Source organism: Granulicatella sp. 572.rep1_STHE (genome assembly GCF_001073445.1).
Lineage (GTDB): Bacteria > Bacillota > Bacilli > Lactobacillales > Aerococcaceae > Granulicatella > Granulicatella adiacens.
Genome location: NZ_JVBO01000017.1, coordinates 1 through 55484, shown reverse-complemented (window position 1 = coordinate 55484; position 55484 = coordinate 1). Strand labels below are relative to the sequence as shown.

The 55484-nt window shown below is 34.2% G+C and carries 56 protein-coding genes; 10 read left to right on the top strand and 46 right to left on the bottom strand.

The features are described from left to right. Positions 1–458 precede the first annotated feature (458 nt). A complete protein-coding gene (locus tag ADH99_RS03505; protein ID WP_049555360.1) occupies positions 459–1763 on the bottom strand; it encodes an ISLre2 family transposase in 1305 nt (434 codons plus the stop codon). Positions 1764–2110: 347 nt separating this feature from the next. Here ADH99_RS03505 and ADH99_RS10265 point away from each other — a divergent pair, with 347 nt between their 5' ends. The 6 genes from ADH99_RS10265 to ADH99_RS03480 all read left to right on the top strand — a co-directional run bounded on the left by ADH99_RS10265 (position 2111) and on the right by ADH99_RS03480 (position 4328). Further along, the gene (locus ADH99_RS10265; RefSeq protein ID WP_160313163.1) at positions 2111–2284 is read left to right on the top strand and encodes a DpnD/PcfM family protein; all 174 of its coding nucleotides are present in this window, start codon (positions 2111–2113) and stop codon (positions 2282–2284) included. Between the two features lie 16 nt (positions 2285–2300). Further along, positions 2301–2531: a hypothetical protein gene (locus ADH99_RS03500; RefSeq protein ID WP_049555361.1), complete on the top strand. Its 231-nt coding sequence runs from the start codon at positions 2301–2303 to the stop codon at positions 2529–2531. A gap of 18 nt (positions 2532–2549) precedes the next feature. Further along, positions 2550–2732 carry a hypothetical protein gene (locus tag ADH99_RS03495; protein WP_049555362.1) on the top strand — a complete coding sequence of 61 codons (183 nt, stop codon included), beginning with the start codon at positions 2550–2552 and terminating at the stop codon, positions 2730–2732. Between the two features lie 387 nt (positions 2733–3119). Further along, on the top strand, positions 3120–3452 hold the full coding sequence (locus ADH99_RS03490; protein ID WP_049555363.1) for a hypothetical protein: 333 nt from the start codon (positions 3120–3122) through the stop codon (positions 3450–3452). A gap of 77 nt (positions 3453–3529) precedes the next feature. Then, positions 3530–3952: a hypothetical protein gene (locus ADH99_RS03485; RefSeq protein WP_049555364.1), complete on the top strand. Its 423-nt coding sequence runs from the start codon at positions 3530–3532 to the stop codon at positions 3950–3952. Positions 3953–4028: 76 nt separating this feature from the next. Further along, a complete protein-coding gene (locus ADH99_RS03480; RefSeq protein ID WP_049555365.1) occupies positions 4029–4328 on the top strand; it encodes a hypothetical protein in 300 nt (99 codons plus the stop codon). Between the two features lie 73 nt (positions 4329–4401). Here the strand turns inward: ADH99_RS03480 and ADH99_RS03475 are convergent, their stop codons facing one another. From ADH99_RS03475 to ADH99_RS03290, 38 genes are all read right to left on the bottom strand, one after another. Continuing rightward, on the bottom strand, positions 4402–6111 hold the full coding sequence (locus tag ADH99_RS03475) for a relaxase/mobilization nuclease domain-containing protein (protein ID WP_049555366.1): 1710 nt from the start codon (positions 6109–6111) through the stop codon (positions 4402–4404). Then, positions 6089–6466: a plasmid mobilization protein gene (locus tag ADH99_RS03470; RefSeq protein ID WP_049555367.1), complete on the bottom strand. Its 378-nt coding sequence runs from the start codon at positions 6464–6466 to the stop codon at positions 6089–6091. The genes ADH99_RS03475 and ADH99_RS03470 overlap by 23 nt, the downstream gene beginning before the upstream one ends. 287 nt (positions 6467–6753) lie before the next feature. Next, complete coding sequence (locus ADH99_RS03465; protein ID WP_049555368.1) at positions 6754–7047, bottom strand: hypothetical protein; 294 nt, start codon at positions 7045–7047, stop codon at positions 6754–6756. Between the two features lie 95 nt (positions 7048–7142). Continuing rightward, positions 7143–9506: an ArdC-like ssDNA-binding domain-containing protein gene (locus tag ADH99_RS03460; RefSeq protein ID WP_049555369.1), complete on the bottom strand. Its 2364-nt coding sequence runs from the start codon at positions 9504–9506 to the stop codon at positions 7143–7145. A gap of 136 nt (positions 9507–9642) precedes the next feature. Next, positions 9643–10779, bottom strand: a complete 1137-nt coding sequence (locus ADH99_RS03455) for a hypothetical protein (RefSeq protein WP_049555370.1) — start codon at positions 10777–10779, stop codon at positions 9643–9645. Positions 10780–10790: 11 nt separating this feature from the next. Further along, on the bottom strand, positions 10791–12281 hold the full coding sequence (locus ADH99_RS03450) for a toprim domain-containing protein (RefSeq protein WP_049555371.1): 1491 nt from the start codon (positions 12279–12281) through the stop codon (positions 10791–10793). A gap of 132 nt (positions 12282–12413) precedes the next feature. Then, a complete protein-coding gene (locus ADH99_RS03445; RefSeq protein ID WP_049555372.1) occupies positions 12414–14210 on the bottom strand; it encodes a VirD4-like conjugal transfer protein, CD1115 family in 1797 nt (598 codons plus the stop codon). Between the two features lie 8 nt (positions 14211–14218). Then, on the bottom strand, positions 14219–14722 hold the full coding sequence (locus tag ADH99_RS03440; RefSeq protein ID WP_049555373.1) for a DUF3801 domain-containing protein: 504 nt from the start codon (positions 14720–14722) through the stop codon (positions 14219–14221). Positions 14723–14781: 59 nt separating this feature from the next. Further along, positions 14782–15591 (bottom strand): hypothetical protein, encoded by an 810-nt coding sequence (locus ADH99_RS10580; RefSeq protein WP_053091359.1) that lies wholly within the window; start codon positions 15589–15591, stop codon positions 14782–14784. A 2-nt stretch (positions 15592–15593) separates the two neighbouring features. Further along, on the bottom strand, positions 15594–16676 hold the full coding sequence (locus ADH99_RS03430; RefSeq protein ID WP_049555374.1) for a hypothetical protein: 1083 nt from the start codon (positions 16674–16676) through the stop codon (positions 15594–15596). A gap of 12 nt (positions 16677–16688) precedes the next feature. Then, on the bottom strand, positions 16689–16913 hold the full coding sequence (locus ADH99_RS03425) for a hypothetical protein (protein WP_049555375.1): 225 nt from the start codon (positions 16911–16913) through the stop codon (positions 16689–16691). Beyond that, a complete protein-coding gene (locus ADH99_RS03420) occupies positions 16913–17617 on the bottom strand; it encodes a hypothetical protein (protein WP_049555376.1) in 705 nt (234 codons plus the stop codon). Before ADH99_RS03420 ends, ADH99_RS03425 begins: the two co-directional genes overlap by 1 nt. Positions 17618–17658: 41 nt before the next feature. Beyond that, positions 17659–20100, bottom strand: coding sequence for a phage tail tip lysozyme (locus ADH99_RS03415; protein ID WP_049555377.1), 2442 nt, complete (start codon positions 20098–20100; stop codon positions 17659–17661). 10 nt (positions 20101–20110) lie between these two features. Then, positions 20111–22456: a VirB4-like conjugal transfer ATPase, CD1110 family gene (locus ADH99_RS03410; RefSeq protein ID WP_049555378.1), complete on the bottom strand. Its 2346-nt coding sequence runs from the start codon at positions 22454–22456 to the stop codon at positions 20111–20113. After that, on the bottom strand, positions 22410–22766 hold the full coding sequence (locus ADH99_RS03405; protein ID WP_049555379.1) for a PrgI family mobile element protein: 357 nt from the start codon (positions 22764–22766) through the stop codon (positions 22410–22412). Before ADH99_RS03405 ends, ADH99_RS03410 begins: the two co-directional genes overlap by 47 nt. A gap of 3 nt (positions 22767–22769) precedes the next feature. Further along, complete coding sequence (locus ADH99_RS03400) at positions 22770–23549, bottom strand: hypothetical protein (protein ID WP_049555380.1); 780 nt, start codon at positions 23547–23549, stop codon at positions 22770–22772. Between the two features lie 9 nt (positions 23550–23558). Continuing rightward, positions 23559–23786, bottom strand: coding sequence for a hypothetical protein (locus tag ADH99_RS03395; protein WP_049555381.1), 228 nt, complete (start codon positions 23784–23786; stop codon positions 23559–23561). A gap of 36 nt (positions 23787–23822) precedes the next feature. Further along, complete coding sequence (locus tag ADH99_RS03390) at positions 23823–24257, bottom strand: hypothetical protein (protein ID WP_049555382.1); 435 nt, start codon at positions 24255–24257, stop codon at positions 23823–23825. Between the two features lie 46 nt (positions 24258–24303). Further along, positions 24304–24576: an HU family DNA-binding protein gene (locus ADH99_RS03385; protein WP_049555383.1), complete on the bottom strand. Its 273-nt coding sequence runs from the start codon at positions 24574–24576 to the stop codon at positions 24304–24306. An 84-nt stretch (positions 24577–24660) separates the two neighbouring features. Further along, on the bottom strand, positions 24661–27804 hold the full coding sequence (locus ADH99_RS03380) for a SpaA isopeptide-forming pilin-related protein (RefSeq protein ID WP_160313162.1): 3144 nt from the start codon (positions 27802–27804) through the stop codon (positions 24661–24663). A gap of 159 nt (positions 27805–27963) precedes the next feature. After that, entirely contained in the window at positions 27964–28800 is an 837-nt protein-coding gene (locus tag ADH99_RS03375; RefSeq protein WP_049555385.1) for a hypothetical protein, read from the bottom strand. An 11-nt stretch (positions 28801–28811) separates the two neighbouring features. Next, positions 28812–29216, bottom strand: a complete 405-nt coding sequence (locus ADH99_RS03370) for a hypothetical protein (protein WP_049555386.1) — start codon at positions 29214–29216, stop codon at positions 28812–28814. Beyond that, positions 29209–29646 carry a hypothetical protein gene (locus ADH99_RS03365; RefSeq protein ID WP_049555387.1) on the bottom strand — a complete coding sequence of 146 codons (438 nt, stop codon included), beginning with the start codon at positions 29644–29646 and terminating at the stop codon, positions 29209–29211. Before ADH99_RS03365 ends, ADH99_RS03370 begins: the two co-directional genes overlap by 8 nt. Before the next feature lie 31 nt (positions 29647–29677). Further along, positions 29678–30040: a hypothetical protein gene (locus tag ADH99_RS03360; RefSeq protein ID WP_049555388.1), complete on the bottom strand. Its 363-nt coding sequence runs from the start codon at positions 30038–30040 to the stop codon at positions 29678–29680. A gap of 86 nt (positions 30041–30126) precedes the next feature. Beyond that, positions 30127–30333 (bottom strand): hypothetical protein, encoded by a 207-nt coding sequence (locus ADH99_RS03355; protein WP_049555389.1) that lies wholly within the window; start codon positions 30331–30333, stop codon positions 30127–30129. 20 nt (positions 30334–30353) lie between these two features. After that, positions 30354–30731, bottom strand: a complete 378-nt coding sequence (locus tag ADH99_RS03350; protein WP_049555390.1) for a hypothetical protein — start codon at positions 30729–30731, stop codon at positions 30354–30356. A 23-nt stretch (positions 30732–30754) separates the two neighbouring features. Next, positions 30755–31081 (bottom strand): hypothetical protein, encoded by a 327-nt coding sequence (locus ADH99_RS03345; protein WP_049555391.1) that lies wholly within the window; start codon positions 31079–31081, stop codon positions 30755–30757. Positions 31082–31124: 43 nt separating this feature from the next. Next, positions 31125–31997 carry a ParB/RepB/Spo0J family partition protein gene (locus tag ADH99_RS03340; RefSeq protein WP_049555392.1) on the bottom strand — a complete coding sequence of 291 codons (873 nt, stop codon included), beginning with the start codon at positions 31995–31997 and terminating at the stop codon, positions 31125–31127. Between the two features lie 2 nt (positions 31998–31999). Beyond that, the gene (locus tag ADH99_RS03335; RefSeq protein WP_049555393.1) at positions 32000–32767 is read right to left on the bottom strand and encodes a ParA family protein; all 768 of its coding nucleotides are present in this window, start codon (positions 32765–32767) and stop codon (positions 32000–32002) included. A gap of 35 nt (positions 32768–32802) precedes the next feature. Further along, on the bottom strand, positions 32803–33831 hold the full coding sequence (locus ADH99_RS03330; protein ID WP_049555394.1) for a replication initiator protein A: 1029 nt from the start codon (positions 33829–33831) through the stop codon (positions 32803–32805). After that, positions 33818–34087 (bottom strand): hypothetical protein, encoded by a 270-nt coding sequence (locus ADH99_RS03325; RefSeq protein WP_049555395.1) that lies wholly within the window; start codon positions 34085–34087, stop codon positions 33818–33820. Before ADH99_RS03325 ends, ADH99_RS03330 begins: the two co-directional genes overlap by 14 nt. Before the next feature lie 93 nt (positions 34088–34180). Continuing rightward, positions 34181–34483 carry a hypothetical protein gene (locus ADH99_RS03320; protein WP_049555396.1) on the bottom strand — a complete coding sequence of 101 codons (303 nt, stop codon included), beginning with the start codon at positions 34481–34483 and terminating at the stop codon, positions 34181–34183. A 411-nt stretch (positions 34484–34894) separates the two neighbouring features. Further along, complete coding sequence (locus ADH99_RS03315; RefSeq protein ID WP_049555397.1) at positions 34895–36406, bottom strand: phosphoglucomutase; 1512 nt, start codon at positions 36404–36406, stop codon at positions 34895–34897. 134 nt (positions 36407–36540) lie between these two features. Further along, a complete protein-coding gene (locus ADH99_RS03310) occupies positions 36541–37080 on the bottom strand; it encodes a nucleoside tri-diphosphate phosphatase (protein ID WP_039849260.1) in 540 nt (179 codons plus the stop codon). 130 nt (positions 37081–37210) lie between these two features. Then, positions 37211–38383 carry an A/G-specific adenine glycosylase gene (gene mutY / locus ADH99_RS03305; protein WP_049555398.1) on the bottom strand — a complete coding sequence of 391 codons (1173 nt, stop codon included), beginning with the start codon at positions 38381–38383 and terminating at the stop codon, positions 37211–37213. Next, positions 38374–39189, bottom strand: coding sequence for a RecX family transcriptional regulator (locus tag ADH99_RS03300; protein ID WP_049555399.1), 816 nt, complete (start codon positions 39187–39189; stop codon positions 38374–38376). Before ADH99_RS03300 ends, mutY begins: the two co-directional genes overlap by 10 nt. 125 nt (positions 39190–39314) lie before the next feature. Then, entirely contained in the window at positions 39315–41972 is a 2658-nt protein-coding gene (locus ADH99_RS03295) for a cation-translocating P-type ATPase (RefSeq protein WP_152903696.1), read from the bottom strand. A gap of 241 nt (positions 41973–42213) precedes the next feature. Then, on the bottom strand, positions 42214–43437 hold the full coding sequence (locus ADH99_RS03290; RefSeq protein ID WP_049555401.1) for a PLP-dependent aminotransferase family protein: 1224 nt from the start codon (positions 43435–43437) through the stop codon (positions 42214–42216). 100 nt (positions 43438–43537) lie between these two features. Here ADH99_RS03290 and ADH99_RS03285 point away from each other — a divergent pair, with 100 nt between their 5' ends. Together ADH99_RS03285 and ADH99_RS03280 are read left to right on the top strand one after the other, a co-directional pair. Beyond that, a complete protein-coding gene (locus tag ADH99_RS03285; RefSeq protein ID WP_049555402.1) occupies positions 43538–44386 on the top strand; it encodes a pyridoxamine kinase in 849 nt (282 codons plus the stop codon). Then, positions 44383–44928 (top strand): ECF transporter S component, encoded by a 546-nt coding sequence (locus tag ADH99_RS03280; RefSeq protein ID WP_049555403.1) that lies wholly within the window; start codon positions 44383–44385, stop codon positions 44926–44928. Before ADH99_RS03285 ends, ADH99_RS03280 begins: the two co-directional genes overlap by 4 nt. Before the next feature lie 86 nt (positions 44929–45014). On the opposite strand, the gene ADH99_RS03275 is transcribed toward ADH99_RS03280, so the two are convergent. The 6 genes from ADH99_RS03275 to ADH99_RS03250 form a co-directional block, all read right to left on the bottom strand. Continuing rightward, positions 45015–45308: a hypothetical protein gene (locus ADH99_RS03275; protein WP_005607103.1), complete on the bottom strand. Its 294-nt coding sequence runs from the start codon at positions 45306–45308 to the stop codon at positions 45015–45017. Between the two features lie 577 nt (positions 45309–45885). Continuing rightward, positions 45886–46893, bottom strand: a complete 1008-nt coding sequence (gene galE, locus ADH99_RS03270) for a UDP-glucose 4-epimerase GalE (protein ID WP_049555404.1) — start codon at positions 46891–46893, stop codon at positions 45886–45888. A 15-nt stretch (positions 46894–46908) separates the two neighbouring features. Continuing rightward, on the bottom strand, positions 46909–47682 hold the full coding sequence (gene map, locus ADH99_RS03265; protein ID WP_005607106.1) for a type I methionyl aminopeptidase: 774 nt from the start codon (positions 47680–47682) through the stop codon (positions 46909–46911). Between the two features lie 196 nt (positions 47683–47878). After that, positions 47879–48592 (bottom strand): LPXTG cell wall anchor domain-containing protein, encoded by a 714-nt coding sequence (locus ADH99_RS03260; protein WP_152903697.1) that lies wholly within the window; start codon positions 48590–48592, stop codon positions 47879–47881. 183 nt (positions 48593–48775) lie between these two features. Beyond that, the gene (locus tag ADH99_RS03255) at positions 48776–50581 is read right to left on the bottom strand and encodes an ABC transporter ATP-binding protein (RefSeq protein ID WP_049555406.1); all 1806 of its coding nucleotides are present in this window, start codon (positions 50579–50581) and stop codon (positions 48776–48778) included. Then, on the bottom strand, positions 50574–52310 hold the full coding sequence (locus ADH99_RS03250) for an ABC transporter ATP-binding protein (RefSeq protein WP_049555407.1): 1737 nt from the start codon (positions 52308–52310) through the stop codon (positions 50574–50576). The genes ADH99_RS03255 and ADH99_RS03250 overlap by 8 nt, the downstream gene beginning before the upstream one ends. A gap of 302 nt (positions 52311–52612) precedes the next feature. On the opposite strand from ADH99_RS03250, the gene thrC reads away from it, so the two are divergent. Further along, positions 52613–54103, top strand: coding sequence for a threonine synthase (gene thrC, locus ADH99_RS03245; protein ID WP_049555408.1), 1491 nt, complete (start codon positions 52613–52615; stop codon positions 54101–54103). 50 nt (positions 54104–54153) lie between these two features. Here the strand turns inward: thrC and ADH99_RS03240 are convergent, their stop codons facing one another. Beyond that, complete coding sequence (locus ADH99_RS03240) at positions 54154–54903, bottom strand: NADPH-dependent oxidoreductase (RefSeq protein ID WP_049555409.1); 750 nt, start codon at positions 54901–54903, stop codon at positions 54154–54156. Positions 54904–54987: 84 nt separating this feature from the next. Between ADH99_RS03240 and ADH99_RS03235 the strand changes: the two genes are divergently transcribed. After that, positions 54988–55484: transposase (locus ADH99_RS03235; RefSeq protein ID WP_049554915.1), on the top strand; the 497-nt coding region annotated here is incomplete at its 3' end.

Here is a 55484-nt window from a genome sequence, read left to right as displayed (position 1 = left end):
CTCATTTTAATTACTGACTTATTGTATCTCTTTAAGAGATAAGAAATTGTTGTTTCTTCATTAAAAATAATGAAGTCCCTACACATTTGGTTCGTCTTCTTTGTTCAGTTTTCAAAGGTCAATCGTTGTTTTGCAACAACTTCTATATCCTATCATAGGACATTTTTACTGTCAACAGTTTTTATTCAACTTTTTCAAAGTTTTTTGAAACTGTTTTATAAGCGAACGTTCGCTCAACAGTGATATTAATTTATCATATTCAGATTTGGTTTGCAACTGAAAAGATATACTTGTGTGTGTCTGGGATTTAGTTTAGAAAGAATTTTGTATAGGTTTAATGAAAGAATGGATTTTTAAAGGTTGTGATTTTTCATAGATTTCATCTATCTATCACAATTAAATATTAACATATTCCTCTCGTAAATGCAAGGTTTATGTGATGTTTTACGGCGTTTAGTTTACGTTTTTAACCATTGAGTTGCTGGAAAATATTTTGCCGTTTGTATTGTTGAATTTTGTTTGAAATCTTTCAGATAACAACTTGCTGCAAGATACTTTTCTTGTGTCTTTTTATACTCTTTTCTCCATTCCCCCATAAACAAAGTCCATAATTCATCGCTGTTTGAATCTATAATCATTTTAGCCATTGTTTCTGCCCCATTCATTGACCAATACATTTTTCTGTTTTTCATTCGATTTGTTATTTTACAATGTTGCGATTCAATGATTCCTAAACAACTTTCTTCTAGACCTCTTAAATGAGGTTCTTTTGTATAAGGGAAATTTTTTATAAGTTTCCTTTTAAATAATTGTATTTGATTGAGATAGTTTTCATCTTCAACTAATGACTCAATTGTTTCCAATATAACTATTGATTGTTTTTTCTTATGTAGATGTATCGATTCCTTTAATAATGTAATGAGTTTGTCTTCTTCCAAACGTGATAACAAGAGTTCTATTTCTTGATACAAGTGATACTTATCCCAAAAATGTTCATGTCTTATTTTAAACACCTTGGCAATTTCACGAAATACTTGTGCCGAATAACCAACGCCCATATCACTATTAGATATTAAACAACTTTCCTTTGTAAATTTGTAATGTTGGTCTATATAATGAATTAATTTTTCTTTTGCTTCACTGTTTTTAATTGCTATGATTTCTTTTTTATTAATTAACTTATATCGATTTCCATATTCGATTTCTTTTCCTTCATGAACTATATAATGTGTTATATCCGTTCTAAGTCTATCGTTTGTTTTTGTCTTCAGCATAACACCATCGCCCTCGATATATAACACTTTGATTTCTCTTTTCTTTTCTAATATTTCTTCTTGATAATAATCATAGTCCTCTTTTTGTTTATATAATTGAGTTGCCATTTTCACAGATTTTAACACGGTATCTTTTGTAATAAAAATCCCCTTCATGATTCTTATAGTATTCACAACCTCTCTATAACTCATTTTTGTAGATAGCATTGCAACCATATATAGAAAACCATTTGAATATCGAGAATACTTTTCTAGATTCAAGTAATTATCTAATGGATAAATATAGTCGTACCCTTTTTTATAACATTTTCGCTCTATTGTGACTTCTCCAAAAGGAAATATAACCGTTCTTTTTGCCGTCTTAACATATTTCCATTTCATAGCCGTATATTGTATATACAAACTGTTATCGATCTGAGTTACTGTATCGTGAAATTCCCTTTCTAGTATTTTTTGCATTTTATTTTCAAACTCAAATTCGTTAAACATAATACTCTCCTCAAAACGATACTTCTTGTTGAGTATATAAATCTATATTTCATTTACACAATTATTTTTAGTTTCTTCCCTGCCCCTTTCACTCCAACCTCCACCACCGTTCCAGGGACAGGCTTAAGCAGCTTTTCGCCCTGAAGGCGAAAAGAAATGTTTTCCGTCACAAGTGACGGTATATAATTCGCTGTTCGTCATTGTCAATTTCATTTCGTGGCATAAATTCCTTCGCTATCGCTCAGTCAGACATTTATACACTCATTCATTGACACTTCCTCACAGCTTCATTCATGAGAAAAGTGTAAGGTATTTCTTACAAACATTTAATGAAAGAAGGAAAAAAGATGGAAAAATACAAAGTTATAATCAAAGAAGAATACATTCGTACTATTGAGGTTGAAGCCGTTGATAAAGCGGAAGCATTGGATAAGATTATCAAACAATATAGCAATGAAGACATTGTTTTAGATACAGATGATTTTTTCGATGTTGAATTTGAAGTTGTTGGTAATAAATAGAAAGAAGGTATTTACTATGGAAGAATATATTGAAATGGCAGATAGATATTATGAACATTTACAAACAATCCCTACTGGTAGAAAGATTGAAATGCTACAGTGGAATGGACTTACATTATCTGTAATTAGAAATGAAAAAGAATTGATAGGAATTATTCATCAAGGTTTGAAGGTATTAGAAAGAAAAGTAATTAAAAAACTAGAAGACCTAGCATATCTTTTTAAAAAGCAATGTGAAGAATATTAAAGAAAGAAGGAGTAAGGTATGAACTTAACAGAAAAACAAAAACGAATTTTAAGAGAACTTATACTAGATGACTTTGAAATTGTTTATGAAGAAATCTATACACCTGATTTTGTGGAAGTAACGGGTGAAACAGGTGGAGATACGTATCGTTTAAGATACTATCCACATTCTGACGATAGGTTTGAGTGCTATTCAAAATAAACAAGGAAGCTAAAAAAGTTGTTTTAACAACTTTTTTAGCTTCCTTCATATCCTGTTGAGTATGTATAAAAGTTAAAATTTGTGGCAATCTCTATCATAGAAATTACCGTTTTTAATCAAATCGCTCTCCTGCCCCTCTCACTCCAACCTCCACCACCGTTCCAGGGGCAGGCTTAAGCAACTTTTCGCCTTGAAGGCGAAAAGAAATCCTATCCGTCACAAGTGACGGTGGTAATTCGCTGTTCGTCATTGTCAATTTCATTTCGTGGCATAAATTCCTTCGCTATCGCTCAGTCAGACATTTATACACTCATTCATTGACACTTCCTCACAGCTTCATTCATGAGAAAAGTGTAAGGTAAATTTATTTGAAAGAAGGAATATCACATGAAACTAAATTATGATAAAACGCAGATTGCAAACTTTATTAAAAACCATAGACTTGAAAACAAAATAAAGAAATATATGTTAGTAGTTACTGAGCCTGGAACATGTATGTTTATTGTGGATTATATTAGAGTAGATACATTAGATAGAGCTTACGAGTTAGCTTTATCTTTAGAAAAATACAAAGAACATACTGCTGATTTATTGTTTTCATTTACGGACAATGCTTTTTATACAAATCAGTTTGTTAGCTTAGACGATATTTCTTTAATATTGAGGGAAAATACGTACAGCGACGCTTTGCATATTTTACGAATGATTACACGAGAATAACAAAACATGGATTATTTTAAAATTAGAACTTTACAAAAATAACTATAAAGTCAAGATAAAGTTAAGGAGTGATTTACTTGTTTAATAAAGGACGTTATAATTCATATAGGAAGCGTAGTTTTTCATTGTCAGATACAAAACGAAAAGAATACGCACAAAATATGAACGAGATTAAGGAATATTTTGCCGATAATCCATCATGGAGTATTTCGTACCATTTAGATTCTGCATACCGTTACTATGAACGATTTCAATTAAGATTATCAAACCATTCTGCAAATAATATGTATCATGATCTAAACAATTCGGAAAGGCTTTTAGTAAATGTAAAATGTTCAAAACTAGATTTTATAAGTATCATTGAAAATAAAATCGAATCGATTGTACAATTTATTGAAACATTAGAAATTGAAAAATATAGATTCATCAATATAATTGATAATAAAGCTAATTGCTACTTAAGAAACTATAAAACAAAGAAAGATGTTTTTGAATTTTAAATTTAATAATCTGTTTAACATAAATAGAGATATATTTGAGGTTAAAGAAATCATAAACAGGAAGAGGGAAATAAAAATGAAAAGAATAGTATCAAAAGCACATTACACAAATTTTTTAAGACCACAAAGCCCTGAGATGGAAACTATTAATGGTTTTAAAGAGAGATTTGTACAATTCACTTATTCCAAATTAGCTGGAGGAGAAGCTACTGAATTACAACGTTACAAAATATGCGAAAAGAATTATACAAATGCGATATTTAATGCAAAATATTTTTCTTCTCAAGAAAGAGTAGATAACTTAAGTACTGTATTAATCTATATACGCAAACAAATTTTGAGTTTAGGGGGAACTATTTCAAAGTTTGAATTATAAATAATATAGAAAATTCAGATAACATTACAAATAGTAAGATATATTCTTTATATCTGAAGTAAATCGTCCAAGCTTACAAACTTGGACGATTTTTATTTTCTTCAGATTCATATTGATGGGATACATACTTAATCTTTTTATATTTCTCAATATCTTTTAATGTTGCTTCAAATTCAACGTGTAGTAAATCTCTTGTTTCTTGATAGCTTTCAATTTTCTCTATCAAATCATCGTATGTTGTATTTTTTCCTAATCCATTTTCAACTAAAAGATTTTGAATATTTTCTATTTCTACTCTATTCTCTTCAGACATCAATAATTCTTTTGCTACATTCATCAAATCGCCAATTTTACTATCTAATTGTTTCAATGTATTGTATGCTTCCTCTGATGTTGCTTGTAACTTTTTCTCAAGGTTTTCCAGTTGATTACTGTCATAGACTTCATTTTTTGCTAGAAAGTTTATAGCATCTACAATATCATTTAATCGTTCTATTACTGGTTCTCTATAGAGTGCCTTACTTCCATTATTAATGATTAATTGTTTCTTCAACGTATCAGCTGGAATATATTTATTCTGTTGTTCCTGATGATTACTTGTGTAATAAAAGAAATCTGTTTTCTTAAGATATAGATAATAACCTTCATCGAACGGATCGATTTTAAATGCTGGTACAAAGACTTGCCCTCTATTATGGATTCCAAAATCTAAATCAATATAATATCCTTTTTCTGTTTTATGACTTATTTGCCATTCACTAATTTTAATTTGATAGTCATAACTATCTATTTTTACTTTAATATTTTCTTTATATAAATCCTGGACTGCTGCAATCGAATAATTCAAATCATTCTCTTTTAATTTTTCTTCAATATATTCTTTGCTATATTTTTCAGGATTGTCTTTATCTAAAACCCTCCCTCTTGTATATCTCGTTTGTGGTTCATCTAATAATTTAAAGCGTGAATGTTTTTGTTTGAAATCAACCTTCAAATTTAACGCTTCAGCTTTTTGGATGAAATCTTCTAAGTCATTAGAATGTGCTAATAGAAAATCAATACGCTTTTTAATTTTACTTTTATAAATATTTTCCACTTGCCATTGCGTATATTTTTTTCTGGTCAACTTAGGTTCTTTCTCAATAATCTTTGCTCCAACTTTTGAAGCAAGCTTGTCCGAAATCTTTTCAAAGTTTTCTTTGGATACATTTTTATATTCTCCATTTTGCAACTGAATAACTTTCCAAGGATACTCTCTACCTGTCATAAAATTAGTTGAGTTCATAATAATGTGATTGTGGATATGGTTTTTATCGATATGAGTAGCGATGATATACTCATATTCTCCACCTGTAAACTCATCCATTACTTTTCTTCCAATTTCGTGAATCTGTTCAGGTGTTAAATTATCGTCAGGCGAAAAGGATTGAATTAAGTGGTGGGCTAGAATTGCTTTTCCACCTCTTCTATCTTCTTCAATTGTTTTTTTATTTAAAATCATTTTTCCTGTTGTAGGGTCAAATTCAAGTTTTGTTCCTCTTCTTCTGACTGCCATTTCCTTAGTTGCATAAAATTCTTCAGTTGCATTATATACATTAACAATGTGATGTCCAGAGACTAATTGTTTTGAAATGGTTTTGTCATCGTTTGTCACATATGGAAATAACTGTTCTAAATGAGAATCTACAGAACTGACTAATGTCTTTTCTGCATTCTCTATATATCGTTTAGCGATTCTTAAATTATTTTCACTACGGATATTAAAATGTTTCGTGTATACCATTCGTTTCCCTTTCTTTTGAAATTTCATCTTTCAATTTATTGCTAACCAACCACTCTACTTGATGGATTAAATCCAGTAAGTCATCAATATCATCTTGAGAAATTTCTTCAAACTGATTGGCAAGCTTCGCCATCTGGTTAATGTTATTCCCAATCTTATTTACTTCCCATTTTAATTGTTGCAATTCACTATAATCTACATAATGGATCTCTCCAGCTAATAACATATGCCTTGCATAGTTTTGGAAATTATCATAGGGACTATCATTAATTCTTCTTTTTAGCAAGTCGTTTTCTTCTTCAGTTAATCTAAATGTTCTTTTTTGCTTTCTAACTCTATTTTGTTTTTCACTCATTTAAACCGATGGGGGAAACGTACTTTCCCCCTAGCCCCCCTTTTCTTAAAAATGGAAATCAAGATTTCCAAGCAAACGTCGCTAGCTCCTTTTGCTTATTGCAAGCATGGTAAAAGGCTGTCCTTTTACGAATTTTATAAAGAACCGCCACTCTCACGAATGACGACTCTTTATAATTTTTGGGGAAATCCCCAATCCCCTATGCTGAAGAAAACGAAAACTTCTTTAGTACATTTTGTCAATGTACTAAAATAATTTTCTGTTATCTTTTAATCTTCTCCGTTTTTTTAAAACGGTTCTTCTACTGAAGGGTCAGTCATAAATTTATGTTCTAATTTGATTTCCTGAGAAACATTTTCTAAAAATTGTGGATAATCTTCTTGATTCATCTTTCGGATTAATTGTAATCCTTCTTTATATTCATCAATTTCTAAACCATCAATCTGATGAGCTTCGATGTAGTGAATCATGTCATTTATCTCTTCAGCTAATGTTCCTCTTTTAATTTTTTTATCTACATCGTCAATTGTTAAAACCAATTTTGCACTTTGGATTGCTTTGTCATCAAAAGTATTACTCATATTATTCTTCCTCTTTTCTTTCATTTTTCTTTCTTATACCTCTTGCGACAGCTTCTTGACTTCTTTTACTTAAGTCTTTTACTTGAGGTTTTTTTCTACTTTTTTACATTTGCATTCTCCATCGATTGAGTTACTGTCTTTTCTGAAGGATTCTCTAATTGTCTTTGTGCATTTTGTAATCGGACTGAAAATTTATTTGTACGCTCTTCAATTTTATTTTCCTTTATGGTAAGTTCTTGAGAAAGTTCTTTGTCGATTTTCTTAATAATCTCTCTTGCAGTATTGGTAATTGTCTTTAATGAACTTTCAAAATCCGCAATCCTTTCCCCTTTGTTAGTCCATGAAGAAAGATATGCAAATGTATAATCTGAAGTATCTACCCCATAATTCTGACAAACAATATAGGCTACACTTTCAGCTTCAAATTCTTTTTGTTCTTTGGAAATAAACTCAGAAGCTTTTTGATGAAGAATCGAGTGAGCTACCTCGTGAATTTCTGTTTTTAATGTTTGGTATTGGTTCATTCCCTTACGAATCACAATAGAATTTGTGTCTCGATTATAAAAACCTCTCACTCCTTCTCGAGAGATTTCTTGTAATGAGATAGAAGCTGTTGTACAGCTTTTTACCGCATTAAAGATTGAAAGGAAGTGTTTTGGTTCTTTAAAATTTTCTGTTAGTTCGTAAATAGGTTTAGGAAGTTCTTTCCCATGTGTTTGACTAACGTCAAATACAGGAACTAATTTCCATCCAGCAATATTACCTGTTGGAATTTTTTTACCTTTTTCATCTTTTAAATAATTTCCTTCTTCATCTTTTTTATATTCAGGATTCGGTCCATAGATCCGTAAAGCTTTTGTTCCTTTGCTTGGAAAACGTCCAAGATTTTTCCAATCTGAAGCTTTTGCGACCATTGTTGCAGTTGGCAACTGAGCGAGTAATAATCGCATATTTTTTTGACTATAATCATTAAAAGAACTAAAACAAGCTAGGAATTTTTTATATGTGTCACTATCGAGATAGCTTTCAATCCCCTTTTCTAAATGTTCTTTTAAAAATTTATAATCTTTATTGGTAATAGCTGTTTCTAAAGTCATTATATTTATTTGTTGGTTTGGATGGATAACAGATTCAGATTTTTTAGTTTCTGATAAAGGAATTTGAAATTTTTCAATTTCTTGTTCATTATCTGTTAAAGTATATTCTTCATATTTATTGTTAATTAAATCTAATTCATACTCATCAAGTGGGTTAAAATAGTTTCTATTAAAGAAATAGTTTTTGGTGCTATCTAATTCCATGTGCATCGTTTCATCTTCAATAGTTTGTCCTGTTTTATCAATCAGCTTATACTGAGGGAGTTGATATTTTTGAATTGAATACTGAAGAGCTACTCCTTTCTCATTATCAACTGCAAGAATCTTTTTATAGGTTTCCTGATTATCTATGTTTTCTTTATGGTTTTTATAGTAGTTAATATCTGTATTTGGGTTATATCCAGCATTTTCTAAATCAATATAGTTAATACTGCAAGGTGTGGTTTCAAAGTTAGATATTAGAAAATTAGACCATGTATGGAAAGCTTTTTCTTCAAAAAGATTTACTTTTTTTTCTATAAATGTATCTCCAAAGTAGATTTCATCAGTCATACCATCATCAGAAGTAATGATTTTAATATGTTCTCCAGCAGATTGTGTTTTTAAAAATTCTATAATATGTTCTTTTTGTTCTACTGTTAAAATACTTTGAGCACGACTTCTTAAAGCAACAAGTTCTTCTAAATCGCCTTCTTCGTATTCTGTTTTTCGTTCAAGTTCTACTATACGAGCGGTTATATATTTATATTCTTTTAAAGAAGGTTCTTCACTATTCCCTTTTTCTTCTGTTTTAGACTTCTCCGCAATTAGATATTCATCAGTAGAATTTGCTTGAGTTAACTCAGTATTTTCTTTTTTATCCGTATTGTTTAGAGTAAATGATTTCATCTCTTCTCTAACTTGCTGAATTTGTTTAATTTTTTCAATTCCTTCAGGAAATAATGGGACTGTAGAAAATAAATAATTATTATTGTCTTTTTCCATACTATCAACTGATAATACATAGTCCTCAAACTTGTTTCTAATAACTTCTTGATTTTCAAAAATTAATTTAGATTGTTCTTCAGGTAATGTATTTTTAATTTCCATAACATAATGATCAGGAACATAAACAGCTTTTTCAAAATCAAGTCCTGGATTTTTAAAGTGAGGATTAGTTGTTGGAAAAGGCGTTTTAAAAATAGCTGTATCTTTTTTCTTTTTTCCTAAATTTGCTCTTAAAGGAATATACCAACTTTCTTCTTCGTTATATAAGCCTACAAAACTTCTCATTGCTTTCTCTAGTAATTGTTCACTACCAGTTCTAGCAATTGTTTCAGCTGTAAATCTTTGGTCAATAGTGACTAGTTTATATGTTGTCATTTTTGGAATTCTCCTTTATAATGTATTTAGAAAGTTGTACAGGCAGAACAAGCCTTGATTGTTCCATTAGGTGAGGCAACTTTCTTTTTTTGTATACTTTTTTACGTTTCCTTGATGTATCAAGGATTTTTTGTTTTTATATATGCTTTTCTTTTCCTTCAGAAAGATATGCTTCTCTTTCTTCCATTGTCATTTTCCAAATCTCATCAATGTCTTCTTTTGTTACTTCCATATCGATAGATTCTAAAAAATATGCTGTATCCATATTTACGAAATAACTATCGCTAAACTCTACATTTTCATTCACGTATTTTTCAGGGCTTTCGTTCCAGGTTAGTTCACGGTCATATAGGAACAACTCTAGAAACTCATCGTTTTCGTCATAAATAGAGACTTCCGATAGACTACCTCTGTAATATGCTGTAACAGTATGTTCCAGGAAATAATCAATATTTTCATTTTTATCTTCAGCGTCTTTTAAGTAATACAGTTCCCATACATCGCCTTGAAAATATCCTCTTCCTGTGTATGAATAGACTTCCTTTCCTAACGGTTCTAAAAGGTTATTGATTTCAGTAATAGTTTGTTTTTTATTATTATCAATTTTCTCTAACCAGTAATCTTGATAGGTCATCTCAGATTCGTCATATTTGCCCTCTACAGCGTTTTTAAAGAGGTTGGGGTTATAGTTCATTAGATATTTGATAAGCACTTCTTCGTTGCTCTCTGAACGCCCATAATCGCTTATAAGATAATCGGCTAATTCAAGATGAGGGTCACCCCATCCTCCTGGTTCGATTACCGCAAGATAATTGTTAACAGGGTCATAGGCAACAACTTCATTATCGTTTTTCTTTTCAAAATGAGTACGTTTATGAACTCGTTCTTTCAAATCAGGAACGGAATATTTTAATTCATGCAGCTCTTTACTATTCTTTTGAAATTCTAAGAAGTTTTCCCTTGTTATTTCAATTGGCTCAGCTAGTATCTCCTCTTCTGTCATTCGATAACCGAAAAAATACTTTGCAATTTTAGTAAAGTCTTCAAAGTCCATATGTCTAACCGCTTCTGTCACAAGCATATTTTGAAACATGCCCCAATCATTTTCTTTAGCACGGAAGGTTAAATGTTCTCCCATATCTGCTATCACGTCCATCAAGTAGAGTGGTTCTATTTTAATGATTTCCGCAATAACATTAGTAGTAAAACCAACATTAATAGCTGTTTCTGTTTCAATCTCATTTTTCAACTCTCGTATCCATTGTTCTTCCATTGTTATTCCTCCTACAATCTCTTTTCTTGATAAAGTTCTCTTGATTCTTCAGCCTTGTATTGGTTTGTTGCTTCAGCAACACGTTCATAAAATTTATTTTGTATGGGCTGTTTTGCATTTTGAAGAACTTGATTCCAATCAGATTTCATTTCCCCTGGTCTTAATTCAGGCAAATGTTTCACTACAGGAAATTTATCAAAATCAAAGTTTTCGATAAATTCATTCCCAGCTTTATCATTATCGACTGCAAGTATAAATTTAAAATTATTAGTTGCTTTTATATTTTTTTGTACGTGATCCAATGCTCCGATTCTCATTGTTTCATTGGTTGCTCCAGGAAAAGCTATTTCTGAGAATGCTGTAGAAATACTTTCTTTTCTTAAGCCATTCATCGCAAGTAAGATACAATCGCCCATCTTTTCTTTGAATATCTCGTAATAACTCATTAAATCGATAGGAGCTTCAAACGCAATAATCTTCAATGGATTTTCACTACTTCTCGCTCCTGGTACAGTTGGGGGATTTCCAATATTCACTTTTGTCCCATAATATCCATCGCCTAGCGTTCGTTTTAAATATGGTCTATCTACGTTTCCTTCATCTTTCGTGATTCCTTGTATTGCTACACCTTTAACTTTTCCATCTTTATCACGGTTTTTAAACACTAATACAGGTTCATACTGGTTTGTATTAGGATTCTTATAGTCAGCTTGTGCAATGATTCCATTTTTATAGAAAAACTCTACAGTAGCAGGTTCTAATTTTCGTTCTTTCACTAGGTATTGTTTTACCAGGTCAATATTGTCATGGTCTTTTAAGTAGTAATGGAATTTTCGCTGTGTATAAACCTCTTTATGTTCTTTAATTTCGCCTTCTTTTAGAAACTTAAGTGCTTCCATAAAGCTACACTCTTTGATTAATTGAACCAATTTAACGCAATCCCCACCAAAACCTCTAGAGTTCCAATAAAAGGTATTTTTTCGAGTATCGAATGCAAAACTATCATGGTCTTTCCATTTATAACTTCTGCCAATCTTGATTAAATCCATTCCCAAAGATTCAGCTACGCTTAAAATATCTTTCTTCTTCATTTCCGCAAGCATTGCTTGTCGTTCAAAGTGATTCATTGCGGACTTCTTCTTTTTATCTAAAGGCTTTTGTGAGGTGCTTTTCTCTTCCACCCCTTCAAAGGAAACTCCAGCAAGCAGACTCTCTTGAAGTTCTTCTTCTTTCTCTATTTTTAGTTCTTCTTCTAAATGCACCATCTTTTCTAATACAGTAAGTTCATTAATAAATTTATATTCTTCTCCTTCAGGAATCTGTAAGCTTCTATCGATAGCTTCATAAATGCTTACTCTATCCTGAAGATTAAAATAGAATTGATGATTGATATTAGTATTCTTATCGAATAGAACTAAATCACATATCCCTGTTCTTTTCATTTCTTCTTGAAAAGAATAGAGTTTTTTTGCAATCTCTTTGTATGGATAACCTTTTCCCATTTCTAATATCCTATTTAATTCAGGGTATGAACTCCCTTTAAATATAATTTCCATAGTCATTATGCCCCTTTCTTACTTTTCGCCCTGAAGGCAAAAAGGGATTAAAAAAAGACTAGGTATTTAATCCTAGTCTTAAGCTATGAATCCAATGTCTTCAAAAATAACGTTGTCTTCTATTTCTTCAATTTCATCTTTATATCGTTTGTATACATACCAATTATCGTGTTCATAGTCATCCGCTATTTCATCAGCTCGTTTATGTTGAAACGCTAAAAGCTTTTTATCTCTAAACACGTGTTCTTTAGTGATAAATACTAAACACTCATCTCCCTCTAACCTTCCGATCTCATCAGGTGTTAACAAATCCCTTGCCATTTTATTATGACTTTCACTACCCCCATTACGTCCTTTTGATTTTGTTCGATTTCTAATATTAATCGTTTGTTTACCAATCCGTTTTGATAGATACTCTGTTGTTTCTTTTTCATCTCCACCAAGAAATAGAAGGGTTGCACAGTTATTTACTATAGACGCCCAATCATCCTTATACATAGCTTTTAATTGAGCCAACGCTTGTAATATAATACAGATTCCCATATTACGACTTCGATACGTTGCTAGTGCTTTATCAATGTTTGGAATACGTCCGATATTCGCAAATTCATCAATAAAGAATTGGAAAAATAGTAGTTCCTGTCCTTCTTTTAACTTTGTTGCTCCAGTCAGAACACTATCAATCTTAAATCTCAAAGTTTCCATAACTGTAGAGATAAAGATGGACGCAAGAAAGTTATACGCACTATTTGTTTCTGGAATCGAAATAAATACGGCAGTTTTTTCATCAATCCAACTTTCGATATCCATTGTATCTCTACTAACTAAATTTTTAACTTCCTGATGGTCAAATACAGAATATCTTGCAGCAGCTATAGCGGTAACACTTGCTCTAGTTTCTCCGTTAAAACTTTGCTCAAATAATCGCCACTGCTTTGTCGCATAATTTCCTGGTTTCTTTTCTTCAAGTTCTTCAAACCAGGCATCGATAGGTGGTTTCGATTTCTTGTTCGGTGCTTTTGATAATCGTATCATATCCGCAATCATTGTTATATCAGCTTTGTATCCGTTCAAATGACTGTCGAACCATAGAAAAGCTAACATCGAACGAATAAATACTGCTTCAGCTTGAATCCAAAAATCTTGCTCTTGTTTATCAGATTTTTTAGTCCCTTCAGTAATCTGTTCCAGAACTCTATCAACGTCTATTTCTTTTTTAATATATTCAAATACATTAAATTGGTCACTGTTCATAAGGGTGTTTAAGTCAAACACTTTAATTTTATATCCGTTCTCCTCTAACATTTTCCCTGTTTCATGTACAATTAACCCTTTAGGATCTGTACATAAGAATGAACCATTCATTTGCATAATATTCGGTTTAACAAAACCTAATGTTTTAGATGAACCTGAATCCCCAATAACAAGAACATGTTTGTTTTTTTGAACCTTATGAGGTAATCGATTATTCCACAATCCCATTTTTACATTTCGTGAGATAATCATGTTCTTATCGTCATCAGTATCTGCGAATTTTGCCATTTCTTTTTCAGTCGCATATCGAGCTGACCCATGTTCTTCGTTCAATCGATAGATACCTTTATCGTTATTGTAGGTATATCCCATTAAGCAAGCTAGAAAAGTCAATAGCCCACCTAAAAATGAAAAAGGATGGAATTTTAATAGATACATATAAAACGTTTTTAAATAGTTAAGGTATGTGTCTTCTTCCAATAAAAGTAAACTTATATTCATACCTACTTGCTTTTGATAGCTAATGATAAAGTTTATAAAGTTAAAAACTACAAATCCCAATATCAAACCAGCTATTAGGTATGGTTTAATTTTTTTTGCATACGGACGTTTAACTTCCATTCATCTATCTACCTTCCTTTCCCTTTTATACTATTTCCAATTTCTATCTTTTTGTTAGATAGAGATGTTTTATTCAGTTTTCTGTAGGTCATATTTACTTTTTCTTTGAAAGTTTGACTGTTTCTTTTTAATACATATTTTTTAATATCGATTTTCTTCGTTAGAATATCTTTAAAGATTCTCTGACAAGCTAATTCGGTTACTTTTCTATCCTGAGAACGCACATATAATTCTGTTCCATTTTCGACTTGTTTGAACGCAAATGTAATGTTGTATTCTTTGAACACTTCCTTGAAATGCTCTAGGTCAACTTTTTCATCTAACGGTATTGCTTTTGCATATGGATTTCTGCTCAAAAATTTATATACATCGACTTCCCCTTCAAGTGGAGTCATTTTTTGAAACCATTCTACTAATCCTTCCCCTGATAACCTTGAAAGAAACACTAATAATTTATTTACAGTCATGACTGAATCGGTGGTTGCTTTTTGTACAATCTCCTTCTGATCCATATTTTCCCCCTTCCAATCAAAAAGCAAAAAGAAAAGGTTAGAATAATCTAACCTTTCTTTTATTGATTTAATTCATTAGTAGTTTTGTTTGCGTCTAGTTTAGATAAATCTAATTCAGGAACTTCTTCTACAGCAGGTTCAGCAGTAGCATATTTAACAGTTTGTCCGTTTACTTCTTTTTCTTTAATATCCAGACGTTTTTCATCTTCAGATAATTCTTCAGACGGTTGTGCTGGTGTAGCTGGACTTGCTGGTTCAGTTGGATTTACAGGTACAACTGGGTCAATTGGTTGTGTTGGTGTTACTGGAGCTGTTGGTTCAGTTGGATTTACAGGTACAACTGGGTCAACAGGCTTTTCTGTTGTTGTATCTTCTGTTGGTTGTGTTGGTTTCGTATTTTCATTTGATGGAACAGTTGGCTTTTCTTCCGTTGGTTTTGTTGGAGTTGGAAGAACCGCAACGGTATCTTGTTTCTTATCATCTTGTTCTACTAAACCAACTACTTTATCTAATTCTGTAGTTGGTTTTTCAATTAATGTAACAACTTTATCCAGTTCTTCAGGCTGAGTTAATTTAGCTTCTGCAACTGCAATAATAGTATTAACAGTTTCTTCAGCTACAGGTTGTGAGCTTAACTCTACTAACTTATCAACTACTTCTTCTTTCAATACTGTATGTGGTGTTTCTTTAGTAGGTTTATTTTCTACTTGTACTACAACTGAGGTTGTCGTTGTTTCTTCTACAGCTACTTGTGTATTTTGATTACTTTGTTGAGATAACGTAAAGATAGAACATGCTCCTAGCGATAGTAATAATAAAGCACTACCACCAATAACTTTAATATTTTTCTTTTTGTTTTGTTGTTCCATAGTTAAAACACTCCTTTTTTAATTTTTTCAATTTTTTCTTGAATTTGTTTTAATTGTTTATTAGAAGCTTCCTTTTGCTCGTCAGATAGAGAGCTGTCTCTGAGTTTATTTTTTAGATTGTTTTCCTCATTTAAAGCTGATGTTACATGTTCAATTTTCGTTTGTAAGGTCAATTGATGGATTTTATCTTGAATCCTTTCAGCAGTCTTTAAATCCAATGCCTTTAACGCTTCTATAGCTTTTACTTCATAAGCTTCTACAATTAATTGTTTTAGACGATTACTTCCTAATTCCTGATTCAATTCATAGGCTTCATCAATCATTCCTAATTTTACGAAACTTACCGCTAAAGCCGTTTTTCGTATTGGTGTAGTAGCTTCATTTTTCAAATCCACGACCTTCTCAAAATTTTGTTTTAAATAAGCTAAATCAAATTTCGCCTGAATAGAATCTGTTTGTTGTACATATTTTTCTAGGTCAGTAATACCTTCCTGCCCTTTATCGAAAAGCATTGATTCAATCTTCTCTTTATTTTCAGGATACTCTTCAACAGCTTTCACATATTCTTGTTTTTGTATCAAAGTTTCATATTTTGGTTTTAAGATACCTGGAAGGAAAATTGCCCCTGAAGCGATCGCTCCACTAGCACAAAGAACGAACAAGGGAACTTTTAATCTATTCAAATTAAACGGTTGGCGTTCTTTTTTTACTTTTATAGATTTCTCTTTCAAAGGTTTCTTTGAACCCTTTTTAGGGGATTTTTCTTCAACTACCGTTGCTTTTATGTCTTTGGTTTCTTTTACTGGTTTTCTTTTCTCTCCTTTTGAAGATACTAGTGGTAGTAATACTTCTTCTGTATCTTTTTCAAACGGAAAATGAATATGGACTTCTGAATAAACCTTTTCATCTCTATCGCCTTTTTTTAGGACTAAGACACTTCCTGTTCCACCAGCGTTAGATAAACGTTTATTTTCAAGTTCTACCCAGTCGCAGAGTTCTTCAAACGATTCAATTAGTGTTGTATTTACATTATCAATCTCTTCAAACTCAAAATGGAAGGTTTGTTTTGTCTTAAATAAAGCCATCTAACCACCTCTCTATCTATTTTCGCTATTTAACAATTCTGCAAGGTCTGTTACACTCATTTTGTTTTCAATCAAGATTTCTCTTGCCATTAATAATTCTAGATTCTCAACTTCTTTTTTCTTTTGGGCGACTGATTCTGTTGTTTCTTTAATCAATTTTTCGCCCTTCAAAATATCTTCTTCTAGCTTATCTTTCTTTTGTTTGTATCGTTCAAATTGTGTTAGTTTTTGTTTCACTATAACGTCCCCCTTACTTTGACTGTCCCAACTTCTGTTGTTTCTGGTGTTGCAGTAGTTGGTTGTTGTGTTGTTTCTTTCTTTGTCGTTTGCTCGGTTGTTTCAGTATTAACTTCAGGTGTTGTTGACGGTGTGGTTTTTTCGTTGTTAGTTGTTTTCTTTAATAGAATAGGCTCAATTCGATTAACTAGATACTCCCCCTTATCTTTAGCATAAGATAGTTTAATTGTTGCTTTTTCCGACATTTTAACGCCAGCTTCTGCATTGTTACGTTTAGTTGTTTGTACATTGGTATATGTTACTTCTACTAATGCACTTAAATTTTCTTCGTCAATATAAACAGTTGCTTTATCATAAACTTGATTTAGTACATATCCTTTATATGCTTGTGTTACTGGTGATTCATCTAATTTTACTTGCTGGGCATAGAGTTGTTCTGTCATAAACTCTTTATATCTTTCTTGATTTTCGCCAACATCTTTTTTCGTATAATAGGCTAAAAGAAATTCTTTTACTTTATCAGCAGTTAGCGTCTTAGATTCAGCAGACTTGCTTACTTCTTCTACTGTAGAAGTTGCTTGTTGTCGTGGCGAATTAGAACCACCAATCCACATACCGCATGCAATCCCAACAATCAAACAGATAAATCCGATTATTGCAGTAATTGCTTTTCGTACAAGCTTTACTTTATTATCATCGTACACAGTCTTCTTCCTTTCTTACTTTTCGCCCTGAAGGCGAAAGGTTATTGATTTACATGCATAAAATAAACTCCATATGCTGGTTTCAAGATACGGTAACTCATTGAATACTCTCCTGCTACATTCATTTCTGAAATAATAAAGCTTCCATCTTCCAGAACTGCTTCGCAAACGGCAACATGTCCATAGGCTGGATGTGAACCGTATACTCCTGTATTAAAAATAACAATATCTCCAGCTTGAGGGACATCCACTAATGTAGCTCCTGAAGTGTAATAGTAGGTAGAACTCCACGCATTCGCATTTCCCATGGTTGGATGAATATTCTTTCCTAATTGTTTCATACGATTGTATACGTACCACGTACAATTCCCTTCATAATATGCATTTCCTTCCCATCCTTGTCCAGGTAGTACTTCTTTATTTGTATAAGGCTTCAGCATTTTATTTTTATATTTTTCATATATTTCTGTGCTATTCGCATTTAATGGAACTGTACTTTGTCTCGTGAAATAATTAAACCAATTTTGAGCGGATTGTATCCTTTTTTCTACCTTGTCTCCAGGATTTCCTTCCCAGTTTTTTAGGAAAGCAACTGTTAATTCAGCTACAGTATCTCCAACTTTCTTGTTCAATACTGATTCTAATATACGAATGGAACTAGGAGTATCTCCTGTAGTCATAAATTCTAACTGAAGATCCATATCATACCATTTTTTACCTTTACTTTTCGCATATTCTCGTAACATGGTATGTCTTGTACTTCCATCAGCTGTATCTGTCCACTGTCCTAATCCTAAACCACGTCTTAGAATATTAGGGAAACGACCTTCATAGATTTCAGGTCCTGTCTTGCTCAACCATTCATCTTTGTCCCAGCTTGTAGAAACCGCACTACCAAATTCTCCTTCTGCTGTCTTTGGATTAATTTGAGATTCAATATCGAAATTTCCAAGCATTGCAGCTATCCCTTCAACTGAATAACCTTTTTTAATGAAGTAGTCATAAATTTGCTTAGCACGTTTCAATTTATTAGCTTCAGGTGAAAAGTTCGAGCTTGCTAAAATCGTTGTTTGAGCATACGCCACTTTGCTTAAGTAAAAAGCTGGATTAACTTTATACCACTGACCATCGTTAAATTCATAGACAAGCTTAATACGTTCAGAAATGGCATTTCCAATATAGTCTTCTTTATTTAGAGTATCTCCTTTATTTAATCGGCTTGTATCAATTCCATAAATAGTTAATCTTGCACGATTATCTTGATTAATCACGATTCTATTAATTCCTACATCTTCCAAAGTCCCTGAAAGAGGTGCTAACAGATTTGTTCCAACATCAACTTTAATTTCTGTTTCTTCATTTAATTCAACAGAATCTCGTTTATGTTCATACCCCATTCGCCTCGTAATTAAGTAACTATCTGTAGAATAAAGTTTGCCAAGTCGCTTAGATAAAGAATTAAAACCTATTTCTTTACGTGCTTTATCAAAAGCATTAAAGTCTTTAGATTCTAAAAACCAAGGGCTATTTGATTCCCTAATAAACTCATCTAGAGGTTTAACTTCATGAGCGTCTTTGCCATTAAGTGTTTCCCATAGACTTGTACTGATTTTTTCAAATGATTTCGGCTCTTCCTCTTTACGATAATAGTCTTTAATGACTTCATCTTTTGGATTGAAATTATCATATCTAAAATTCAAATAGAATAGAGGGTCATGCCAATTGGTATAAAACGTATCTACACTGTTTGTATTTTTTGCATCTAATTTTGTTAATTCAAGATAAGCTTCAGTTAGATTCCTATCATTTTGTACTATCGATGGTTTTATCATTGATGGAACAAAGAAACTCATAATAATTATAAAAGGGAATATAATAGATAGAATAATCCCAATATTTTTTGCCTTAAATGGATTATTTAATAAACTAATTCCCTTCCCAGCAATTCTTCTACTTCCACTAAGACCCTTCATCAATTTATTTTGTTTTAATCGAATCTTTGCTCGTTGCAATTTTCGATATTGAGCATGGTATCTTGTTGGTAACTGATTAAATCCTCTTCCACGGACAAGGTTATAGGTTTTATTAGACAGCTTATAGATACTTTTGCTCGTTTTTGTTCCAATTTTAATGGTATTTTTCCCTGCACCTTTTAAACTTCTGTAAATCTGACTTCGTTGTGTTGCACGTTGTTTCAATTGATTTAGTTCAGATAAATTATCATCTTTAGATATTTGCTTTTTGGCATTATTTTTTACTTTTGATTTTAAAGCAAATTTTGCAGATTTCTTAAGAGTTATATGCTTCTTTTCAAAGTTCTTTTTTCTCTTATGGTAAGCCTTTTTTTTCACTTTTAAGCTTTCTTTTAGCTCTTTTTGAACGTCTTTATCTGAGGTCTTTATTATACCTTTGTATTCTGCTTTAGCTTCTTTATAGGCGGTTTTATGTTCTTCAAGTTCTTTCTTGTCTTTTCTTCTTCCCATCGAACCACCTCTAAGCGTCTGTTTCCATTAATCGATACAATTCTGTATCTTTAGAAATAATATTTTCAAATGGAACGACAACACCACCTGAAGAGATTAAACCTGTCCCTTGTGGTACTCTTTCTCCAACGTACTGAAGAAGGGTTTCAGGAATATTTAATACATTCCGAAGGGAATCTAAATCGACTTTCTTTTGTCTTAACAGAACAAAAAATTCACTGTTGGAAAGCATTTTTCTTCCTTCACTATCTTCTAATAGTGTTGCGATATTTTGAGTAATTCCTGTTGGAATTGCCCCATACTTCCGAACCCTTGACCACAACTTCATGAACCATCTTGAATTTTCGATACTATCAAAGTTTAGTTGTAATTCGTCGAAGAACAACCAGGTAGTCACCTTTCCTTGATTTTGTACGACTTGATTCCATATTTGGTCAAGAATTACTTTCATCGCAAATGGTTTTAGCTTTTCATCTAACCGTTTGATATTGAAGATAACGAACTTATCACTTAAATCAATATTTGTTTCGTGAGCAAAAATATCCTGTCCACCAACTGTATAAGGTTCAACTTTTAATGCCAGCTCTTCAGCTAGTTCTTCAGGTTGATTTTTTAAGGTATAATACCAATCTACTAATGTAGGATTTTCATATTTCTCATAAACTTCTCTCGTCACTCGATCGACAATACTTGCTTCAATATCTGTATATTCCTTCAGCAAAGATTCAAACAAACTTGATAATAGGTTTGCTTTTTCTTTGATTAAATCCACATGCTTGTCTTCTTCCTGAAGAAGTCCTTTATCCGCCATATCTAATATATTTAGATGGTGCTTAGAACCTGGATATATATCCAGGATTTCAGCTCCAAATTCCCTACCGATTTTTGCATATTCGTTTTCAGGGTCAACAATAATAAATTTATCGTTTTTATTGCTTAGCAAGGTAGAAATGATACTCCATTTTGTAGTCATCCCTTTCCCTGAACCACTTGAACCAAAAATTAACCCTGAAGGAGTGTTCAGATGTTTTCTATTCACAGTAATAATATTACGGCTTAACTGATTCTTACCGAGATATTGTCCCGTATTATCCTGCAAATCAACCGTTGAAAACGGTACTTGAGTTGCTAGGTTGTTAGTCGTCATATCTCTTACATAATTACATTCAACGTCTAAATAAGCTTTCCCAATTGGTAAGATTGTATTTAACGCTTCTTCTTGCATTTTATAAGCTACTTCAAAATGGATTCCATGACTTCTTACAACAGATTGAATATTTTTTGTAGCTTCTTCTAGTTTATCTTTATCTTCTTCCATTAGAAGTACTGTAAACATTCCAGAAAACATTTTTTGACTGTTCTCTTTCATATCATGCAATAGCTCTTCAATATTTCTTCTGACTTCTGATGTAACCCCTGAAACCATGTCTTCAGATAATCCACTTTTTAGATTTTCCTTTTGTTCCCTAGCAATTGCTCGTTTATTCAACATTAGTTTGGTATTCGTTGCTTTCCTAAATTCAATAGGGTCATATGGTCTTGCATGAATAGATATACATAATTCATGATCTGAAGCACATAAGTCTTTAATTAAAACATCTTCTAATCGTTGAGGATATTGACGGATGTATAATACTCTTGCACAATAGTTATCAATCATAAAATAATCATCGAAAAACTTAATTCTATTCGGTGCTATAAATGATTTTGTAGTTAATCCAGTCAATGCCAAATCGCTATATTTCATTCTAAAGAATTGTTTTGGACGTAATAGATTATGAAATTGTTTTAGCCTTTCAATTCCGTCTAAGTCTGTAAATGATAGGTCTACTCCTGTAGCATTAAATTTCTTGCTGAAATTTAATATAGTAGCGGACAATTGCGATTCTGCTTGTTTTGGGGCATTTGCTTTTGTAGTAAATACAGCATATTGTTTTGTTTCAAAGTTTTTTTGTTCCAACGTATAGTTCGCTTCAATCATGTTGTTGATTTCTTTGCGGTACTTATCGTTTTTATCTTCCTGATAGGGCAAAAGAAAATTATCAATCATGCTATCATCAATACGTTTATTGACTACAAACAATTGATAGTTTGAATTTTTATCCAATGAATTTAATGCTTCAGCATAACTAACAACAATCGCTAATTTTTCTTCTTCATCAGCTACACGGTAACTTAAATCCCCTAACCCAACCATTCTAGAATATTCATGTTCTACAATGTGCATTAGTCCATTTTCGTATAAACTTGTGTATTTTAAAGTATTTGGACTTGTTGCTGAAGATTTCATTCTCTCATATCTTATTTTCTCAGATTCTGTCTGTTTCTTTGACGCTTTTCTTTTGAATAAATTCACTAGGCTCATACCTCCTTATCTGCTCTACTTGATAAACTCTATCCTGGTCTACAAGATAGAATTCAACATCCTTTTTGAATTGTTGCATTTTCCCAAAATAAGATAGAATCGGTGGTGCAACCATTAATCCAGCTGTTAGAAATGCTAACAAATATGCAACCAATTCAGGAAGAAATATCATTTCTAACACCATTAAAACTATTCCAGGAATACTTAACGCTACCATTTTTAATTGTCGTTTTGTCATTCCCAGCATGACTTCAGGTTCGTATTTTGATACATCTGTATAGAATCTTGATTCTAAATTCATTGATTATCCACCTACCATCTTCTGAGTTAAGCGTTGCGACCCTAACACAATTCCAATATATGCTACTGATTTAACAATAAACATAAATTGACTAGCTAGATTTTTGGCAAAGTCATCTCCGTTAGAAGTCACTTCTAGAACTTCCCCTAATCGAATTGCTTGAAAGACTTTTATAATTAGTATCAAAACAAATCCTTGTATGACTAGTGCTAGTACCTGTCTAATATAACTTTTAGCGATCGAACTCCATTCATCACTTACAAAGGACGCAAACATCACACCAGCAACCATCTTATATACATACAACATTAGAAAACGCATGAAGATAAGAATATCTGTAATGACTTCTCCACACCACAAGGCAAAATTGCTGAAGACTTGTACTATATTGATAATCATACTTTGACTCCATCCTAAATCGCCTGTCACTGATGGTACTGTTCCTGAACTTGCTTCTCCTTCAATAGATACGCTATTGATTAAGTGACCTATTGCATTTGAGAACCATATAAAAGTATCAATAATTTTATCACTTAGCATAACGAACGCTAATGCCACAATGTATTTCCATACAACTGACATTAACAATTCTATCGATAGCATTCCTTGTTCACTAGAAAGCTTCTTTTGCATATTAGCAAGTTCTATATACAACATTATTCCTAGAAGAGTTGTTCCTACTACATTTAAGGCTGATGATACGTTTGTAGCATATCCATTGGCTACTCCATTATAGTCTTGTAAGGACGAAAGCAGTTTGCCTAAAACTCCTTCTTTTATCATGTAATACTCCTAAAACGCAATGTTTCCTAAAGCTGCAACAACAGCTGCCGTTACACCAGCTGCAATTGTCCCCATAACACCACCTAGAATCATAGAACTAATACCCTGGTCAACCTTTTCAGCATTTTCATTTTTAAATCCTCTATACCAGGTATACAACCCCATTAAAACGTTGAATATTCCGATGACTGTAATAATAGAACCAATGACTGTGATTAATTTTGTTACGATTTCCATTTTATTTCCTCCTTAATTAAATCCTTATAAATAGTTTTATTCTTCTGAAAAGGGATAATCATTGTTAGATTCTTCATCGTCATAAGAATCTTCATATTCCGATAATGTTAAAACTTTTGATACACGATATCTTTTTTGTTTTCCATCTAATTCAGAAACAATTTCAACATAGGTTTTTTTATCTTCTAAAAATTGAACAGTTTCCTTGTTGTATCCAAAATCTAAATCAGGAATATCATATCCATGGTCTTGAATACTTGTTAAAAGATACTGTAAATTATCTTCTGTATAATCTGTTCCGAAAGTGAGGTAATAGTAAGCACGTTCCCCATTTTCTCCTTCTAAAACCATTTTGAACATATTTGAATCTTTTTTAGATTTGGTCATTTCACAACTAATAATTGTTACGTCATGTTTTCCTTCTTTTAGATAAGGTACTGATTGTCTCGAACTTTTTCTTTCAAATTTCATAATTTGATTCCTTTCTTACTTTTCGCCCTGAAGGCAAAAAGGTTATTTATTGATTGTTTGTATATCGTTTTTTTATAGTTTCTGATGATTTCAAACGCAAACTATAGAAATAATCTACATTTCTTTGAGATTGAATCATATTTCTTCTTCTACTTTTTACAAATGTACCAAAACCTCTAAATTGAATTTCGTGATTTTTTTCCGCTAAATCTACTATTTTGGTGAATAAATCTTTCAACACTAATTCAACGACAACTTCATTTACTCCAGTATCTTTACCTATCATATTGATAATGTCGTTATCTTTATATTTAGTCACAATATATCTCCTCGCTAATTCACTTTTTGCCCTGAAGGCGAAAGGTTAAGAGTGGTATTTCTACCACTCTATCCTTTTATTTTATTAGTTTTGTTTTCTCTTTTTTGATAATCCTAATGCACCAATTAATGCTACAACTCCAGCAAGAATTGTCATTCCGCTTCCTTGTGTACCAGTTTTTGGTAATTCAGGTCTTACTACTGTTACCGTTTGTTTATCATTTTTTAGGTCAAAGTGTGTTGCCACTTTTTCTTTATCACGATATAAATCTTCTCCGTACACGATATTTCCTGTATATCCTACTGGGACAGTAAATTCAAAGATTTCTGTTCTTGTTTCTGAATCGGCAATAAATTCACGTTCTTGTGTAGCAAATACTTTACCAGTACTGTCATATTGAGTAGCGATAACTGTATATTTCTTTCCAATTGTTAAATTAGCAAGAAATGCTTTTTCAATATGCTTTTCATTCTCATAACCTTGTTTTCCACCTGACGCTGTTGTAGCTTCTGTATGAATTAAAGGTTGACGTTCGTTCTCAACTACTGTACGAGTTGCGGTTGCTTCTGTAGAATTATCATTTTTATCTACTTTCTCTCCGCCTTTAATGCTGAAGAAGAACTTTTGAATATTCCCTAAGTAACCTTCTAATGGTTTTGTTTCTTGAGCATAGTAGTTTCCATATTCTAAATCTTTAAAGATGATTCTTCCGTCTTTATCCGTTGTATAACGTCCTACCTCAACTTCTCCATTGTTTTCAGATACAGCTACTAATTTAAACTCAACGCCTTCTAAACGTTCTTTACTGTTTGCTTCAACCTTAACTAATTCATGGTCTCCACGTTTAATTTCGTTCACGATTGGTGTTTCAACAACTACTGTTTGTGCTGGACTTCCACTTGTCGCAAAACTTGTAGATACGCCAATTTTTGTATCATTTAAGCTGTATGCTTCTCCAGTAGTCAATTCTTTTAAGTAAAATTCTCCATCAATTGGAAGGTTTCCAAATGTATATGTTCCTGAACCATTTACTTGTGCAAGTCCGACTAAACTATTAGCAGGCAAGCCTTCAACAGCATTAGCTGTATAAAGTCCAAAGGTTGCTTTTTGTTCGTTCTTGAAGTATTTAGATTCTTCAAATGATTTATTGAATTGTACTGAAACTGTCTTACGTTCGTTGTGAACAGAAACGCTATGACTATCAACTTTCACAGTTTGCTCTTGTGGAGTAAATGTAATTTCATGTAGTGTTGAATCCACTACATAGCCTTCAGGAGCTGAAATTTCACGATATTGGTATTTCCCTAATGGTTTATTAGTGAATGTCGCAATTCCGTTTGAGTTTGTTGTTGCTTGTTCAATAACCACTCCATCTTTGATTAATTCAAACTTTACTCCAGCAAGAGGTACTCTTTGGATGTTAGGAACGTTTACTCCGTTGCCATCTTGTACCCATGAGACAATTTGTGAACCTGTTTTTGTAATTTGCAATTGACCTTTTTGAGGTGTGTTTGCAAATTTAACTGTTACAACAACGTCATCTCCTGAAATATTCACGGCTAAGCGTTTGTCTGATAATACATAGCCTGTTGGTGCTTGTACTTCTTCGATTTCATAGTTCCCATAGCTTAATTGTTGTGGGAATGTTACTTGACCGTTTGAGTCAGTTTCAAAAACATCAATCGTTTGTAAAGATGGAACTGTGACTTGCTGACTAACTTGTTTTCCATCTTTATAAAGTTTGAAACGAACGCCTGAAGCTGGGATTGTTTTCCCTGTTTCAGCATCTGTTTTTAATAGCTGCAAGAATGATTTCTTCACATTGTTTTCCACTAGGTAGTGATATGTGTGATTATCTTTATTGGTATCTAATTGTACTTTAATTGGTTGTGGTGTTTGATAGCCTGTTGGTGTGTGTTCAACGATCGTTACAGAAGTTGTATATGGAATATCATTTGATACTGCATATCCCTTTTCATCTGTCGTAATCGTTTGAACAACATTACCATTAGTATCTACTAAATCAAATGCAATGTTTTTACCTGGTACACGAGTTCCGCTACCATCTAACGCTTCATCTAAATGTTTTGAAATACTTACTTTATATTTCTTAGAAACGTTTGTCGCACGAACAGTAACCGTATCTCCAGCTGGAACAGTCACGCTATAAACTTGATTATTAAGTCTGTATGTTTCAAGGGTTCGAGTTTCTTTAATATCGAACTCTTTAGGGTCATAGTCATTAAAGAACGCTTCCCCTTCATCATTCGTTGTGGCAGTCGCAATAGCAGTTGTGCTACCTTTTTCAAATAATCCAAATTCAACCCCAGCAAGTGGTTTTCCAGTTTCGTCATCAGTCTTCACAATCTTAATGTTCCCTTTTTTGACAACATTTAAAGTTATTGATGAAAATAACCTATCAGGGTCACGGAACATCACTACATTCTGGCTAGTGCCATGAGTTAATAATAGTGAGGCTGGACTGTAGTCTGCCGGTAGAGCTTGAGGTCTAAAAACAAATGTTGCGTCTTGCGAATCCTTAGTAGCAGTGATTTTTAATTCAGAATCACTAATACGCTCAAAAATCCAACCTTTTGTATCAGTTGGGTTAGAAACATAAGGAAACACTTGATTGTTATCTGTTAATGTGATTGATTCTCCAGCTTTTACCGTATATGTTTGTTTGTGCCAACTTGTAGCACGTTCGTTATTCAGTTTTCCATCTACAAAATTAGATACTTTTGAATATCCATCCCATGTATTTCCACCTCTAAAGTTTTGTGGCGTCCAACCAAGAATGTCCCAAATTTTAGACTGGACATAGAGATATTGATTTCCACTTTTATCTGAAGACATATCCCAACCCCAAAAAATAGCATTTTTAATTTCATCTATTTGATTTTGACTAATGGTATTCCCAAAGTGATCTATCAAAGCCCCATCTTGAATTTCTGCCGAACTGTAATAAACCCCATTTTGGACTAAAGTAGCTGGTTCAACACAAAACACGACTTCTCCATTAACTTTAACAATGGAAATATTGTCATTAATATTTAACCACCAGCTATAGTCATGTACTTTATGGTACACTTGAACATTCCCTTTTCCTCCATTTTCTTCGCTTACTTGATAAGCGTTAACAGAGGATTGCCTAGAAAATGTAGCTAGAACGCCTACCCCAACCGCAAGACTTGCGATTGTTTTCTTAATCATCTTTTTATAATTCATTTTCATTTCCTTTCTTCTTATATTTACCTTCTGCCATTTTGGCAAAAGGTGGTTCTTTATTCTTCAAATAATCCATATTTATCTCCTTTTAAAAACAAAAAAGCAATGAACGGATTTTTTCCAAACATTGCTTTTTTTCTAATTTTTATTCAGTTGTCGTTATTGTTTTCTAAGGTTTACACTAGCTGTTGTATGTCCATCACTCCATGGAATTTCAAAGTAATTCCCTGTATATGCCCAGTCCTGTTTTCCAGCTTCTAAGGCTTTATAAGATTCTTCCATCTTAGCTTCAAGCCATGCTCCAGCTTCTGCAAGCGTTGCAAACTCTAATCCAGTATTTCCTAAAGCTGTTAAGCGTACAGGAGCTGGTGCTTGAGTTTGTACTGGTGCTGGTTCAGGCGTATATGTTGGTTGTGTTGGTTGTTCTTGATAGCTGTTGTTTTGTGAAGAAGAAGAATTGCTACTAGAACTGTAATCTTTACTGTACGAACTTGAACCGCTATTTGAAGATGAACCTGAAGAATAATCATTTGAAGATTGATTACTTGCGACAGCATTAGATTCTGAAGACTTGTTTTCTGTTTTGTTTTCTTCAGAAGAAGATTCCTCTTTTTTCTCAGAAGAAGTAGTTTGTTCGACTAACGTGACTTTCTCTAAATTCTTGATTAAGTCTTCTTTTTCTTTATCAGATAGTTTTGAATCCTTGATCGATTTTTCAAGAGTTTCTTTATCCTCTTTCTTCAATGCTTCAGAAGAAGCTTTTGCGACTTTTTCTTGTAAGTCTTTCAACTCTTTATTTTCAGTTGTAGTAGTTGTTTCAGTAGTCACTTCCGCTACTTGTACAACCTCTTGTGTTTTTTCAGTTTGTCCAGCTAGTATAGATACCGCATATCCACCACCTAATAAAACAACAGCACTTCCACTAATAATCATTACCTTTTTAACATTTGATAATGATAAAAATTTTTCTTTTAATTGGATTAATTTTTCTTTCATGCTTCTCTCCTTTATTCATTCGCAAATACTATTCCAGAACCAACAAGCAGTACCGCTAAAGCAGATTGTAAAATAGGATTGTTTATTGCCAGTATAATCCAAATCGCAAATATAACAACTACAATTCCAAGAATTAATAATGTTATTTTAGAATAACCTTCTACCTCTTTCCATTTTTTTATAAAGAAGTAAAGAATCACAATTGCACTAACAACTAAAACCGTAGATATGGATAACAATTGCCAAGCAATCCCATTTTCAACAGTCATTACTTCAAATGCGTTTTTACCAGAATATTTACTATTGAAATTATTTAGCCTATGGTTATTTATCAATGTTCCTAATATGAATAATACGAAAACAATCACATTTCCTAAAATTTCTTCCTTTATAGTATGAAAATAATTTTTATTCACTTTCGCTTACCTCTTCTTTTCTCTCTTTCAATAAAAACTCAATAAGAAAATATTCCTTTTTATTATCTTTCATGTTTTTCCAATAAAATATCAATAATATTATAAAAGAAATAGTAACTACAATAAGGAATAAAATACCTCCCGAAAGAATAACTTCTGAATTGACATGATTAGAATTCGTTGATATTGTTCTTTGAATAAAATCATAAACCAACTTTGCTAAACCCGCCAAAATTGCTAAAGAAAATCCAGGAACTATCACAAATGAAAGTTTTTCATTTATGTAATTTTTAGCTTTTAAATCTACATATCTTAATAATAATTCATCATTATTAAGTGATTTTAATTTTTTAAGTTTATCTTGATCCGCACCAAACAATTTATGTTCAATCTTAGTAAAAAAGGAATTTAACTTTTCATTATTATTCATTTTTTATACACTCCTTTCACTTATATTATACTCACTTTTTGCCCTGAAGGCGAAAGGTAATATCCTCTTCTAATTCTTCTTTCCATTCTTTAACTTTTTCTTCAAGTCGAATAAGAACGTCCCAATCATCAGTATCTAGGTATTCCTTTATTTCTTCTGGTAAATCTTCATAGTTTTCATCACGGTATTTTAAACCATTAGCAACGTCAACAAACCAATTATATTCATCTATATCTGCTACATTTACTATCAATTTAGCATTTTCATTTGGATTATATTGACAGTCTTTATACCTAGTTTTATCTTCCCAATATCCAACTTCGTTAAAATCTTCAACAATATCATCAAATTGTGCAAGTATTTTCCATTGCCAGTTCTCTAGTTTGTATTCCATTTTCCCACCTCTTAATTGAATTGTTTCATATATCAAGTTATCTAATATGACTTTTAAATTTACTTTTCGCCCTGAAGGCGAAAGGTTTACAGATTATCCTTAAGCCAAGAATATATCCATAAAGCTAATACAAAACTAGCAGTTGCAAAATATAGATTTAGAGCAAAAATAGCGACTGGTGGCTGACCCTCTAAAGACACTTTCCCTGTTAATATTAAATAAATTAATGAAACTGGAATAACAATTACGTATATAAATAATAAAAATCGACTAAAGTTATTTTCATTAACCATATCTTCTTATACTCCTTTTATCATTCTAGTGAGTTTTGAATTAAAAGTTTATCTAAGAGTTCTTTAGCAGTCATTAAAACTACTCTTTCATTTTCAATACTTTTGAGATTTTTTCTATAATCATCTTGTAGCATTTCTAATGTGATTCGATCTGATTCATCAGGATAACCTAAATCGCAGCTATCACCTAAAAAGTCTTTTTCTGTAGGCATTTCAGCGTCTATATAATCAACAATAAAATCAACATCAAGTATTCTACCATCTACAGTTCCAAAGAATTGAAGGACAGCATAAACTTTATAATCTTCTCCAAACAAGAATATATCTTCTGATATATCATGTATTAATTCTTCACATGGATATGACACTAAAAGACCGTTTTTATTCTTTATACCCATAAAATACACCTCTAATATGTTTTTTAATTAACTTTTTGCCCTGAAGGCGAAAAGTCATTATTTCCTTCCAACTCCTCAATAAGTTCCTCTATCCGTTCTCTTTTTCTTGTCCGTTTCCATAGGTATGCAAAAAATACAAAAGGAAGAAGCACGAGGAGATACTTTGCGTATCCCCAAATATTTTGAAAGATTTCAATGTTTGCTTGAATATATTCATAAATAGCTACAACAATCGCTAATCCTATTGCAAATAAAATGAGTTTTACCCCACTAACAAATAATTCCCAAATTATTATAGCTAAAAAACCTAAGATAACAAGACCAGCAATTAAATATCCTATTTGCTCCATATACCTTCTCCTTCATTTAACATTAGAGGTGTATATCTTTATATTACAATATCCCTTCAATAATTAAAACCTTCAATAAATTACCGACTTTATCTTCGTTCATGCTATCTTGCGAGAGAAATATTTGATAGTCTACAGATTCTGTCAGTTGATTTAGTATCTTATTTACTTTCTTGTCGATTTTGTCCTCTGACAAAGGAACTTTATTTTCAGTTCCAATTAAATCTTCTAACACCAAACTTTCATCTTGATTTTCAGCAATTTCTTTTGCTTCAGAAAGAGTTAATTTATGAAGCGTATTTGCCAAATGATTCGCAACTTTTTCCTGGTTCTCAGGACTAAGTTTTGCTAATTGTTCTCCAATATTTAAAGAGATTTTCTTTTCATCTAGTAAATCTAGAAATTCAGGAATTAAATTGCTGCATGCGATATATCTTGAAAGTGTTCTAGGTTTAATCTGTTCACTTTCGCTAATTTTTTCTAAAGAATTGTATTTGGTTTCGCCTTTTTTACCTTGTCTTTTTAAAGCCTTCGCTCTCAAAGTATATGCTTTAACCTTTTCGCTTTCTTTAATATTAGTTCGTTGTAATAAGTTACTTTGAACTAAATAAATCATTGCTTCTTCATCTGTTAACTCTTTAATATTTACTGGAATACGATTCCAGCCTAATCTTTTAACAGCGTTAAACCGATTATGACCAGCAATAATTTGATAATCATGTTCATTTATCTTTCTGACTACAATTGGATTATCAAGTCCTCTTGCTTTTATATCATCAGCAAGTTCTTGTAGTCTTTCTTCAGAATAGTTGACGAAAGGTTGATTAGGGTATGGAAAAATCTTGTTTACTGATAATTCCTTCACGTTATTTTCTGTTGTTTCTTCAAGTCCAAACATCGATTCAATACTAACCATTGTTATTCTCCTTTTTCCAAAATCTCTTTAGCAAGTGCTTCATAGTTTTCAGCTAACTTACTTTTTGCCATTTGTTGTAGAGGCACTCTTTCAGCATAGCTTCTTCTTGCTTCAGTTAGTTCTTTAATTTCTTGTTTGAGTAATACATTTCCGTATTCTTCAGACAATCTATTTTTTACCTCTTTAGAGATTTTTGTGTTTGAAACTTTAGTAAATAAGATTCCTTCAACCTCTAATCCACGATTCAATCGTTTCTTTACTAATTCAATATATTGGAATAATTGCCCTAACCCTTCAAATGCTCCATAACTTGCTTCAACCGGAATAAGCACGCTAGTGCTAGCCGTTAATGCGTTAATTAGCAAAATGTTTAAAGCTGGCATGCAATCGATTAATACGTAATCGTAATTTTCTTTTACATTTAAGCGATTAAAAATATCCGAAAGAATATATTCTCTTGCACTAGCCATAATCAAGCTCATTTCAATAGCAGATAAATTTAGGCTCGTCGGAATGTAATCTAGATTTTCTGAATACGATTGAATTAAGTTATTTTCATAATCAAACTGATTATTCAATTCTTGTTGAATTGCTTCAGCAATCGTCAATTCGTATTTTTCCTCTTTTAAATAGTTTGAGAGGTTATGTTGCGGATCGAAATCCAACAACAACACTCTCTTCCCAGCTTTAGCAAGTGTTACTCCAAGATTCATAGTTGTGGAAGTTTTTCCAACTCCACCTTTTTGGTTCGCAATAGCAATTATTTTCATGTCTCCTAGTCTCCTTCTTTATCTCTCAGTCTCTTTTATAAATTCCAATCAACTAATGGAACTTGTGCTTTTTTTTCAAGTACATAGTTTTCAAAGAATTTTTGTATCGTTACAAATAAATATCTATCAAATTTTTCAACAGTATTTTCTGTTAAATCTTTTTTCAAAGCTCTCAATATACATTTTGTTAGTTCTTTGAAATTATCTTCACTCAATTCTTCCAAGTAGATTTCGTGGTTAGTTTGATTTGATACATAACGTTTTGCCTGGAATATAACGCCACAAATATAACTTATTTTCTCTGTATCCCCAATTGCTCGATGCAATTCATTTGTCACGGATTCAGGTATACCCATGATTCGAAAATCTGTAAGCAATTTTGATTTTTTAAAATATTGATTTGTGGATAACTCAATATTTGATTCAGCCTTAGCTGATTCGTCTATATTATTTATATTATTATTAATATATTTATTATTATTAGTCTTAAAATTGTTTAGTTCTAGAACTGAAGAATTTTTAGTTCTAGAACTTAAAATATTTAAGTTCTTATCTGTACCAGCATTATCTAGAACTAAAGAATTTTTAGTTCTAGAACTTAAAATATTTAAGTTCTGAGTCATATCAAGGTTTTCTGTATTGTCACTATTTTCCTTTAACATCAGATGAATATCTGATTCAGTTAGTACAGGTTCAAACAGATACAATCTATTAGGAAGTCCTCTTCCCAATCGTTTTTGCTCAAGCAACCCATATTCCACCAATTCTTTTTTTATCTTGATGACTTTTGGTTCACTCATTTTCAAAATTTTTACAAGGTCAATATTATTGAAGATAAAATAAATACTTCCATCTTCATCAAACCAACCATTTCGCTTAGATAATTTCGCTCTATCGTTTAAAATTGTCCATGCAAATTTTGAATCTGTTGATAATGTTTCGTACAGTTCTCCATATGCCAATCCAGCTGGGAGCATTAGGAATCGTTGTCTTTCTTTTTCAAAAACGTTTGACCCTACCCGTTTTGAAAGAATCAATTCTTTCTGTTCTTTATTCAACTTCATCAACTACAAATCCTTTCAAATCAAATTTGACGGTTGTAATTTCTCCGTTTTCGTTAAAGCTCTCTATAAACTTTAATTGTTCCAACCTCTTAAGAGTAATTCTCTCTTTATAGGTTATTCGTTTTGGAATAATTGCCATTTCATTCTGAACGATAGAATCTAGCAACTTTACATAAAACATTTTTTCATCTGAAGTTAGTCTCTTGTTCATTACCAAATCAATTGGAACCCTAATGTTTCTTTTTAATGATTTCATCTATTTCTCCTCATATCTTCTGTATGGACGGTTTTAAACTAATTACTACTCTTTAATAATCACTTTAAAGCCGTCCATATTATTTTTTCTCTGTTATTTCTCTTTTCTCAATCTCTTCTCATACGATACATTCATTACTAATTTATCGTTTTTTCTCTCAGCCACAAGGATATTTCCTTGTTTTATTGTTAAAATATGTTTATAGATATTAGGGAATGATTCTCTCATTTTAATATCTGCTTCTTTACCATTAATGACAGCATTTTTAATAGGCACATAAATACCGTCTTTCCTTACTTCAGCAATTACATAAGGGAATTTGTAATCTTTCCCTAATTTGACAGTTGCATTTCCACTTACTCCTAATTGTCTTAGGTCACTAATTTTTACTTCCATTTTTTCTCCTTCCACTTTTCGCCCTGAAGGCAAAAAGTAATAAAATAAAATGTCGGGACGGAACGTATCCTTCCACAGTATTTTTTACGCAAGGTTTGTAGTCGTGTTAACCTCTAACTCATTTCCATAATCTTATGTACTTTCGTTGTGTGGCAGAAGTGGTTCGTTACTCCACTATTTAATCCATCTGCTCCATTTCTTTTTTATTCCTAGCCACGCTGATCGAGCCGATGGTTGTATTCAGTTGTCAAAGGACGGTTAATCCATTAAAAAAGAGAATGGATTTTTTACCATTCTCTTTTTATTCCCTATTTATTTCCATCTAACTAAACTCTAGACACTTACGATATACTTTTTATAAAAAAATAATACAGTTCACAAAAAATGCAAACTGTATCTTTTTAATCATTATTATAACAATGCTTCTAGTCTATTCCGATTGAGTTCTGGATAGCGATTCAAAATTTTATTTATCGTTTTAAGAATCTTAGTTTGATACCCCACCATATCATTTTCTATTTGTAATACTAAAAGTGGCTCATGTAGACTCATCCGTAAAAGAAGCCATCCATCTCCATATTCCCCTTTAAAGTCAATTCGAACTCCTTCTTCATTTTCGGGATTTACTACCCAGTCTTTCGGAATCCAATTAGGGAAATCTTTGATTACTTCTAACCCTGTAGCTTTGAAATCTTTAGTTTCAATCTTAAAACGAACTTCTACAACTTCTTTAGGTTGGACTAGCTTTTTAATTAATGAATCTAAGGTTTCCCCTTTAGCAACCAATCTAGGAAGCAACATTAATATTTTTGCGACCACATACGCTCCATCATCTAAAAAGTAATTCTCTTTGAACGCAGCATGACCACTAGTTTCAATCGCAAGCTGACAATCAGTTCCTTGATTATTTAATTCTATTGCTTTGTTTATAACATTACGATAACCCGATATATATCGATATTGATGCCCACCTAACTTCATAATGAATTTCTTCAAGTGTTCAGTTGTAGGAGAATTCGTTACTATTGTTGTTCCAGGATGCTCGCTTATCACAATCACACTTAAAACAGCAATTAAATTATTTCTATTGAGAAGTTCCCCACTTCCTGTTACAATCGCAGCTCTATCCACATCTGTATCAAAAATCACACCATAATCAGCATTTTCCGCTAGTACTTGTTTCTTAATACTTTCCATTGCTTCTTTATTATCTGGGTTTGGAATATGATTTGGGAAAGTTCCATCTGGATCTAAGAATTGTGAGCCTTCCGTTTTAGCACCTAGTTCTTCTAGTACACTTTTTGCAAAGAAGCCTCCTGCTCCATTCCCAGCATCGACTATAATATGTAATCCTTCAAGCGGTTTTTCTTTTTCGCTCTGACTCCCCTTACGAATCAACTCCACTAAATGACGACTGTATCGTTCAAAAATACTTTTTACTTCTATAGTAGAAACTGATCCTTGTGGTAGTTCTTCCTTTTCATCCACCAATGCAATAATATCACGAATATCACTGGACTCTAATCCGCCCCCACGCGTGAAAAATTTTAGTCCATTGTAATAAAATGGTAAATGACTCGCAGTAAACATCACTGTCGCATCGCAGTCAAATTCTTCAAATTGGGTCGCCATAAACATACTTGGAGTCGTCGCCATTTCAAAATCAATTACGTGAACTCCAAAAGCCGATAAAACTTTAATAAATTCTTTTGTTAACTCCGGTCCACTTATACGACTATCACGACCGATCCCAATAATTAATTCCGTAATTTTTTTAGACGGATACCGCTTCTGTAACCATTTCACGAAAGCACTCGCAATTAAACGACTCTCTTCTACTGTCAATGTTGCATCAAACTCTTTTGTCGCAATAGCAATACCGCGAATATCTGAACTCAGTTGTAACTCTTTGATTTTTGACATAGGAACTCCTCCTTCACTATAGTTCTATTTTACCAAAAGCGCTAATGCATTAATAGAAGGTTCCCAAAAAATTATCCTAGATAACAAAAAAGCAAGCAGCCTTTGCTACTTGCTTTTAACTCAGCTATCATGAGTTATGATTTACGATAGGTTAATTGAATATATCTTTCATACCATAAATCGACATATTCTGGTGAGAACGGCCCTTTTTTATTATTAATCCAATCCACAAGAATTTCTACATTCGCCTTTAGGATTTGATCAATTTCTTTCGAATAGTGCATTTGACGGCGATGTAATTCATACTCATCGACATCAAGCAATCGTTTTTCGCCATCTGGAAAAATCTTAATATCTAAATCATAATCAATATATTTCAGCGCCTCAGCATCCAATACATAAGGCGATGCAAGATTACAATAATAAGATATCCCCTTTTGACGAATCATCGTTACAATATTAAACCAATAATGTTTATGATAATAAAGTAACGCTGGCTCCCTCGTCAACCATCTTCTTCCGTCGGACTCAGTCACAAGAGTATGATCATTACAAGCGATAATAGCTTGATCGCTTGTCTTCAAAATCATGCTGTCGCGCCAAGTGCGATGAAGACTACCATCATGTTTATAACTCTTGACAGTGATGAATTCTCCTTCTCTGGGATTGTGCACCACTATATCCAACTTTCTGTATCTATTTAAGAGATAACTCTTAGTGTTTTTCAAATCACTAGTAGTATAGCATATTTCTAGTATTCTGTGAACAAAAAACAGTACAGCGATGCGATTTTAGCTCATTCATTTATAAAAGCTCTTGCCCGACTAAAATCTCGCACATTTTCCCTTGAACTCTTGATTGAGGCAGAAGTTCCATCTCTTCTTTAGTAACCCACTTTAGAGTTCTAGATGAATTATTCTTCACCTCACCTGATGCGTTCGCATATTGCAATTCAATATCCCATCTTTGGTGACTGAAAATATGCTTGACCGATTTAGGAAGCAGTCGAATCGGTGTTAATTTCATTCTGTACAGACTTTCGAATTGCACTTCTAATGGTATATTCTGATTGATTTCATAATTTGAAGATTCTTCTAGCACGCCCTCAAATAGATCAATCGATTCTCCAATTGTGCTGAAATCACGAATCAACGGAAAATGCCAAAAGCCACTGAGTAAATCCGCTTGTGTATTTTTTTCAACTAAAAATCTTCCTTGCTCATCTTGAACCACAAAGGCTCTCCATTTCATCGGAGTTGGTTTTTTCTTAGGTTTTTTAATTGGATAAATATGCATCGTTCCATTTAAATATGCCGCACTGAAATCTTTCACCGGACTTTCTTCTGGACGAGGATTCACTGGAGATTCGATATCAGAACCTAAATCCATCAGAGCCTGATTAAAATCTCCCGGTCTGTCAGGATCAATAAGAATTTCAGCAATTTCTTGGAAAGCCCATCGATTGCTTGGATTTCCAATATCTAAATTCACTTCAAACAGTCTACTAATGACTCGCATCAAATTCCCATCAACTGCTGGTTCTGGCAACCCGAATGCAATACTTGCAATCGCTCCAGCAGTATAAGGGCCTATCCCTTTTAACGATAGGATTCCGTCATAAGTATTTGGAAATTCTCCACCAAACTCTTCCATCACTTGAATGGCTGCCTTTTGCATATTACGTACTCGTGAGTAATATCCAAGTCCTTCCCAGCATTTTAATAAAGTCTCTTCAGGAGCTTCTGCCAAATCTTTTATAGTTGGAAAAGTCGCTAGAAAACGCTCGTAATATGGAATTACTGTATCCACTCTTGTTTGTTGAAGCATGATTTCGCTCACCCAAATGAAATATGGATTTTGCGTTCTTCTCCAAGGTAAATCCCGTTTTTCTTTATCATACCAATCTAGTAGCGCCCGTCTAAAACGCTTAATTTTCTTCTCGTCCCACATTTTCACGCCAATTCCGGCTAAATCCATTCTTCTTTCTCCATTTCAAATTGCGCGATAGCTTGTTCAATCACACTGGAAGTAAATCCTTTTTGATACAACTTCCCTTTGATTTGATACCATAGCGCTGATTCATTATCTTCATATTTTTTAGCGATACGTCGGTAAATAGTTGCAATCTCCTTTATTGCCAATTCTGCTTCCATCTCGTTTTGAGCTTCAAACGATAGGAACGGAACTACTTCTTCAGCAATTTCTTTCGAATATCCTTTTTGCATCACGAATACTTTTACCTTTTGCTTTGCTACTTTAGTAGTAACTCTTTTTTGTCCTTTCAAATAAGCTTGCGTAATTTGAATCGCATTTTCGAGCTGCTCTTTTAGAGAATAGCCTTCAAGAACGGTTTGAATGACTTTGTCACTAATCCCCTTCTTCTGTAAATCAAAAATGACAGACTTCGGCCCTTTGAATGTGACAAACTTTGCCTGATTTAAATAGCTTTCAGCATAAAACGTATCATTGATAAAATTTTGTTCATGTAACTTTCCAAGAACCTCATTAATAATGTCGTCATCGAATTCCAATTTTTCTAATTTTTCATAGACTTCCTTCGTTGAACGAAGCTTGAAGTTTAAAAAGTGTAATGCTTTTTGATAGGCTTGCTGAATACAATCATCATGCTGAATTTCTTCAATTTGTTCTTTTGTCAGTTCGGTCCCTTTAAATAAGGCATACTTTACAACTGTTGCCTCATCTACACCAAAGGCAAAAACATCATTCAAATAAATATTGTAACGCCCTTTTTTCTTCTGGGCCTCAATTTTTGTAATGACCATATCCCCACACTCCAATCTACTTAAAATATTTTAGCAAAATACACAGATGAATAAAAGTTTAACTCTCTAATCTACTTTCATATACGAAAAAGGCTCACTAATAGTGAGCCTTTTAAGTCATTTCATTAATCTTTATCCATCCCCATTGCGCGCATAATTGCTTTAGCAATTTCAACGATTGGAACAATTGAGAATGCTGATCCAACTACAAACAACCATTGACCCGCTGTTAGAGTTGCTACGTCAAATACCGTTGTTAATCCAGGAATAACCATTACACTTAACAGCATTACTGCTGATAATAGGATTGCGTAGTTAAACATCTTGTTTTTGAACGCCCCAACTTCGCCAAGTGATTTGTACACTGACTTCACGTTGAACGCATGGAACAATTGGATTAAACCTAATGTTGCAAACGCCATTGTTTCCCCAACTGGGTTCCCCCAATTAGCGATATGAGTTGCATACCAGAATACAAATAATGTAATTCCGCCTTCGAAGAAACCTTGGTAGAAGATACTTGGTAACACACCGTTTGATAAGAAGTTCGAACTCTTACCGCGTGGTGGGTGATTCATAATATCCGCTTCCGCTTCTTCAAGACCTAAAGCAATCGCTGGGAACACGTCTGTTACTAAGTTGATCCATAAAATATGGATTGGTTCTAGAATGGACCAACCAGCCATTGTCGCAACAAACATTGTCATTACTTCACCGAAGTTTGCAGATAGCAAGTATTGAACAGCTTTTTGGATATTCGAGAATACTTTACGTCCTTCTTCAACAGCTACTACGATTGTTTCGAAGTTGTCATCGGCAAGTACCATATCTGAAGCGCCTTTAGAAACTTCAGTACCTGTAATCCCCATACCAACACCGATATCGGCTTGTTTAAGTGAAGGAGCATCGTTAACTCCATCCCCAGTCATCGAAACAACTTTACCATTCTTTTGCCAAGCCTTTACGATACGAACTTTATGTTCTGGAGATACACGAGCGTATACAGAGTAAGTTTCAACAGTACGCTCTAATTCTTCATCAGAAATATCGTTTAATTCGCTGCCTGTTAATACTCCGTCTTCTTGATCTGGACGAAGAATCCCTAAACGTTTTGCAATCGCTTGGGCTGTATCACGGTGGTCCCCAGTAATCATAATTGTACGAATACCAGCTGATTGCGCTACTTTAATCGCAGCAGCTGCTTCTTTACGTTCTGGGTCAATCATCCCCACTAAACCAGCAAAGATTAAATCATGTTCAATTGAATCTGTGTCGATGGTTTCAGGAAGAGTATCAATCACTTTATATGCCATCGCTAACACACGAAGAGCTTGAGTAGCCATTTCTTTGTTTAATTTCATTAAAGTTGTGCGGTCATCTTCTGTAAACGCAGAAACTTCACCATGTTTTTCAATCTTCGTCACACGGTCTAATAACATATCCGGAGCGCCTTTTGTTGCAACCAAATATTTACCATCTTCTAATTGATGGATTGTTGTCATTAATTTACGAGTTGAATCGAATGGAACTTCCGCAACACGTGGAATGTTTACTAACTCTTCACGTACATCATAGTTTTTATCAAGACCGTATTGAACCATCGCTGTTTCAGTTGGGTCCCCTAATAATGAATTGTCTTGAGAAATCTTAGTATCGTTAGCTAAGTTCATCACACGAAGCGCGATGTTATCTTTAGAAATTTCTTCCGACGCATCATGGATTTCGTTGTCATAAACCATTTTTTCAACAGTCATTTGGTTGAGTGTCAACGTACCAGTTTTATCTGAACAGATAATTTCAACACCACCTAATGTTTCAACAGCTGGTAATTTACGAACTAGAGCATTCCGTTGAGCCATTTTTTGAGTTCCTAATGCAAGGATAATTGTAGAAATCGCTGGTAACCCTTCTGGAATTGCAGCAACGGCAATCGCAATTGCTGTTAATAACATATGAGTCCATTCATTTCCTCTAAGCATTCCTACTACAAAGATAATAATCGCAATCACTAAAATCATAATCGTTAGCCATTTACCAAGAGCATCTTGATTTTCTTGAAGTGGTGTTTTACCTTCTTCAGTGTTTGCTAACATATTAGCGATTTTACCAACTTCTGTATTCATACCAGTACTTGTAACCACACCAACAGCACGGCCGTAAGTTACGTTTGTACTTGAGAACGCCATATTTGTACGATCTCCAATTCCTACTTCATCGCCTGTAGGAATCACTAAGTCTTTATCAACAGGAACAGATTCCCCTGTTAAAGCAGACTCTTCGATTTTCACAGTGTTTACTTCGAATAAACGCATATCCGCTGGCACGACATCCCCAGCTTCAAGGATAACGATGTCTCCGACTACGATATCTTCCCCTTTAACGTGTTCCACATGTCCATCACGTAAAACACTTGCTACAGGTGAAGCCATTTTCTTCAACGCTTCGATAGCTTCTTCAGCTTTTGATTCTTGGAATACCCCTAGAATAGCATTCAGTAAGACAACTGCTAAAATGATAATGGCATCTGTCGGATCTGGTTCACCACTATGAGCAAACATCGAAACAACCGCAGCGACTAAAAGCACTAAAATCATGAAATCTTTAAATTGATCCACAAATTTTTCTAAAAGTGATTTTTTCTTACCTTCCTGTAATGTGTTTGCGCCGTATTTTTCAAGTCTAGAAGCAACTTCTTGTGAACTTAATCCAGCAGGGCTAGATTGAACTTCGTTAAAAACTTCCTCCACTGACTGTAAATATACGGGTTTTGTTTGTTGTTCCAACAAAATACACTCCTTTTCTTTTTCTATAAAAAGAGAGACTTATGCCCATCATCCTTTTGATAATAAACATAAGTCTCACTGTTCAAGATAATACCAGCGAGAATTCGCTTGCTGTTGATATTATCGCAACGATTGGTTGCCAGTTACTCCCTTATAGAGATCGATTATTGTTGTAGTTACTATACCAAATAAGTGTGAGATTTGCAAATTTTTTAGATAAATTGTTAACCTTTCTTTTTACCTAAATTTCGCGGATTTTAGCCAAATCCAACCGTTCCAATGCCGGTGCATTTTTCGAGATAAAGTAATCATCAAGCACTTTAGCTTTCAGATTCATCGCTTGTAACTTTTCATCCATCATCGGCGTTTTCTTAAACACCCATTGCGTCCCATGAAGGATTCCTTCACTGACACCTGATGTCAGAAGCCACTTCTTAGCGCGCTTACTTTTTGCACTATAATCTTCTACCATTGCTTTACGATGTTTCTCAAACATTCCATTTTCAATGAAGAGCGTAAATGTTTTTTGCATCATCACATTCGAATCGTAATCCATCCATTGCTTTCTCATTGAAAAAGCTTCTACCAATTCTTTGGGCAAGACAACAATCCCTATTTTCAAGGCTGAAAACAAAATAGATGAAAAGGATTTTACATAAATAACTCGTCCATCCATATCGTAATAATGAAGTGGTGTTGCATTCCCCTCTACAAAGTCTGCCATATAATCATCCTCAATAATATATACAGAGTAACGTCTCGCCAGTTCTACAATTTTTTTCTTGGTGCCTTCGCTGTAACTTCCACCTAGCGGATTATGAAACCTAGAAATCGTATAGAATAGTGAAAACTCTCCACTCGCGAATAATTTTTCTAATCGGTCTAAATCAATTTCACCATCCATCTGCCGTTCAATCGTTTCGTACGGAATGTTCAAATGCTTCACCAATTCATTCATTCGTGCATAAGTCGGTTGTTCGAGCAACACCTTTTTCCCTTGAATCAATTGCAATAAAATATATAGCGCTTGTTGAGTTCCAGTCGTGATGACCAATTGTTCCTTTGCAGCATACACCCCATACTCTTCTAAAATAGGCATTAACGCCTGAATCAATTCATCCATCCCAGAAGCTTGCTCTTTTTTAGTTAGTTTTAGATCATGCGCACTAGCAAGCGATTGATTAAAGCAGATACGCAAGTCCTCAATTGGGAGTTGCCAATAGTCTTCCTCAGATTCTTCCAATTGCTTTGCTTCTGAATTCTTTAATACATAAAAGCCACTTTTTTCGACTGCATAAATAAAACTTTCATCTTTTAGACTACGCAAGGCTCGTTGTACCGTATCCTTATTAACCCCGTATTGAGAAACTAATTCTCGAATTGAGGGAAGTTTATCTCCTTTTTGAAGATTCCCAATTAATATTTCCTCTTTTAATAACTGAGCTAATTGCTGGTATTGATACATGACACACCTCCACTGTACCGGTACAGTTTGTTTTCATCCCTATTGTATCCTCACCTGTCCCGTTTTACAATACAGATACATTGAAAATCGAGGAATAGATATGAAAAAAATATTAATCGCAAACGACTTGCCAGGAATTGGCAAAGTTGCACTCGCACCCGCTATCCCGATTTTCGCTTGTTGTCAGATTGAAACGATTCTACTGCCTACAGTACTTCTTTCATCTCATACCGGCGGATTCAAAAATATCGCGGTTGAGGAGCAAACAGAATTTATGAGGCAGTCCCTTTACCAATGGGAGAATCTGGAAATAAAACCGGATGCTGTTTTGACAGGATACTTCCGAAACACAGAACAAATTGAATTAATGGTCGATACCATTGAAAAACTGCCAGAGTCTACGAAAATTTTTATCGATCCAATCATGGGGGATAACGGAAAACTGTATAGCGGATTTACAAAAGAACATGTTGAAGCCATGAGAAAACTCATTCAAAAAGCTGATGTGATTTATCCAAATATTACAGAAGCCTGTCTTTTGACAGATACGCCCTATCCAAAAGGAAAAATCATGATGGACTTTACAAGAGAGTTAGCTAAGAAACTAGCCGAACTTGGGCCAGCGTCCATCATTATTACTGGATGTCCTGATAATGAGAAAGTTACAGGCGTTCAGCTATATTATAAAGAATCGGATTCATTTTTTGATTTTTATACAGCAAAATACCCGCATCATTTTTACGGTACAGGTGATACACTAGCCGCTCTAACAACTGCGTGCATCCTTCAAGACATGACCGTGGAAGAAGCCCTATCGTTCACACTTAAATTCATCGACGAAGTGCTTCAACTGAGCAGCCAACAACCTGAACGAATTCCATTTGGTCTTCCAATCGAGAAAAAACTTGGAATGCTAACCACAAAATTTACTACTGAGGTGTCATTATGAAAAATACAGATTTAAGAGATTTAGTTCAAACAAGCTTATTCGCAGCTCTAATTTTTTTAGGTATAAGTGTCTTTAGAATTCAAATACCATTTTCCACACAATTCGTTCATTTTGGGAATGCACTTGTTGTTGTGGGATGTTTATTATTTGGAACAAAACAAGGAGCCTTCGCTGCAACCATCGGGCTTGGAGTCTTTGATATCTTAAATGGTTATGCTGCCGTTGTCTGGGAAACCATTCTTGAATCATTAATTGTCTGCTTAGTCATCCATCTTGTTTACGAAAAAGCATTAAAGAAAGATGACAAAATTAGAAACATCATCTTAATTGGTGTTTTAGCAGCCCTCACAAAAATAATTGTGAATATTATTAAATATACATTTTTACGTGGAGTGATCGTCGGAGGTCTCGCCTTAGCTCCAGCCTTTATTCAAGCCATCAATAAGATTACAGGGACTTTCGGTTCAGCCGCCCTTACTATTATTGCAGTTCCAATCATATATCCACTTTTTAAAGAAGCCTTAAAACGTGTAAAAAGATAAACAAAACAGCTATTACGAACTCAATCGTAATAGCTGTTTCTTTTTTATCACCACAGAGGAGTATTAGAAATATATAGATTCTCCTGTCAGCGGTCTAATAAATAATTAGCAATAATTTTTAACGCTGACTCTATACTATCATTGACTTCTTTTCTTGTCTCAAAGTCATCATCCCAATAATAGATGTCCGACAACCCTCCATGAGGCGGAAATAACGACTTGTACACATCTAACTTTTCTCTTTCATCAAGAATTCCATTTGCATCTAGAAATCCCTTTAAATTCATCAAAGTTTTAATTTGTGGATTCACATCTTCTATTTGATATTGGTTAATTATTTCCAATAAATGATCAATTGCATTAATTACTCCTTCTGACATCGCTATTCTCCCTTGATTACTTTTCTCTATTTTACCATAGTAAACTTCTCTTTTTCACCATGGAAGAAGGTTACCAGAAAAAGTCTAAGCACCATTTCCCTTTCCGCGACAGAAGGTTACTAGAAAAATAGTGAAAATCAAATAAAACTCCTCGGAGTTATTGTGGCAATAGTAGGGAATTATAACCAATGTGAATTAGGGAGAGTTGCGATTATTCGCTACTCTCCCTTTGAAGCTTGGTAGGTTTGAGACCTTAGGCTCAAACCGTTATCCTACTATTCTTGCCACAATAACAACTCTGACAAACTCTTAGCACTCTTCTCTTTCCCTCCACAGAGGACTATTAGAATCCCCCTTGGTTGTATTCAAAAGAAAGAACTCCTTGGAGTTATTATGGCAATGGTAGGAAATCATAACCAATGTGAATTAGGGAGAGTTGCGATTATTCGCTACTCTCCCTTTGAAGCTTGGTAGGCTTGAGACCTTAGGCTCAAGCTGGTATCCTACCATTCCTGCCATAATAACAACTCCAAAGGAGTTCTTGCTATTAATCTAGTCTTAATAATACAAAGGGATTCTAATAGCCCTCTGGATTTTTCTTTTGCCAGTTCCATGAGTCGCGAACCATATCGTTCAAGTTCTTTTCTGCTACCCATCCTAGCACTTCTTTTGCTTTAGAAGCATCCGCATAACAAGTTGCGATATCCCCTGCACGACGAGGTGCAATTTTATAAGGAATATCCACTCCATTTTCTGCGATAAATGCTTTTACTAAATCTAATACACTGTATCCAATACCCGTCCCTAAGTTAAAGACTTTTGCTCCTTTTTGAGCCGCATTATTTTTAACTGCAAGTACGTGCCCACGAGCTAAATCAACAACGTGGATGTAATCACGAACTCCAGTCCCATCATGTGTATCGTAGTCGTCACCAAATACACTTAAGAATTCGCGTTTACCAACAGCCACTTGAGTGATGTATGGCATTAAGTTGTTTGGAATTCCGTTTGGAGCTTCTCCAATCAATCCACTTTCATGCGCTCCGATTGGGTTGAAGTAACGTAAGTTTGTGACAGACCAGTCGCTATCTGAGAAAGCAACATCATTTAAGATTTGTTCAAGCATCACTTTTGTATAACCATAAGGGTTTGTTGCGCTTGTTGGCATTTCTTCTTTAAAAGGAACCACGTTGTTCATACCATATACAGTTGCACTTGAGCTGAACACGATATCCTTCACGTTAAATTGACGCATTACGTCTAATAACACTAATGTTCCTGTGATGTTGTTGTGATAGTATTCTAAAGGTTTTTCAACAGACTCTCCCACAGCCTTGAACCCTGCAAAATGAATCACTGAATCGATGTTTTCTTTTTCAAAAACTGTTACTAGGAAATCACGATCAAGAATGTCTCCTTCATATAGCGGGAAATCTTTTCCTGTGATTGTTTTTAAACGGTTCAATACTTCTGGTGAGCTATTTGAAAAGTTGTCGACAATAACAACGTCAAATCCAGCTTTGTCTAATTCGATTACTGTATGAGAACCGATATATCCTGCTCCACCTGTTACTAAAATTGCCATGTTTACTTCCTCCCCTTAGTTCAACACGTCTTCTGCGTGATCTTTTTGTAACGTCAAAATACGTGGACCATCTTTTGTAATGGCTAATGTATGTTCAAATTGGCAGCTTAACCCACCATCTAATGTATGAGCAGTCCACCCATTACTTTCCATTTCCGCTTTCCAAGTTCCAGTATTCACCATTGGTTCAATGGTAATAACCATTCCTTCTTTTAAGCGAAGACCTTTTCCTGGTTCACCGTAGTGAGGTACTGCTGGGCTTTCGTGAATCGTTGGCCCAATTCCATGTCCGATAAAATCACGAACAACAGATAATCCTTCACTTTCTACATAAGTTTGGATTGCGTGTCCAATATCTCCAATACGATTTCCAACTTTTGCTTGTTGAATTCCTAAGTATAGAGCTTTCTTTGTCACTTCATATAAGTGGTCAATTTCTGGAGTACTTTCGCCAACAATATAGCTCCAGCATGAATCTGATAGGGCTCCTTTTAACTCTACACAGAAGTCTACTTTTACTAAGTCGCCTGATTTTAATGGCTTGCGACGTGGAAAACCGTGACAAATCTCATCATTGATACTTTGACACGTTGCGTATTTATACCCTTCATAGCCAATTTGAGGAGCAGATCCGCCTGCTTCTTCAATTTTTCTTTGGACAAATTGATCGATATCCCAAGTAGTGACACCAGGTTTAATAAAATCACGAAGTTGAACATGAATTGAAGCTAAAAGCGCTCCAGATTCTTCCATTGCATCAATTTCGCGTTTTGATTTTAATGTAATCATGAAATAAACTCATCCTTTCTAACAAAGGCAATTATAGCATATAAAATAAAATAAAGAATAGTTATTTAAACAAGTTTTAACTAGATGTACAACTAAATCTTCCAACCCAACTTTTCCACTAAAATTTTTTCGTTTCAAACTACTGAAAGCCTCTAACAAAAAAACACCGCCTCATTGCGGCGATGTCTTAAATGAATTATTGTGGTGGTCTAGAACCTCTACCTGGCGGGAATGGTCTAGGTGTAATACTTGTTGTTGTCTCAGTTGAAGGATCTTCAGCTACAGGAGAAGCAGTCGTTGGTGCTTCTGTTGTTGGAGCCTCAGTAGTTTGTACTGTAGTAGTTGTTTCTGCAGTTGTTGTTTCTGCAGTTGTTGTTTCTGCAGTTGTTGTTTCTGCAGTTGTTGTTTCAACAGTAACTTCTTCATCTGATTCTGAGGATGCAGTTTCTGTTGTTGCTTCGACTAATACGTTCTCTCTAATATAACCAATATATTTATAACAACTTTCTTCCTGCGTGAATTCTGATGCAGAAATAGTTGCGCTTGTAGCCAAAGCTCCAGATAATACTAATCCGATTGTTAATACTATATTTTTATGTTTTTTATTAGAAAACACAAAATATCCTGCACTAGTCAACACGAGCACCCCTAAAGTCATAAAAATGACATTAGAATTCGTTCCTGTATTTGGTAATGTTGCAGGTAATTGACATGCCCCTTTATCATATGCATAAACAAGCAAAATACGATCCTGGTTTCCTAACTCCGTAAACTCGCCTTTTTGGATATTTGCTTTTTGAATCTCTGTAAGATTCGAGAAGTTTACTTTTTGAATTTCTTCTGCAAAAACATTGTTCGTGAAATATCCAAACCAGCCTAACAACAGTGCAACAATGAATAAAAATTTCATTTTTTTCAACGCAAATCAGCTCCTTAAAATTCATCACAATAATTATACATCTTTTCTTCATAAAGTTCAATATTTATTATTTTTGTATGAATTTTGTTCGAATTGTTTTTCGGATATTAACGCTTATAAAAAGCCTTTAATCCTAAGATTAAAGGCTTTTTACAAAATATTTTCTGAATCAAATTAATCCAATTCAATTTGACCTGTATAGAGTTTGTAGTAAACACCATGTTTTTCCATTAAGCTTTCATGGTCTCCGCGTTCGATAATTTCACCATGTTCCATTACCATAATCACATCGGCATTACGAATCGTAGATAAACGGTGCGCAATTACAAATGAAGTACGGCCTTCCATCAATTGGTCCATACCACGTGAAATTAGCGCTTCAGTATGGCTATCGATTGAGCTTGTTGCTTCATCTAGAATCAATACTTTAGGGTTAGCAACGGCAGCACGTGCAATTGCAAGCAATTGTCGTTGACCTTGAGACAAGCCTTCTCCGTCCCCTGTAATTTCTGTTTGATATCCTTGAGGCAGACGTTTGATAAAGCTGTGGGCATTGGCTAATTTCGCTGCTTTAATGACTTCATCATCAGTTGCATCTAAATTACCATAGCGAATATTATCCGCAATAGTACCCGTAAATAAATGCGTATCTTGCAACACAATCGAAATTGTCTTACGTAAGTCATCTTTCTTAATCTTTGTTACTGGAATCTCATCAAAAGTAATGACCCCAGAATCAATCTCATAGAAACGGTTGATTAAGTTCGTAATAGTCGTTTTACCAGCACCAGTCGCCCCTACAAAGGCTACCTTCAATCCTGGTTCAGCCCAAACATTGATATCTTTTAAGATACGCACACCTGGCACATATCCAAAGTCAACATTGTGTAGTTGAATATTTCCGACAACCGGAATACGTTTGTCGCCATCCACCCAGTACCATTGATTTGGATCGCGTTGGTCCAAAGTAACAGTTCCTTCGTCGACTTCAGGTTTTTCACGAAGGATGGCAAAGATACGTTCTGCCCCCGCCATCGCACTAAGAAGTACGTTCATTTGTTGAGACATTTGACCAAGTGGTTGTGCGAAAGTTCTTGAGAATTGTAGGAATGAGGCAAGTCCTCCAATATCCATCGCGTTAATAATCACTAAGTATCCCCCAACTGCTGCAGTAATCGCATAGTTCACATAACTGATGTTCCCTAAGATTGGGAACATGATACTTGAATAGAATTGTGCGTTATTGGCAGCTTCTTGAAGTTCAATGTTGAGTTTATTGAATTCATCAAGCACTTTATGCTCGTGGTTAAATACTTTAACGACTTTTTGCCCTTCAATATGCTCTTCCACGAATCCATTCACTTGTCCAAGAATCGCTTGTTGCGCAGCGAATTGTTTTCCTGACTTCGCCCCTAGTTGTTTCACGATTTGGAACATCAAGAATACCATCGCAATCAGAAGCACTGTTAAGATTGGTGAAAGGATGACCATCATCACAAACGTCAATACTAATTGAAGCGTTGAACTGATAATCATTAACATACTGTTGTTAAAAGCGTTTTGAATATTTTCAAAGTCGTTTGTAAAACGAGACATTAAGTCCCCATGCTTATTCGTATCAAAGAAACGAATTGGCAAGCCTTGAATATGATTGAATAAATCTGAACGCATTTTCTCGATGGTATTTTGTCCAACTGTGACCATTAAACGCGCAGAGAAGTAGCTGGCTGTTGCTCCAAGCACATAAACAATCGCGATAAAACCAAGCATTTTCGCCAATCCTGCTAAATCCCCTGTTTCAATAAAATCATTGATTAATGGACGAATCGCATACGTTCCGATAATTCCAGAAGCACTTGAAATGATTAAGCAGACCACAACAACTGCAAGAGTCATCTTACTCTTCCATAAATACCCCCATAAGTCTGCCAAAGTTTGCTTCATGTTTTCTGGACGTTTTGGCCCTTTAATTTTACTCATCTCCTTTGGCTCCTTTCATTTGGGTTTCATAAATATCACGATACAAGTCGTTTGTTTCCATTAACTCTTCATGAGTTCCTAGTCCGTTTACTTTACCATCATCTAACACAAGAATATTGTCTGCTCCTTGAATTGATGAAATACGTTGGGCAATAATAATAACCGTTGTATCTGGTAAATGGTTAAAGAACGCTTCTCGAATCTTCGAGTCAGTCGCTGTATCGACTGCTGAGGTTGAATCGTCTAGAATTAACACTGCAGGCTTACGTAGCATTGCTCGAGCAATTGTTAGACGTTGTTTTTGTCCTCCTGAGAAGTTTGAACCACCTTGTTCTACACGAGTATCATATCCGTCCGGCATTTCCATAATAAAATCATGAGCTTGTGCATGTTTAGCCGCTTGAATCATCTCTTCTTCTGTAGCATCTGGATTTCCCCACAAGAGGTTCTCACGAATTGTTCCAGAGAATAAAGTGTTCTTTTGTAATACCATCGATACATTTTGACGAAGGTCTGCAAAACGATACTCGCGAACATCATGTCCGCCCACGCGAACAGTCCCTGCTGTAGTGTCATAGAGTCGAGGAATCAACTGTACAAGAGAAGATTTTCCAGAACCGGTTGGCCCGATAATTCCAAATACTTCACCTGGTTTAATCTTGAAGTTGATATTGCTTAACACTTCTTCATCTTGTTGTTTTCCATATGAGAAATGAACATGGTCGAACTCCACTTCACCATAAACTTTATCAACCGTAATTGGGTATTCTGGTTCTTCCACATCGATGTTTGTATCCAATACTTCGAAGATACGATCCATAGAAGCTTTTGTCATTGTCAACATCACGAACACGAATGAAATCATCATGAGGGACATCAAGATTTGTGTGATATAAGAAATGAAACTGATAAGGTCTCCTGTTGTCATCGTTCCACTGATAACAAGACCACCCCCAAACCACATCACAGCAATTGTTACCGCATAAATCGTTAACTGCATGATTGGGTTATTCCACATTACGACATACATCGCATGTAAGGCACGTTCTCTAAATGTAGAGTTTTCTTTACCGAATTTTTTCTTCTCAAAAGTTTCACGTACGAATGATTTTACAACGCGAATTCCGATAAAGTTTTCTTGTAGTGTACGGTTAATGCCGTCTGTTGCTTGTTGTAATTTTCTAAAGCGAGGAAAGGCTGTAGAAATGATAAGGGCTAGCGATAACACTAAGATTGGTACAGCGACCATGAAGACAAGTGATAATTGCGCATTAATGCTTACTGCAAAGAAGATAGCGAAGATAAACATCATTGGCGCACGCGCTAAAATACGCATAGTCATAATGGCAGTATTTTGAATGTTGTTCACGTCACTTGTCATACGCGTAATCAAAGAAGCATTTGAGAAGTGATCGATGTTTTTAAATGAGAAAGCCTGAATTTTCTTCATTTCAGCAGAACGTAACTCTGCGGCAACTCCAGTCCCCGCAATCGATGCAAATTTCGCACCAAGAACTCCAGCTGAAAGAGATACAATCGCTACAAGAATCATAACGAACCCTTGTTGCATAATAAAGCCTAAGTCTTTATTTGGAATCCCTTCGTCGATAATTTGCTTCATAATAATCGGTTGCGCTACTTCACAGAGCACCTCGATTAAAATGGCAAAAAACGCTAAGAAAGGATATTTTTTATACTTACTAAAAAACGGAATAATCTGTTTTAGCATTTTTTCACTCCTTTTTATGATTTTTGATAATAAAAAACTGCCTCTGGGCACACGCCAAAGACAAGCATTCTGCTAAGAATTACTAAAATAAGTTTATCAAGCTTTGACTAGGTTTTCAAATGAAATCCTTTATTTTTTAACCGAATTTTCATTTTATTTTAAGGGAATTCTTTCTTTTTAAAAAAACAAAAATAGAATCTCCAATCGAATGTTTTTCATAGATAGTAGCTCAGTGTTTTGTGTTTGCACCGCGATTTATGGTACAATGAGCCAAACGAAATTTTAGAAAGCGAGGGACTCAAGTGTCCACAATCCAATACATTAGTACACGAGACACAAACAATCGCGTGACCGCTTCTCAAGCCATTCTAAAAGGAATCGCTGAAGACGGCGGATTATACGTACCAACTACCCTCCCAGAAGTGACTTTGGACTGGGAAGTGTTAAAAAATCAAAGCTATCAAGAAATTGCCATTGAAATTTTATCTGCATTTTTAACAGATTTTACAAAAGAAGAAATCACAGCCTGCGTACATTCAGCATATGATACAACGTTTGATACTAAAGAAATCGCACCTGTGAAAAAAGTTGGCGACCGTCACTTTATGGAACTCTTCCACGGAAGAACTATCGCCTTCAAGGATATGGCACTATCCATCTTGCCATACTTACTTACAACTGCCGCTAAGAAAAATCAATCTGACAAAGAAATCGTGATTCTAACAGCGACATCTGGAGACACTGGGAAAGCTGCTCTTGCAGGATTTGCGGATGTACCTCACACAAACATCATCGTCTTCTATCCAAAAGGCGGCGTAAGTACCATCCAAGAACGCCAAATGGTCACACAAGCAGGCGACAACACATTTGTCTACGGTGTAGAAGGAAACTTCGATGACGCACAAACAAAAGTCAAAGAGTTATTTGCGGATAAAGAGTTAAACGCAACACTTGCAGAAAAAGGATTCCAATTCTCTTCTGCTAACTCGATTAATATCGGACGTCTTTGCCCACAAATCGTGTACTACGTATTCGCGTATGCACAATTAGTCAAAGACGGCACTCTAGCAATTGGCGCCCCAATGAACGTTGTGGTGCCAACTGGTAACTTCGGTAACATCCTAGCAGCCTACTATGCAAAAGGAATCGGTGTGCCAATCAATAAACTCATCTGTGCTTCAAATGAAAACGATGTGCTTGTTGATTTCTTCCAAACAGGAACGTACAACCGACTTCGCGAATTTAAATTAACAAGTTCTCCAAGTATGGATATTCTTGTTTCAAGTAACCTTGAGCGTTTCGTCTTCGAATTAACAGGACGAAGCTCAGACAAAACAAATGCACTAATGACTTCCCTAAAAGAAAACGGAAGCTACTCTGTTTCAAATACAGATACGGCTCTCTTCAAACAATTTTACGGAAATCGTGCAAGCCAAGAAGAAACGGCTCAAACGATTCATGATGTATTTAAGAGTGAGCATTACTTATTAGATCCACACACTGCGGTCGCGGATGCTGTGTATGCGAAATATAAGAAAGAAACAGGAGACGCCACTCCTACTGTGGTGGTATCGACTGCTAGTCCATACAAATTCCCACAAAGCGTACTTTCAGCACTAGACGTGGATACGAATCAATCCGACGCAGAACTGATGAACGCGATTCAACAAGAAAGCGGCATTGCCATTCCAACAGCTGTAACAAGCGTATTGGATGCCCCAATCCGTCATACAAAAGTTCTTTCAATCGAAGGCATGAAACAATCTGTCCTAGATTCATTAAACATTCAATAAAACAAATAAAGACAAGAAAAAGTCGAATCGACTATTTCTTGTCTTCTTTTTTATTCTTCTGTTAGGAAGCCTTGTGCTTTAAGAACATCGAGCATTTCAGCTCGTTTCGCACCAAGCGTATGGTATTTTGTAGACACTTGTTTTGTAAAGGCATCTACTCGACGATTAGCATCACGAAGATCGTAGTATTCTGTCACTGTCGCATCATACTCTTTCAACTCTTCTAATGGATTCTCAAGCTCACGATAGCCATTTTCCATATGAATCACTTCTTTTGGAAGGCGTGGTTTTAATTGTGGCTCTTGATTTGGCCAACCCACAGCTAAACCGATTGCTGGGTAAGTATATTTTGGTAAATTTAGTAACTCGACGATTTTTGCTGTGTCGTTAAAGAAACTTCCTAGATACACAGTCCCCATTCCTAAAGATTCTGCCGCCACAACAACATTCTGAGCTGCAATCACTGCATCTGTTATCCCCGATACGAAACGGTCTGCGCTACCTTGAACCCCCACTTCTTGTCCTAAGGCTTTCGCAATTTCAGTATTACGTCTTTGATCCACCACAAATACGAATAAATGTCCGCTAGTCGCCACATAAGATTGTCCACTCACGGCAGCTAATTCCTTCTTCAACTCTGGATCTGTCACACTAATAATCGAATAAGCTTGTAAGTACATACTTGAAGCTGTTCTTTGCGCCACTTCTACTAGTAAATCCACTTCTTCTTTTGTTAAAGGTTTATCCTCAAACGCACGAATCGTACGGTGGTTCAGTTGTGTTTGGATTGTTTCATTCATCTTAATTACTCCTTTGTATCAAAAAAAGAGTCGACTTGATATGTACCCCCTTTACTGGACAAACCAGTAAAGGGGGTATTTATTATGCGTTACTCATCAGAGTTCAAAATGAAATGTGTCGAATTATATCGACAAGGAATATGGGCCGAAACGCCTGAAAAAGTTATGAAGAGTAGTTTTCGGAAAAAAATAGTAGAATGGGATAAAATTGAAAAAATTCACGGCCCTAAGGGGTTAGAGCGCGTTAAAAAGCAGAGAAAATGGTCACAAGAAGAAAAATTGACATTTGTTCTACAGGTTTTAAATGGGAAAACTCTTACAGAGGTTTCTTTTCCAGCAGGAATTAATCACGGATTATTAAGTTCTTGGGTTCACAAGTATCTAACTTATGGATATAATGGTCTAAAGAATGAGAAAAGTGGACAAGCATTATCTAAGGAGCCTGTTATGAATAAAAAACTTGTATCAGATACCCTTTCAGAATCAGAACGAGAAGAATTAATTCGTTTGCGTGAACGAAATGCATATTTAGAGGCTGAAATTGCTGTTATAAAAAAACTGAGAGCCTTGAGAAAAGAACA

Coding starts and splice junctions, on each gene's coding strand:
- ADH99_RS03375 (WP_049555385.1), bottom strand. CDS start 28,800: ATGAAAGAAAAATTAATCCAATTAAAAGAAAAATTTTTATCATTATCA.
- ADH99_RS03365 (WP_049555387.1), bottom strand. CDS start 29,646: ATGAATAATAATGAAAAGTTAAATTCCTTTTTTACTAAGATTGAACAT.
- ADH99_RS03325 (WP_049555395.1), bottom strand. CDS start 34,087: ATGAAATCATTAAAAAGAAACATTAGGGTTCCAATTGATTTGGTAATG.
- ADH99_RS03505 (WP_049555360.1), bottom strand. CDS start 1,763: ATGTTTAACGAATTTGAGTTTGAAAATAAAATGCAAAAAATACTAGAA.
- galE (WP_049555404.1), bottom strand. CDS start 46,893: ATGGCAATTTTAGTAACAGGTGGAGCAGGATATATCGGTTCTCATACA.
- ADH99_RS10580 (WP_053091359.1), bottom strand. CDS start 15,591: ATGGAACAACAAAACAAAAAGAAAAATATTAAAGTTATTGGTGGTAGT.
- ADH99_RS03470 (WP_049555367.1), bottom strand. CDS start 6,466: ATGAGTGAAAAACAAAATAGAGTTAGAAAGCAAAAAAGAACATTTAGA.
- ADH99_RS03450 (WP_049555371.1), bottom strand. CDS start 12,281: ATGGGAAAAGGTTATCCATACAAAGAGATTGCAAAAAAACTCTATTCT.
- ADH99_RS03455 (WP_049555370.1), bottom strand. CDS start 10,779: ATGGAAGAACAATGGATACGAGAGTTGAAAAATGAGATTGAAACAGAA.
- ADH99_RS03335 (WP_049555393.1), bottom strand. CDS start 32,767: ATGAAAATAATTGCTATTGCGAACCAAAAAGGTGGAGTTGGAAAAACT.
- ADH99_RS03475 (WP_049555366.1), bottom strand. CDS start 6,111: ATGGTATACACGAAACATTTTAATATCCGTAGTGAAAATAATTTAAGA.
- ADH99_RS03480 (WP_049555365.1), top strand. CDS start 4,029: ATGAAAAGAATAGTATCAAAAGCACATTACACAAATTTTTTAAGACCA.
- ADH99_RS03240 (WP_049555409.1), bottom strand. CDS start 54,903: ATGAATGAAACAATCCAAACACAACTGAACCACCGTACGATTCGTGCG.
- ADH99_RS03465 (WP_049555368.1), bottom strand. CDS start 7,047: ATGAGTAATACTTTTGATGACAAAGCAATCCAAAGTGCAAAATTGGTT.
- ADH99_RS03395 (WP_049555381.1), bottom strand. CDS start 23,786: ATGGAAATCGTAACAAAATTAATCACAGTCATTGGTTCTATTATTACA.
- ADH99_RS03405 (WP_049555379.1), bottom strand. CDS start 22,766: ATGAATTTAGAATCAAGATTCTATACAGATGTATCAAAATACGAACCT.
- map (WP_005607106.1), bottom strand. CDS start 47,682: ATGATTACATTAAAATCAAAACGCGAAATTGATGCAATGGAAGAATCT.
- ADH99_RS03390 (WP_049555382.1), bottom strand. CDS start 24,257: ATGAAATTTGAAAGAAAAAGTTCGAGACAATCAGTACCTTATCTAAAA.
- ADH99_RS03300 (WP_049555399.1), bottom strand. CDS start 39,189: ATGGTCATTACAAAAATTGAGGCCCAGAAGAAAAAAGGGCGTTACAAT.
- ADH99_RS03380 (WP_160313162.1), bottom strand. CDS start 27,804: ATGAATTATAAAAAGATGATTAAGAAAACAATCGCAAGTCTTGCGGTT.
- ADH99_RS03315 (WP_049555397.1), bottom strand. CDS start 36,406: ATGTCAAAAATCAAAGAGTTACAACTGAGTTCAGATATTCGCGGTATT.
- ADH99_RS03490 (WP_049555363.1), top strand. CDS start 3,120: ATGAAACTAAATTATGATAAAACGCAGATTGCAAACTTTATTAAAAAC.
- ADH99_RS03460 (WP_049555369.1), bottom strand. CDS start 9,506: ATGACAACATATAAACTAGTCACTATTGACCAAAGATTTACAGCTGAA.
- ADH99_RS03330 (WP_049555394.1), bottom strand. CDS start 33,831: ATGAAGTTGAATAAAGAACAGAAAGAATTGATTCTTTCAAAACGGGTA.
- ADH99_RS03280 (WP_049555403.1), top strand. CDS start 44,383: ATGAAAAATACAGATTTAAGAGATTTAGTTCAAACAAGCTTATTCGCA.
- ADH99_RS03290 (WP_049555401.1), bottom strand. CDS start 43,437: ATGTATCAATACCAGCAATTAGCTCAGTTATTAAAAGAGGAAATATTA.
- mutY (WP_049555398.1), bottom strand. CDS start 38,383: ATGGATTTAGCCGGAATTGGCGTGAAAATGTGGGACGAGAAGAAAATT.
- ADH99_RS03350 (WP_049555390.1), bottom strand. CDS start 30,731: ATGGGTATAAAGAATAAAAACGGTCTTTTAGTGTCATATCCATGTGAA.
- ADH99_RS03440 (WP_049555373.1), bottom strand. CDS start 14,722: ATGGATCAGAAGGAGATTGTACAAAAAGCAACCACCGATTCAGTCATG.
- ADH99_RS03360 (WP_049555388.1), bottom strand. CDS start 30,040: ATGGAATACAAACTAGAGAACTGGCAATGGAAAATACTTGCACAATTT.
- ADH99_RS03500 (WP_049555361.1), top strand. CDS start 2,301: ATGGAAGAATATATTGAAATGGCAGATAGATATTATGAACATTTACAA.
- ADH99_RS03400 (WP_049555380.1), bottom strand. CDS start 23,549: ATGATAAAAGAAGGAGTTTTAGGCAAACTGCTTTCGTCCTTACAAGAC.
- ADH99_RS10265 (WP_160313163.1), top strand. CDS start 2,111: ATGGAAAAATACAAAGTTATAATCAAAGAAGAATACATTCGTACTATT.
- ADH99_RS03340 (WP_049555392.1), bottom strand. CDS start 31,997: ATGGTTAGTATTGAATCGATGTTTGGACTTGAAGAAACAACAGAAAAT.
- ADH99_RS03260 (WP_152903697.1), bottom strand. CDS start 48,592: ATGAAATTTTTATTCATTGTTGCACTGTTGTTAGGCTGGTTTGGATAT.
- ADH99_RS03355 (WP_049555389.1), bottom strand. CDS start 30,333: ATGGTTAATGAAAATAACTTTAGTCGATTTTTATTATTTATATACGTA.
- ADH99_RS03495 (WP_049555362.1), top strand. CDS start 2,550: ATGAACTTAACAGAAAAACAAAAACGAATTTTAAGAGAACTTATACTA.
- ADH99_RS03430 (WP_049555374.1), bottom strand. CDS start 16,676: ATGGCTTTATTTAAGACAAAACAAACCTTCCATTTTGAGTTTGAAGAG.
- ADH99_RS03415 (WP_049555377.1), bottom strand. CDS start 20,100: ATGGGAAGAAGAAAAGACAAGAAAGAACTTGAAGAACATAAAACCGCC.
- ADH99_RS03445 (WP_049555372.1), bottom strand. CDS start 14,210: ATGGAAGTTAAACGTCCGTATGCAAAAAAAATTAAACCATACCTAATA.
- ADH99_RS03255 (WP_049555406.1), bottom strand. CDS start 50,581: ATGAGTAAAATTAAAGGGCCAAAACGTCCAGAAAACATGAAGCAAACT.
- ADH99_RS03275 (WP_005607103.1), bottom strand. CDS start 45,308: ATGTCAGAAGGAGTAATTAATGCAATTGATCATTTATTGGAAATAATT.
- ADH99_RS03345 (WP_049555391.1), bottom strand. CDS start 31,081: ATGGAGCAAATAGGATATTTAATTGCTGGTCTTGTTATCTTAGGTTTT.
- ADH99_RS03320 (WP_049555396.1), bottom strand. CDS start 34,483: ATGGAAGTAAAAATTAGTGACCTAAGACAATTAGGAGTAAGTGGAAAT.
- ADH99_RS03250 (WP_049555407.1), bottom strand. CDS start 52,310: ATGCTAAAACAGATTATTCCGTTTTTTAGTAAGTATAAAAAATATCCT.
- ADH99_RS03285 (WP_049555402.1), top strand. CDS start 43,538: ATGAAAAAAATATTAATCGCAAACGACTTGCCAGGAATTGGCAAAGTT.